The organism is Synechococcus sp. HJ21-Hayes, from assembly GCF_024345835.1.
Lineage (GTDB): Bacteria > Cyanobacteriota > Cyanobacteriia > PCC-6307 > Cyanobiaceae > Vulcanococcus.
Map to the genome: position 1 here is coordinate 54,782 of NZ_JAGQBW010000009.1, position 53,857 is coordinate 108,638.

The 53,857-nt window shown below is 67.6% G+C and carries 57 protein-coding genes, 1 tRNA gene and 1 pseudogene (2 of these 59 cut by a window edge); 24 read left to right on the plus strand and 35 right to left on the minus strand.

All coding sequences use genetic code 11. The annotated features are described in order from the left end of the window. Window positions 1–269 carry the 5' end (the start) of a murein biosynthesis integral membrane protein MurJ gene (gene murJ / locus KBZ14_RS08725; protein ID WP_255117937.1) on the minus strand. 1,480 nt of this gene lie to the left of the window's left edge, so the window shows 269 of its 1,749 coding nt (coding positions 1–269); its start codon is at window positions 267–269; its stop codon lies beyond the left edge, outside the window. Window positions 270–298: 29 nt separating this feature from the next. Here murJ and sfsA point away from each other — a divergent pair, with 29 nt between their 5' ends. The 3 genes from sfsA to KBZ14_RS08740 all read left to right on the plus strand — a co-directional run bounded on the left by sfsA (window position 299) and on the right by KBZ14_RS08740 (window position 3,089). Next, complete coding sequence (sfsA, locus tag KBZ14_RS08730; protein ID WP_255117938.1) at window positions 299–1,069, plus strand: DNA/RNA nuclease SfsA; 771 nt, start codon at window positions 299–301, stop codon at window positions 1,067–1,069. A gap of 58 nt (window positions 1,070–1,127) precedes the next feature. Continuing rightward, on the plus strand, window positions 1,128–2,339 hold the full coding sequence (locus KBZ14_RS08735; protein ID WP_255117939.1) for a 4-hydroxy-3-methylbut-2-enyl diphosphate reductase: 1,212 nt from the start codon (window positions 1,128–1,130) through the stop codon (window positions 2,337–2,339). Between the two features lie 156 nt (window positions 2,340–2,495). Continuing rightward, a complete protein-coding gene (locus KBZ14_RS08740; RefSeq protein WP_255117940.1) occupies window positions 2,496–3,089 on the plus strand; it encodes a DUF1997 domain-containing protein in 594 nt (197 codons plus the stop codon). On the opposite strand, the gene KBZ14_RS08745 is transcribed toward KBZ14_RS08740, so the two are convergent. Further along, window positions 3,086–3,550, minus strand: a complete 465-nt coding sequence (locus KBZ14_RS08745) for a DUF4079 domain-containing protein (protein WP_255117941.1) — start codon at window positions 3,548–3,550, stop codon at window positions 3,086–3,088. The two genes, KBZ14_RS08740 and KBZ14_RS08745, sit on opposite strands and share 4 nt — an antisense overlap. A gap of 64 nt (window positions 3,551–3,614) precedes the next feature. Then, entirely contained in the window at window positions 3,615–5,180 is a 1,566-nt protein-coding gene (purH, locus tag KBZ14_RS08750; protein ID WP_255117942.1) for a bifunctional phosphoribosylaminoimidazolecarboxamide formyltransferase/IMP cyclohydrolase, read from the minus strand. A 61-nt stretch (window positions 5,181–5,241) separates the two neighbouring features. Between purH and KBZ14_RS08755 the strand changes: the two genes are divergently transcribed. Then, window positions 5,242–5,865, plus strand: a complete 624-nt coding sequence (locus tag KBZ14_RS08755; protein ID WP_255117943.1) for an alpha/beta hydrolase — start codon at window positions 5,242–5,244, stop codon at window positions 5,863–5,865. 38 nt (window positions 5,866–5,903) lie between these two features. Here the strand turns inward: KBZ14_RS08755 and KBZ14_RS08760 are convergent, their stop codons facing one another. Then, on the minus strand, window positions 5,904–6,275 hold the full coding sequence (locus KBZ14_RS08760) for a DUF3155 domain-containing protein (protein ID WP_255117944.1): 372 nt from the start codon (window positions 6,273–6,275) through the stop codon (window positions 5,904–5,906). 471 nt (window positions 6,276–6,746) lie between these two features. Here KBZ14_RS08760 and KBZ14_RS08765 point away from each other — a divergent pair, with 471 nt between their 5' ends. Next, window positions 6,747–7,853 carry a sensor histidine kinase gene (locus tag KBZ14_RS08765; RefSeq protein WP_255117945.1) on the plus strand — a complete coding sequence of 369 codons (1,107 nt, stop codon included), beginning with the start codon at window positions 6,747–6,749 and terminating at the stop codon, window positions 7,851–7,853. 7 nt (window positions 7,854–7,860) lie between these two features. On the opposite strand, the gene KBZ14_RS08770 is transcribed toward KBZ14_RS08765, so the two are convergent. Further along, entirely contained in the window at window positions 7,861–8,652 is a 792-nt protein-coding gene (locus KBZ14_RS08770) for an adenosylcobinamide-GDP ribazoletransferase (RefSeq protein WP_255117946.1), read from the minus strand. An 89-nt stretch (window positions 8,653–8,741) separates the two neighbouring features. On the opposite strand from KBZ14_RS08770, the gene tgt reads away from it, so the two are divergent. Together tgt and KBZ14_RS08780 are read left to right on the plus strand one after the other, a co-directional pair. Then, entirely contained in the window at window positions 8,742–9,863 is a 1,122-nt protein-coding gene (tgt, locus tag KBZ14_RS08775; RefSeq protein WP_255117947.1) for a tRNA guanosine(34) transglycosylase Tgt, read from the plus strand. A 29-nt stretch (window positions 9,864–9,892) separates the two neighbouring features. Further along, window positions 9,893–10,036 (plus strand): photosystem II reaction center protein K, encoded by a 144-nt coding sequence (locus tag KBZ14_RS08780; protein WP_094589924.1) that lies wholly within the window; start codon window positions 9,893–9,895, stop codon window positions 10,034–10,036. A gap of 104 nt (window positions 10,037–10,140) precedes the next feature. On the opposite strand, the gene KBZ14_RS08785 is transcribed toward KBZ14_RS08780, so the two are convergent. Further along, window positions 10,141–10,899 (minus strand): WecB/TagA/CpsF family glycosyltransferase, encoded by a 759-nt coding sequence (locus KBZ14_RS08785; RefSeq protein WP_255117948.1) that lies wholly within the window; start codon window positions 10,897–10,899, stop codon window positions 10,141–10,143. Between the two features lie 64 nt (window positions 10,900–10,963). On the opposite strand from KBZ14_RS08785, the gene KBZ14_RS08790 reads away from it, so the two are divergent. Next, the gene (locus tag KBZ14_RS08790) at window positions 10,964–14,167 is read left to right on the plus strand and encodes a glycoside hydrolase family 15 protein (protein ID WP_255117949.1); all 3,204 of its coding nucleotides are present in this window, start codon (window positions 10,964–10,966) and stop codon (window positions 14,165–14,167) included. On the opposite strand, the gene KBZ14_RS08795 is transcribed toward KBZ14_RS08790, so the two are convergent. The 4 genes from KBZ14_RS08795 to KBZ14_RS08810 all read right to left on the minus strand — a co-directional run bounded on the left by KBZ14_RS08795 (window position 14,164) and on the right by KBZ14_RS08810 (window position 17,164). Then, complete coding sequence (locus tag KBZ14_RS08795) at window positions 14,164–15,168, minus strand: Gfo/Idh/MocA family protein (RefSeq protein ID WP_255117950.1); 1,005 nt, start codon at window positions 15,166–15,168, stop codon at window positions 14,164–14,166. The two genes, KBZ14_RS08790 and KBZ14_RS08795, sit on opposite strands and share 4 nt — an antisense overlap. 34 nt (window positions 15,169–15,202) lie before the next feature. Then, window positions 15,203–16,480 carry a hemolysin family protein gene (locus KBZ14_RS08800; RefSeq protein WP_255117951.1) on the minus strand — a complete coding sequence of 426 codons (1,278 nt, stop codon included), beginning with the start codon at window positions 16,478–16,480 and terminating at the stop codon, window positions 15,203–15,205. Window positions 16,481–16,520: 40 nt separating this feature from the next. Next, window positions 16,521–16,593, minus strand: a tRNA-Ile gene (locus tag KBZ14_RS08805). A 28-nt stretch (window positions 16,594–16,621) separates the two neighbouring features. Continuing rightward, on the minus strand, window positions 16,622–17,164 hold the full coding sequence (locus KBZ14_RS08810) for an Occludin/ELL family protein (protein WP_255117952.1): 543 nt from the start codon (window positions 17,162–17,164) through the stop codon (window positions 16,622–16,624). Window positions 17,165–17,221: 57 nt separating this feature from the next. Between KBZ14_RS08810 and pyrE the strand changes: the two genes are divergently transcribed. Both pyrE and ygfZ read left to right on the plus strand, forming a co-directional pair. Beyond that, on the plus strand, window positions 17,222–17,827 hold the full coding sequence (gene pyrE / locus KBZ14_RS08815; protein ID WP_255117953.1) for an orotate phosphoribosyltransferase: 606 nt from the start codon (window positions 17,222–17,224) through the stop codon (window positions 17,825–17,827). Continuing rightward, window positions 17,824–18,726, plus strand: coding sequence for a CAF17-like 4Fe-4S cluster assembly/insertion protein YgfZ (gene ygfZ / locus KBZ14_RS08820; RefSeq protein ID WP_255117954.1), 903 nt, complete (start codon window positions 17,824–17,826; stop codon window positions 18,724–18,726). The genes pyrE and ygfZ overlap by 4 nt, the downstream gene beginning before the upstream one ends. Before the next feature lie 15 nt (window positions 18,727–18,741). Here the strand turns inward: ygfZ and KBZ14_RS08825 are convergent. Then, window positions 18,742–20,222 (minus strand): annotated as a pseudogene (locus tag KBZ14_RS08825) (TM0106 family RecB-like putative nuclease). A 101-nt stretch (window positions 20,223–20,323) separates the two neighbouring features. Here KBZ14_RS08825 and KBZ14_RS08830 point away from each other — a divergent pair. Continuing rightward, window positions 20,324–21,790: a phosphohexomutase domain-containing protein gene (locus tag KBZ14_RS08830; RefSeq protein ID WP_255117955.1), complete on the plus strand. Its 1,467-nt coding sequence runs from the start codon at window positions 20,324–20,326 to the stop codon at window positions 21,788–21,790. A 1-nt stretch (window position 21,791) separates the two neighbouring features. Continuing rightward, window positions 21,792–22,406, plus strand: coding sequence for an RdgB/HAM1 family non-canonical purine NTP pyrophosphatase (rdgB, locus tag KBZ14_RS08835; RefSeq protein ID WP_255117956.1), 615 nt, complete (start codon window positions 21,792–21,794; stop codon window positions 22,404–22,406). Window positions 22,407–22,420: 14 nt separating this feature from the next. Here rdgB and KBZ14_RS08840 read toward each other — a convergent pair whose 3' ends face one another. From KBZ14_RS08840 to fabI, 6 genes are all read right to left on the minus strand, one after another. Then, window positions 22,421–23,110, minus strand: coding sequence for an SIMPL domain-containing protein (locus KBZ14_RS08840; protein WP_255117957.1), 690 nt, complete (start codon window positions 23,108–23,110; stop codon window positions 22,421–22,423). 113 nt (window positions 23,111–23,223) lie between these two features. Continuing rightward, entirely contained in the window at window positions 23,224–23,520 is a 297-nt protein-coding gene (locus KBZ14_RS08845; RefSeq protein WP_255117958.1) for a YciI family protein, read from the minus strand. 12 nt (window positions 23,521–23,532) lie between these two features. Beyond that, on the minus strand, window positions 23,533–25,029 hold the full coding sequence (locus KBZ14_RS08850; RefSeq protein ID WP_255117959.1) for a carotenoid oxygenase family protein: 1,497 nt from the start codon (window positions 25,027–25,029) through the stop codon (window positions 23,533–23,535). Between the two features lie 520 nt (window positions 25,030–25,549). Further along, on the minus strand, window positions 25,550–26,152 hold the full coding sequence (hisB, locus tag KBZ14_RS08855) for an imidazoleglycerol-phosphate dehydratase HisB (RefSeq protein WP_255117960.1): 603 nt from the start codon (window positions 26,150–26,152) through the stop codon (window positions 25,550–25,552). A gap of 70 nt (window positions 26,153–26,222) precedes the next feature. Beyond that, on the minus strand, window positions 26,223–27,113 hold the full coding sequence (locus KBZ14_RS08860; protein ID WP_255117961.1) for a bestrophin family protein: 891 nt from the start codon (window positions 27,111–27,113) through the stop codon (window positions 26,223–26,225). A 4-nt stretch (window positions 27,114–27,117) separates the two neighbouring features. Then, the gene (gene fabI / locus KBZ14_RS08865; RefSeq protein ID WP_255117962.1) at window positions 27,118–27,900 is read right to left on the minus strand and encodes an enoyl-ACP reductase FabI; all 783 of its coding nucleotides are present in this window, start codon (window positions 27,898–27,900) and stop codon (window positions 27,118–27,120) included. A gap of 104 nt (window positions 27,901–28,004) precedes the next feature. On the opposite strand from fabI, the gene KBZ14_RS15840 reads away from it, so the two are divergent. Continuing rightward, window positions 28,005–29,366, plus strand: a complete 1,362-nt coding sequence (locus KBZ14_RS15840; RefSeq protein ID WP_315856137.1) for an FAD-binding domain-containing protein — start codon at window positions 28,005–28,007, stop codon at window positions 29,364–29,366. A 13-nt stretch (window positions 29,367–29,379) separates the two neighbouring features. On the opposite strand, the gene KBZ14_RS08880 is transcribed toward KBZ14_RS15840, so the two are convergent. The 3 genes from KBZ14_RS08880 to KBZ14_RS08890 all read right to left on the minus strand — a co-directional run bounded on the left by KBZ14_RS08880 (window position 29,380) and on the right by KBZ14_RS08890 (window position 31,363). Further along, a complete protein-coding gene (locus KBZ14_RS08880) occupies window positions 29,380–29,679 on the minus strand; it encodes an alginate O-acetyltransferase AlgX-related protein (RefSeq protein ID WP_255117963.1) in 300 nt (99 codons plus the stop codon). Between the two features lie 68 nt (window positions 29,680–29,747). Then, window positions 29,748–30,749 (minus strand): hypothetical protein, encoded by a 1,002-nt coding sequence (locus tag KBZ14_RS08885; RefSeq protein ID WP_255117964.1) that lies wholly within the window; start codon window positions 30,747–30,749, stop codon window positions 29,748–29,750. After that, window positions 30,746–31,363 (minus strand): hypothetical protein, encoded by a 618-nt coding sequence (locus tag KBZ14_RS08890; protein WP_255117965.1) that lies wholly within the window; start codon window positions 31,361–31,363, stop codon window positions 30,746–30,748. Before KBZ14_RS08890 ends, KBZ14_RS08885 begins: the two co-directional genes overlap by 4 nt. On the opposite strand from KBZ14_RS08890, the gene KBZ14_RS08895 reads away from it, so the two are divergent. Both KBZ14_RS08895 and KBZ14_RS08900 read left to right on the plus strand, forming a co-directional pair. Next, a complete protein-coding gene (locus KBZ14_RS08895) occupies window positions 31,362–31,922 on the plus strand; it encodes a thioredoxin family protein (protein WP_255117966.1) in 561 nt (186 codons plus the stop codon). The genes KBZ14_RS08890 and KBZ14_RS08895 overlap by 2 nt on opposite strands. Window positions 31,923–31,932: 10 nt before the next feature. After that, the gene (locus KBZ14_RS08900) at window positions 31,933–33,162 is read left to right on the plus strand and encodes a DegT/DnrJ/EryC1/StrS family aminotransferase (protein WP_255117967.1); all 1,230 of its coding nucleotides are present in this window, start codon (window positions 31,933–31,935) and stop codon (window positions 33,160–33,162) included. A gap of 8 nt (window positions 33,163–33,170) precedes the next feature. On the opposite strand, the gene KBZ14_RS08905 is transcribed toward KBZ14_RS08900, so the two are convergent. The 3 genes from KBZ14_RS08905 to folK all read right to left on the minus strand — a co-directional run bounded on the left by KBZ14_RS08905 (window position 33,171) and on the right by folK (window position 35,994). Further along, entirely contained in the window at window positions 33,171–34,676 is a 1,506-nt protein-coding gene (locus tag KBZ14_RS08905; RefSeq protein ID WP_255117968.1) for an FAD-binding domain-containing protein, read from the minus strand. A gap of 11 nt (window positions 34,677–34,687) precedes the next feature. After that, a complete protein-coding gene (locus KBZ14_RS08910; protein WP_255117969.1) occupies window positions 34,688–35,248 on the minus strand; it encodes an NUDIX domain-containing protein in 561 nt (186 codons plus the stop codon). Window positions 35,249–35,424: 176 nt separating this feature from the next. Then, a complete protein-coding gene (gene folK / locus KBZ14_RS08915) occupies window positions 35,425–35,994 on the minus strand; it encodes a 2-amino-4-hydroxy-6-hydroxymethyldihydropteridine diphosphokinase (protein ID WP_255117970.1) in 570 nt (189 codons plus the stop codon). Between the two features lie 23 nt (window positions 35,995–36,017). On the opposite strand from folK, the gene bchD reads away from it, so the two are divergent. Next, a complete protein-coding gene (gene bchD / locus KBZ14_RS08920) occupies window positions 36,018–38,144 on the plus strand; it encodes a magnesium chelatase ATPase subunit D (protein ID WP_255117971.1) in 2,127 nt (708 codons plus the stop codon). A gap of 14 nt (window positions 38,145–38,158) precedes the next feature. Here the strand turns inward: bchD and KBZ14_RS08925 are convergent, their stop codons facing one another. Together KBZ14_RS08925 and KBZ14_RS08930 are read right to left on the minus strand one after the other, a co-directional pair. Further along, on the minus strand, window positions 38,159–39,037 hold the full coding sequence (locus KBZ14_RS08925) for an MlaD family protein (protein ID WP_255117972.1): 879 nt from the start codon (window positions 39,035–39,037) through the stop codon (window positions 38,159–38,161). Window positions 39,038–39,041: 4 nt separating this feature from the next. Beyond that, window positions 39,042–39,872 (minus strand): ABC transporter ATP-binding protein, encoded by an 831-nt coding sequence (locus KBZ14_RS08930; RefSeq protein ID WP_255117973.1) that lies wholly within the window; start codon window positions 39,870–39,872, stop codon window positions 39,042–39,044. A 42-nt stretch (window positions 39,873–39,914) separates the two neighbouring features. Between KBZ14_RS08930 and KBZ14_RS08935 the strand changes: the two genes are divergently transcribed. Then, window positions 39,915–41,315 carry a gluconeogenesis factor YvcK family protein gene (locus KBZ14_RS08935; protein WP_255117974.1) on the plus strand — a complete coding sequence of 467 codons (1,401 nt, stop codon included), beginning with the start codon at window positions 39,915–39,917 and terminating at the stop codon, window positions 41,313–41,315. Between the two features lie 21 nt (window positions 41,316–41,336). Here the strand turns inward: KBZ14_RS08935 and KBZ14_RS08940 are convergent, their stop codons facing one another. The 3 genes from KBZ14_RS08940 to KBZ14_RS08950 are packed head-to-tail and all read right to left on the minus strand — an operon-like array spanning window position 41,337 to window position 43,072. Further along, on the minus strand, window positions 41,337–41,891 hold the full coding sequence (locus KBZ14_RS08940; RefSeq protein WP_255117975.1) for an NAD(P)H-quinone oxidoreductase subunit J: 555 nt from the start codon (window positions 41,889–41,891) through the stop codon (window positions 41,337–41,339). 7 nt (window positions 41,892–41,898) lie between these two features. Then, on the minus strand, window positions 41,899–42,651 hold the full coding sequence (locus tag KBZ14_RS08945; RefSeq protein WP_255118018.1) for an NADH dehydrogenase subunit K: 753 nt from the start codon (window positions 42,649–42,651) through the stop codon (window positions 41,899–41,901). A 58-nt stretch (window positions 42,652–42,709) separates the two neighbouring features. Beyond that, window positions 42,710–43,072: an NAD(P)H-quinone oxidoreductase subunit 3 gene (locus tag KBZ14_RS08950; protein WP_255117976.1), complete on the minus strand. Its 363-nt coding sequence runs from the start codon at window positions 43,070–43,072 to the stop codon at window positions 42,710–42,712. A 204-nt stretch (window positions 43,073–43,276) separates the two neighbouring features. Here KBZ14_RS08950 and KBZ14_RS08955 point away from each other — a divergent pair, with 204 nt between their 5' ends. The 7 genes from KBZ14_RS08955 to KBZ14_RS08985 all read left to right on the plus strand — a co-directional run bounded on the left by KBZ14_RS08955 (window position 43,277) and on the right by KBZ14_RS08985 (window position 45,984). Further along, on the plus strand, window positions 43,277–43,600 hold the full coding sequence (locus tag KBZ14_RS08955) for a rubredoxin (protein WP_399210461.1): 324 nt from the start codon (window positions 43,277–43,279) through the stop codon (window positions 43,598–43,600). A gap of 2 nt (window positions 43,601–43,602) precedes the next feature. Next, window positions 43,603–44,598, plus strand: coding sequence for a photosynthesis system II assembly factor Ycf48 (locus KBZ14_RS08960; RefSeq protein ID WP_255117978.1), 996 nt, complete (start codon window positions 43,603–43,605; stop codon window positions 44,596–44,598). Between the two features lie 88 nt (window positions 44,599–44,686). Then, window positions 44,687–44,935 carry a cytochrome b559 subunit alpha gene (psbE, locus tag KBZ14_RS08965; protein WP_255117979.1) on the plus strand — a complete coding sequence of 83 codons (249 nt, stop codon included), beginning with the start codon at window positions 44,687–44,689 and terminating at the stop codon, window positions 44,933–44,935. A 3-nt stretch (window positions 44,936–44,938) separates the two neighbouring features. Continuing rightward, window positions 44,939–45,076 (plus strand): cytochrome b559 subunit beta, encoded by a 138-nt coding sequence (psbF, locus tag KBZ14_RS08970; RefSeq protein ID WP_255117980.1) that lies wholly within the window; start codon window positions 44,939–44,941, stop codon window positions 45,074–45,076. Between the two features lie 11 nt (window positions 45,077–45,087). Further along, window positions 45,088–45,207, plus strand: coding sequence for a photosystem II reaction center protein PsbL (gene psbL / locus KBZ14_RS08975; protein ID WP_035833199.1), 120 nt, complete (start codon window positions 45,088–45,090; stop codon window positions 45,205–45,207). 15 nt (window positions 45,208–45,222) lie between these two features. Next, window positions 45,223–45,423 carry a photosystem II reaction center protein J gene (locus KBZ14_RS08980; protein ID WP_255117981.1) on the plus strand — a complete coding sequence of 67 codons (201 nt, stop codon included), beginning with the start codon at window positions 45,223–45,225 and terminating at the stop codon, window positions 45,421–45,423. A 114-nt stretch (window positions 45,424–45,537) separates the two neighbouring features. Next, complete coding sequence (locus tag KBZ14_RS08985; RefSeq protein ID WP_255117982.1) at window positions 45,538–45,984, plus strand: hypothetical protein; 447 nt, start codon at window positions 45,538–45,540, stop codon at window positions 45,982–45,984. Between the two features lie 24 nt (window positions 45,985–46,008). Here the strand turns inward: KBZ14_RS08985 and KBZ14_RS08990 are convergent, their stop codons facing one another. The 7 genes in view from KBZ14_RS08990 to KBZ14_RS09020 are tightly spaced (at most 3 nt apart) and all read right to left on the minus strand, a layout consistent with a single transcriptional unit that may run on beyond the window. Next, window positions 46,009–47,064, minus strand: coding sequence for an NAD-dependent epimerase (locus KBZ14_RS08990; protein WP_255117983.1), 1,056 nt, complete (start codon window positions 47,062–47,064; stop codon window positions 46,009–46,011). Between the two features lie 3 nt (window positions 47,065–47,067). Next, window positions 47,068–48,441, minus strand: a complete 1,374-nt coding sequence (locus KBZ14_RS08995) for a nucleotide sugar dehydrogenase (protein WP_255117984.1) — start codon at window positions 48,439–48,441, stop codon at window positions 47,068–47,070. Further along, window positions 48,438–49,379 carry a UDP-glucuronic acid decarboxylase family protein gene (locus KBZ14_RS09000; RefSeq protein ID WP_255117985.1) on the minus strand — a complete coding sequence of 314 codons (942 nt, stop codon included), beginning with the start codon at window positions 49,377–49,379 and terminating at the stop codon, window positions 48,438–48,440. Before KBZ14_RS09000 ends, KBZ14_RS08995 begins: the two co-directional genes overlap by 4 nt. Then, the gene (locus KBZ14_RS09005; protein ID WP_255117986.1) at window positions 49,379–50,386 is read right to left on the minus strand and encodes a GDP-L-fucose synthase family protein; all 1,008 of its coding nucleotides are present in this window, start codon (window positions 50,384–50,386) and stop codon (window positions 49,379–49,381) included. The genes KBZ14_RS09000 and KBZ14_RS09005 overlap by 1 nt, the downstream gene beginning before the upstream one ends. Further along, entirely contained in the window at window positions 50,386–51,561 is a 1,176-nt protein-coding gene (gene gmd / locus KBZ14_RS09010) for a GDP-mannose 4,6-dehydratase (RefSeq protein WP_255117987.1), read from the minus strand. The genes KBZ14_RS09005 and gmd overlap by 1 nt, the downstream gene beginning before the upstream one ends. Next, window positions 51,561–52,772, minus strand: a complete 1,212-nt coding sequence (locus KBZ14_RS09015; protein ID WP_255117988.1) for a hypothetical protein — start codon at window positions 52,770–52,772, stop codon at window positions 51,561–51,563. Before KBZ14_RS09015 ends, gmd begins: the two co-directional genes overlap by 1 nt. Further along, a protein-coding gene (locus tag KBZ14_RS09020) for a glycosyltransferase family 61 protein (RefSeq protein WP_255117989.1) crosses the window boundary here: on the minus strand, window positions 52,772–53,857 show its 3' portion. Its footprint extends 66 nt past the window's final position; the window shows 1,086 of its 1,152 coding nt (coding positions 67–1,152); the start codon falls outside the window, past its right edge; its stop codon occupies window positions 52,772–52,774. The genes KBZ14_RS09015 and KBZ14_RS09020 overlap by 1 nt, the downstream gene beginning before the upstream one ends.

The window sequence follows — 53,857 nt, forward strand, 5'->3', positions numbered from 1 at the left end:
TAGTTGTAGGCGTCGTAAGCGATGCCCACGCCGAAGGCGGCGGCGATCACCTGCTGGCGCACCAGGCCCGCCACCTTGCTGAGGGCCGTGGCCACCGCCACGATCAGGGCGATGCGGCGCAGGGAGCGACCCGCGCCAACCCCAGGGGCCTCAGAGTGGCTGATATCGCTGGGCTGGCTGGCTTCGCTGGTTTGGCTCAGCCGGTAGGGCCGTAGCCAGGCACTGAGGCGATTCTTGCCTGTATTCGGGCGGTTGTTCTGGGCCACCATGGCCCGAGCACCCCGCCTCCAGCCCCGCCATGCCGGCCACAGCCACGCCCACGGGCCCCTTGGTACTGCCCCTGGAGGCCCTGCAGGAAGGGGTGCTGCTCAAGCGCTACAAGCGCTTTCTGGCCGACGTGGAGCTGGACACCGGCGAGGTGGTGACAGCCCACTGCGCCAACACCGGCCCGATGACCGGCGTACTGCAGCCAGGCGGCCGGGTGCGCCTGCGCCATGCCCCATCGCCCACCCGCAAGCTGGCCTGGACCTGGGAGCAGGCCCAGGTACCCGGGGCCGATGGGACGCCGATCTGGGTGGGGATCAACACCGCCCTGCCGAACCGGCTGGTGCGCGCCACGATCGAAGCCGGCTGCCTGGAGCCCTGGCTGGGGCCGATCGGGGCCATCAAGGCGGAGGTGACGTACGGGGCCAACCGCCGCAGCCGGATCGACCTGCTGCTCACCCCCGCCGAGGGCGCCGGCGATCCGCGGCCCATCTATGTGGAAGTGAAGAACACCACCTGGACCAACGGCGAGCTGGCCCTGTTCCCCGACACCGTGACGGAGCGGGGGCAAAAGCACCTGGAAGAGCTGATGGGGGTGCTGCCAGAGGCCCGCGCCGTGCTGTTGCCCTGCCTGAGCCGAGCCGACGTGACCCGCTTTGCCCCTGGCGACAGCGCCGACCCCCGCTACGGCGACCTGTTCCGGCAGGCACTCGCCGCCGGGGTGGAGGTGATCCCCTGCCGCTACGGCTTCAGCGACACCGGGGTGGAGTGGCTGGGGGTGGTGGAGGTGCAGCCCCACAGCTGATCGCCGCCAGGCCCTGGGCCACGGCCCATAGAGTTGTGCCCACCCGTGCCCGGCCGACGTGGATACCCGCGCGTTCAAGCGATCCCTGCACCACTCGGATCGCTACAACCGCCGCGGCTTCGGCCGGGCTGAAGAAGTGGCCGGCAGCCTGGAGCAGGCCTACCAGAGCGACCTGATCGCCAGCCTGCGCGAGAACGGCTACGGACTCGAGCACGGGCGTCTGAAGGTGAAACTGGCCGAGGCCTTTGGCTTTTGCTGGGGCGTGGAGCGGGCCGTGGCGATGGCCTACGAAACACGCCGCCACTACCCCACGGAGCGGATCTGGATCACCAACGAGATCATTCACAACCCCTCGGTGAACGATCACCTGCGTGAGATGAACGTGCTGTTCATCTCCGTGGAAGACGGCGTGAAGGACTTCTCCGAGGTGGCCAGCGGCGATGTGGTGATCCTGCCGGCCTTCGGCGCCACGGTGCAGGAGATGCAGCTGCTCAACGAGCGCGGCTGCCACATCGTGGACACCACCTGCCCCTGGGTCTCCAAGGTGTGGAACACCGTGGAGAAGCACAAGAAACACGCCTTCACCTCGATCATTCACGGCAAGGTGAAGCACGAGGAAACCCTGGCCACCAGCTCGTTTGCCGGCACCTATCTGGTGGTGCTGGATCTGGCCGAAGCCCAGCTGGTGTGCGACTACATCCTCAAGCGAGGTGAAGGCGGCGCGGAGCAGCGCGAGGCCTTCATGCAGCGCTTCGCCAAGGCCTCCTCCCCAGGCTTCGATCCCGACCGCGACCTCATGCGGGTGGGGGTGGCCAACCAAACCACCATGCTCAAGAGCGAAACCGAGGAAATCGGCCGCCTGTTCGAGCGCACCATGCTGCAGCGCTTCGGCCCTACCGAGCTGAACGACCACTTCCTTGCCTTCAACACCATCTGCGACGCCACCCAGGAGCGCCAGGACGCGATGTTTGCCCTGGTGGATGAACCCCTGGATCTGATGGTGGTGATCGGGGGATACAACTCCTCGAACACCACCCACCTGCAGGAGATCGCCGTGAGCCGCGGCATCCGCTCCTTCCACATCGACACCCCGGATCGCATCGGTCCGGGCAACCGCATCGAGCACAAACCCCTGGGCGGCGACCTGGAGGTCGTGGAACCATTTCTGCCTGAGGGGTCCTTGCGGGTCGGCATCACCTCCGGAGCCTCCACCCCCGACCGGGTGGTGGAAGACGTGATCAGCCGGCTGATTGACCTCAGCGATAGCTGAGGATCGCGGGCTGTCACATCGGCTGCGAAGGGCGCCACAGTGCCGCTTTACATTCATTGATCAGATCCGCCCACTGGGCGACGGGGAGTTGCGAGACCATTGATCTCATCGCTGACCAGTTCCGCTGCTTCCTCCCCCGAAGGGCCTGAGGTACTGGTGACTCCCTTGCGTCAGAGCGATAACAACCGGGTGCGCTGCTACAGCAGTCAGTTCGCCGACGTGATGGAGATGCGGGCACCGGCCGACACCGTGGCGGCCTATCTCGACCGACACGAGGGTTGGTTCCGGCGTTGCGCCTCGCCGATGCAGGTGCAGCCACTGGACCGCAACGGCTACGTGCTCACCCTGGGCACCTTCGGCAATTTCGGCTTTGAGGTGGAGCCCACCATCGGCCTTGAGCTGCTGCCCCAGAGCGAGGGGGTGTACCGCATCTGCACCGTATCCGCGGAGCGGTTTCAGCCGGGCCTGCAGGAGCTCTACGACGTGGAGTTCAATGCGGCGCTCCAGCTCCACGACCAACCCGAGAACCCTGCCATCACCGATGTGCGTTGGGAGCTGGATCTGAGCGTGTGGGTGAAGCTGCCGGCCGTGATCGGTCTGCTACCGGAAGGACTGGTGCAGAGCAGCGGTGATCACCTGCTGCGCCAGATCGTGCGCCAGATCTCCCGCAAACTCACCTGGAAAGTCCAGGAGGACTTCCATGCCACCCACGGCCTGGACTGCCCTCCCCGCAAGCGTTCTCAGTTCTAAGCCGGGCGGTTCTCCCAGATCTTGTTGAGGATCTGAAGGCCACTCACGGCCTGCCAGAAGAAGAGGGTAACCACCCCCATGTTCATGCCCACGTGAATCTTGCGGGCGATCAGATTCCCCTGCTGCATCAGCGGGGAGAGGGCCGCAGCAAGCACAAGCATCGAGCTCATGGCAATGCCCACCAGCAGGTGGGGACCCACAAACAACTTGCCGTTGTTGAGGTAGGTGACGGCCATGCCCCCAAAGGTGCCCAGCACCATCAACGCCAACACCGCGCTGCCATAGAGGTAATGGCGCTTGGCGAACTGCCCCTTGATCAGGGTCTTGCGGGTTTCGGCATCGGCGGTGCGGGTTTTCTTGGCCTTGATGCCCAGAAACATCGCGTAGCCGCTCAAGGCCAGCAGGGCCCACATCGTGAGCGGATGGAGGAAGTTGAGGTTGTAGGCGAGGGCTTCCGGCATGGGGAACAGGCCGCGTTGTTCGAGATGGGAGCGAAGCTACAGCGCGCCCTCCCCCGGCTGCTGCTCAGTGAAGGAAGTGACGCCGTCCGGTGGTCACCATGGCCAGGCCCAGGGCATCACAGGCAGCGATGGAGTCGGCATCGCGCACGCTGCCACCGGGCTGGATCACGGCGCTGATGCCGTGGTTAGCGGCGAGGCGCACGGTGTCGTCGAAGGGGAAAAAGCCATCGCTGGCGAGCACGGCACCGCGGGCCTTGGCACCGGCGGCCTCAATAGCGAGTTTGGCTGAACCCACCCGGTTCATCTGCCCCGCACCGATGCCGAGGCTCTGGCCGTCCTTGGCCACGGTGATGGCATTGGAGCGCACATGGCGCACCAGGCGCCAGGCAAAGCGCAGATCTTCGAGCTCCTGGACCGTGGGCTGGCGCTGGCTCACCACCTGCCAACTGCTCTCCTCCACGGGCTGATCGTCGAACTCCTGCACCAGAACTCCCCCGAGCACGGTGCGCAGCTGCTGGCGCGTGGCCCGGATAAGGGCGTCAGGCCCCAGCTCCAGCAGACGCAGATTCGCCTTGGCCGCCAGCAGGGATCGGGCCTCGGCCTCAAAGCTGGGGGCGACCACGCACTCCAGGAACAGGCTGGTGAGGTGGCCAGCGGTGGCGGCATCCACCGGGCCATTGATGGCCACGATGCCCCCGAAGGCCGAGAGCCGATCGGCATCCAGGGCCCGCACCAGAGCATCGGCACTGGTTGTGCCTGTGGCCACCCCACAGGGGTTGGTGTGCTTCACAACCACGGCTGCCGGCCTGAAGGCATTGCTGCCGGCACCCGCGCCGGCGTAGCCGAACTCCCGCACGGTGGCGAGGGCCGCCTCGAGATCGATCAGGTTGTTGTAGCTGAGTTCCTTGCCCTGCAACTGGCTGCCACCGCCCAGTCCGGCCCCAGGCTGGGAATACCAAGTGGAGCTCTGGTGGGGATTCTCGCCGTAGCGCAGGGTTTGCTTCGCCGGCAGATCCAGCAGCAGATTGGGGCCCGCCGCCGCCTCTGGAGCCAGCTGGCCCGCCAGCCAGGAGCTGATGGCCGTGTCGTAGTCGGCGGTGTGGCTGAAGGCCTCCAGGGCCAACTGGCGGCGCAGCTCCTGGGTGATGGCGCCGGCCTTGAGGGCCTCCAGGAAGGCGACGTACTGGCTGGGGCTGGTGAGCACCGCCACATCGGCATGGTTCTTGGCGGCGGCCCGCACCATGGCCGGGCCACCGATGTCGATGTTCTCGATCGCCTGGTCCCAGGTGACATCCTGAGCGGCGATGGTCTCGCGGAAGGGATAGAGATTCACCACCACAACATCGATGGGGGCAATGGCCTGGGCCTCCAGATCGGCCTGGTGGGAGACCTCGCAGCGCTTGGCGAGAATGCCGCCGTAGATGCGCGGATGCAGTGTTTTCACCCGCCCACCCAGAATCTCGGGCGCCCCGGTGTGCTCCGCAACCTTCTTCACGGGCAGGCCGGCCGCGGCCAGGGCCGAGGCGGTGCCGCCGCTGGAAATCAGCTGATAGCCGGCGGCCAGCAGTCCCTCGGCCAATGGCACCAGACCCTCTTTGTTGGACACACTCAGGAGGGCCGTAGGCGCCATGGCGATCGCAAAAGGCTGAAGATCCAACCTACGCAGCAGCACTCCCGTTCCTGATCCGCCCATGAGCAGCCCCGCCAGCCCCAGCCCCGACCAGCTGCAACTGGGTCCAGAGCAGGCGGACCAGCGCCTGGTGCTGCTGCACGGCTGGGGTGCCGATGCCGACGACCTGCTCGACCTGGGCGAACTCTTAGTGGGCCCAGGCGTGAGCGTGGTGGCCCTACGGGCTCCGGAGCCCCACCCCTATGGCGTGGGCCGCCAGTGGTATGGCCTGCAGCCGATCGACTGGAGCCAGCTGCCAACAGCCCGGGAGCTGCTGCGGCAGCGCTTGACGGAGCTGGACCAGAGCGTGCCTTTGTCCCGCACGGTGCTGTTGGGCTTCTCCCAGGGGGGGGCCATGGCGCTGGATGTGGGCAGCAGCCTGCCCCTGGCGGGGATCGTGGCCTGCAGTGGCTACCCCCACGAGGGCTGGCAACCCGCAGGGAACCTGCCACCGGTGCTGCTCAGCCACGGGCAGCAGGATCCCGTGGTGCCCTTCGCCGCCAGCGAGGAGGTGCTGCGCCGCCTGCAGGCCTCAGGCGCTGCAGCCCAGCTGCTGGAATTCGATGGAGGGCACACCATTGATGCAAGCGTGCTGCCTGGGATTACTGGCTTCGTGCGGCAGCAGCTGAAACACCCGGCCTGCTGAGCAGGCCGGGTGTGCCCAACCCCCTGGGGGTTGGAGCTTCAGACGAAGGCGTATTCGTACTCTTCCATCTCTTCCCAGTCGTCGGCGGCCATCGACTCCAGGCCGGCGAACAGGGTGTCCTCACCGATGCGATCCACGATCGCGCGAAGGGAGGGGAACAGGAAGTGGTTCTCCTCGGCGTACTGGGCACTGAACAGCCCCTTTTCACCCCAGAAGAAGCGATCGGTGGTGTGCTCGTTGCGGCGCACATTCAGCAGTGCCGGCGGCACGATCGCGCCCTCGGCAATGAAACGACGGGCCGCCGTGACGGGCTTGTGCTCGCCGGTTTCCAGGTTGTGGGTCACCACGTGGGCGAGAACCCGCTGGCCCGCCAGACGGCGGCGGCTGATGCGCTTGCGCTTCTTGGACATGGAGCTGTGACCCAGATGGGGGATTGGGGGACGGTGGTGGAAACCGACGGACACGCTGGCTAGCTGGCGAAAGCCAGGCGGGCAGCAGATTGGTCTGAGGGTTGATTGGTCTGGCAGCCCCCAGGCCTGGGGGAACCAGGACCTGGGCTTGGCAACGCCCAAACGTCTGTCAACCGGGAGAAAGCCACCAGCAAGCCGCCTGCGAGCAGGCGAACCCGTGGCAGCACAACCGTCCGCGACGTGAAGGACACCGAGAAGGCAAAGGACGCAACTTCCTCTGCTGTAGCCTCGACCGCAGAAGAACTGCAAGCAAGACGTTCGAGTCGACGCCGCGCGGCCCGCTCCCGGACTGCGAGGTATTGGTCGATACCAGCATCTTAAGACTTTTTCCCAGATTTTGAACAAGGGCGGCGACATTTTTTGTTGGACAGCCCCCATGCGGCCCTGAGCCACCTCTGAGCCACCGCCCAGATGCAAGTCTCCAAGCGGTTTCTGGCCCTGCTCGAACAGCAGCTTGCCCAATTCGCAGATCGTCCCGACCTCCGGGCCCTGGTGGTGTATTTGGCCCTGCCAGGGGCCAACGGCAAGCCCTCTCTGGTACCGATCGGGCAATGGCCCACCAACCTCGCCCTGCCCAGTGGGGACGAAGACCCGGCCCTGACTCCCCTGGGGGAAGCCAGGCGCTGGCTCGCCCTGCGGGATGGCCAGTTGCTGCTGGGGGCGCTGCGGGTGGATGCCGATCGCTGGCCCTGGCCTGAACCACTCACGCTGCGGCTGGAGGCCACCGCCCTCTGCCTCACCGAGGCCCTGCGGCTGGACCACGAGCAGCAGCGGCTGGGCCAGGAGCTGGCTCGCCGCGACGACCAGCTCAAGCTGCTGGTGCACCAACTGCGCAATCCCCTCGCGGCCCTGCGCACCTTTGGGCAGTTGCTGCGGCGGCGCCTGGATGGCGATCCTGGCAATCGCGACCTAGTGGATCATCTGCTCGCCGAACAGGGACAGATCAACCGCTATGTGGAAGCCATTGACCAACTCGCAGACACCCCCCTGCTGCTGGCAACGGACGCCAGCAATCCACCGCTGCTGCTGCCTCCATCCCTGGGGGAGGCCAGTGGCCAATCCCTCACCAGCAGCTTGATGCCGCTGTTGCAGCGGGCCGTCGCCACCGCGGCCCTGCAGGGTCGCCCCTGGCAAGCACCGGACAACATCCCGGCCTGGCAGGGGGATGGCGGCGCCGTGACCGAAATCGTGGCCAACCTGCTCGAGAACGCCTTCCGCTACAGCGCCGCTGGCGGTGCCGTGGGCCTGCACTGCCAGAGCGGTTCACCGATCAGCATCTGCGTGTGGGATGAGGGCCCGGAGATCCCGGCCGCAGAACGGGATCACATCTTTGAAAAAGGTGTGCGCGGCAGCACGGGACAACACCGGGACGGCAGTGGCCTTGGCCTGGCCCTGGCGCTGGACCTAGCCCAGCGCCTCGGCGGTGACCTGCGCCTGATCTGCCCGCCACGGGCCGTGGATGCAGCTCTGCCGAGCCAGGGCAATGCCTTTCGGCTCACCCTGCCCAGCCAGCCCTAACGCGGCGCTAGCCAACCCAAAGGCGCACCAACGCCAGCAGCAGCAGGGTCCAGCTGGTGGTCCATTCCACGCAGGCGCCATAGGTGTCGCCGCTGTGGCCGCCAAGACGCTGGCCCAGCCGGTAGGGCACCAGCAGTGCTGGGATACCTCCCAACCAGCCAAGCCAGCACCACGGGCCCCTGCCCAGCCCCAGGGCCAGCCCGGCCAGCAGCCCCAGTAGCAGCAGGGCCGGCGCCAACTCCGCCGCGAGGCCCTGCCAGTGGCGGCGATGGAACCCGGCGGTGCCAGGGGTCTTGCCCTGATCGCGCAGGTAGGGGAAGGACTGAATGGCAATCAGAGGCGCAATGCGCCCCCACACCGCCGCCCACACCAGCGCCCAGGGGGCCGCTACCGCCAGGGCCGCCAGGGCCGCACAGCGCAGCAGCAGCACCTGCACCAGGGCCTGCACCCCACTGGCGCCAACCCGGCTGTCGTCCATGGCTTCAAGGCAGCGCTCCTGGCCCGCCGCCAGGCCATCGGCCGTGTCCATCACCCCATCGAGGTGCAGACCGCCGCTGATCCAGATCCCGAAGGCCAACACCAACGCCACCTGGGCCAACAGCCCCAGGCGCCCCTCCCCCAGGCGCCACAGCAGCGCCTCCAGCCCACCGATCACGGCCCCAACCCAAGGGGCAAAACGGGCGATGCGTTCAAAACGGGGCTGCAGCCCCGGCGGCAGCGGCAACACGCTGTAAAACACCCAGGCGCCGGCCAGATCGGCAAGCCAGGCCGGCTGGGCGTGCACACGCGAGGGGGCCATGGGCACGGACAACGGGAACCAAAACGCCTGGTGGAATCCTGCCGCGGCCGGCACCTAGGTTCCAACCATCACCCGGCGCGGCCGCCTCGATGCCGTTTCAGTTCGAGATCACGGCCCAGTGCAGCCGCACCCGGGCCCGCTGCGGCTGCTTCCACACCCCCCATGGCGTGGTCACAACGCCCAGGTTCATGCCGGTGGGCACCCTGGCCACGGTGAAGGGCGTCACGGCGGATCAACTGCGCGCCACCGGCGCCCAGATGGTGCTCTCCAACACCTATCACCTGCATCTGCAGCCGGGCGAGCAGATCGTGGCGGATGCCGGTGGATTGCACCGCTTCATGGGCTGGAGCGGCCCGATGCTCACCGATTCCGGCGGCTTCCAGGTGTTCAGCCTGGGCGATATCAACACGATCAACGACCACGGCGTGGTGTTCCGCTCGCCGCGGGACGGCGCCCGGATCGAGCTCACCCCCGAGCGCTCGATGGCGATCCAGATGGCCCTGGGAGCCGATGTGGCCATGGCCTTCGACCAGTGCCCCCCCTACCCCGCCAGCGAGGCGGACGTAGCCGCCGCCTGCCGCCGCACCCACAGCTGGCTGGAGGGCTGCATGGCCAGCCACACCAAGGCCGACCAGGCCCTATTCGGCATCGTGCAGGGCGGCTGCTTCCCCCACCTGCGCCAGGAATCGGCCCGGGTGGTGGCCTCCATGGGCCTGCCGGGCATTGCCGTGGGGGGCGTGAGCGTGGGCGAGCCCGCCGAGGAGATGCACCGCATCGTGCGGGAGGTGGGGCCGCTGCTGCCGGAGGCCGTGCCTCATTACCTGATGGGGGTGGGCACCCTGCGAGAAATGGCCATCGCCGTGGCCAACGGCTTCGACTTATTTGACTGCGTGATCCCCACCCGCCTGGGGCGCCACGGCGCGGCCCTGGTGGGCGGCGAGCGCTGGAACCTCAAGAACGCCCGCTTCCGCCACGACCACACCCCCATGGATGCGAGCTGCCCCTGCCCGGCCTGCAGCCAGCACACCCGCGCCTACCTGCACCACCTGATCAAAACCGAGGAGATGCTCGGGAAGATCCTGCTGAGCCTGCACAACATCACCCAGCTGGTGCGCTTCACCACAGCCATGGGGCAGGCCATTGCGGAGGGCTGTTTTGCAGAGGATTTCGCTCCCTGGGAACCGGAGTCTCCAGCCGCTCACACGTGGTAGCGTCCGCCTCTAGATCAGTGAATTCCGGGATGGCCGCCTACGCCCTGCAGACTCTGGCCCAGCTCCCCGAGGCCTACCAGGCCTTCGGCCCCCTGGTGGACATCCTGCCGATTATCCCCCTGTTCTTCCTGCTGCTGGCCTTCGTGTGGCAGGCCTCGGTGGGCTTCCGCTGAGCTCCCAGCTCCCGCTGATTCCAGCGAAACGGTTCCGAGAGCGGCGTGGCCTTGGCAGCGCCGCTTTTTGATGGGCACCTGATGGCCGCTACCAGGCCCAGCCTTCAGCCGCGCCGGAGCACCTCCCAGGCAAACGCCGGCAGTGCCAGCATCCGCCGCCAGCGGCTCGGCTCCTGCAGCAAGCGGTAGAGCCACTCGATCTGCAGGCGCCCCATCCACTGCGGTGCCCTCTGCTTCAGGCCCGACCACACATCAAAACTGCCGCCCACACCCATCCACAGGCCCGGCTGGCCCTGATGCAGGCGCTGGATCCAGGTTTCCTGTCGAGGCACACCGAGGGCCACCAGCACCAGATCCGGACGCGCTCCCCGCAGTTCAGCCTCCAGGCCAGGCCACAACTCCGGCGCCTGGTAGCCATGGATGGTGAGCACCAGGTTCAGGCCGGGGATTTCGGAACTGAGCCGCTGCCGCAGGGTCTGCATCACCTCGGGACTGGAGCCCACCAAGGCCACCTTCCAGCCATGACAGGCGGCGTACTCCAGCAAGGCGCGGGCCAATTCGATGCCGGGGCTGCGGCGCACCTTGTAGCCCTGGCGCCCCAGCGCCCACACCACGCCGGCACCATCGGGGATCACCAGATCGGCCTGGGCAATGGCGGCGCCCAGCTCCGGGTTGGCCCGGGCCGCCATGGTCATCTCGGCGTTGAGGGTCACGATCTGGCCGCCACCCCGCTGTTTGAGCTCCAGGGCAGCCGCGAACACGTTGGCGCTCACGGCCACTTGCACCCCCAGCACCTGGGTGAGGCGCCAGGAGGGGGGCTGCTCTGCACCCGTAAAGCCAGTGCTGGTGGCGTCAGTCGCCATTAATGCCATTCGCCGGATGGGCCGCGCGAGAGAATCTATGGCCGGCGCCCGGCATCTCAGCGCAATGACCCTCACCAGCGCATCCATGCCCTCCCTCGTGGCGCCCCTGGAGCTGAGTCCGGCTGAAGCCTGGGACCGGCTGCAGGCTCTCGACACCCAGATTGAGCGGGTGGTGCTGCAGCGCCAGCATCCGACTACCGGTCTGCTCCCCGCCAGCACCGCCCACACGGTGCATGGCAACTACGGGGATGCCTGGGTGCGCGACTGCGTCTACTCCGTGCAGTGCGTGTGGGGCCTGGCCCTGGCCCACCGGCGCCTGAGCGGTGCCACCACCCGCGTGTTCGAACTGGAGCAGCGGGTACTGCAGCTGATGCGCGGGCTGCTCAACGCCATGCTGCGCCAGGCGCCGAAGCTGGAGCGCTTCAAGCACAGCCTGCAGCCGCTGGATGCGCTGCACGCCAAGTACGACACCAACAGCGGCAACCCCGTGGTGCCCGACGACGGCTGGGGCCACCTGCAGCTCGACGCCACGGCCCTGTTCCTGCTGCAACTGGCGCAACTCACCCGCTCAGGGCTGGTGGTGATCCAGACGAGCCACGAGCGGGATTTCATCCAGAACCTGGTGTATTACGTGGCCCGGGCCTACCGGGTGGCCGATTACGGCATCTGGGAGCGGGGCGACAAGGGCAACCACGGCATGCCGGAGCGCAACGCCAGCTCCATCGGCCTGGTGAAGGCCGCCCTGGAAGCCCTGGAGGGCCTGGATCTCTACGGCCCCCACGGCAACGGGGGCTGCAGCCTGCACATCCCCCACGATGCGATAGTGCGCCTGCGCCGCGCCCTCACCGGCCTGCTGCCGCGGGAATCCGCCAGCAAGGAAGTGGATGCGGCCTGCCTGTCGGTAATCGGCTACCCGGCCTGGGCCGTGGAGGACCCCCAGCTGGTGGAGCGCACCCGCCACAAGATCCGCACGGAGCTGGGCGGGGCCTACGGCTACAAGCGCTTCCGCCGCGATGGCCACCAGACCGTGGTGGAAGACCACACCCGTCTGCATTACGAGCGGGAGGAACTGGCCCAGTTCGAGCACCTCGAATGCGAGTGGCCCCTATTTCTGGCCTATGAGCTGGTGACGGCCTGCTGCGAAGAGCGCTGGGGCGAGGCCTGGAGCTGGCGCGAGCGACTCAGCAAGCTGGCCGTGGATGTGGATGGCGAAGCGCTGCTGCCGGAGCTGTATCTGGTGCCCAAGCAGTCGATCGCGGCGGAACGGCAACGGCCCGGTAGCCAACAGCGGGTCGCCAACGACAACGTTCCCCTGCTCTGGACCCAGAGCCTCACCTGGCTGGGGGATCTGCTGCTGCAGGGGCTGCTGCAACCGGACGACCTCGATCCCAGCGGTCGTCGCCTGGAGGCGAGTCTGGGCGCCGATCAGGTATTGGTGGCCCTGGTGCCGGCCAGCGATGCCATTGCCGCGGCCCTGGAAGCCGCGGGCTTGCCCGCCAGCCGTGCCAGCGAGGGCAGCCTGCGGATCGCCAGCTCCCGGGAGCTGGGGGAACGCATGGGCGCCGTGGGGGCCACCCCGCGCCTGGGGCCCGGCGGCATCCCGCCGATGCGAATGGAAACCATGGTGACAGCCCGGCTCTACCGCCAGGGCGGCCAGACCCTGGCCTTTCTGCCGGCGGTGCTGGAGGAGGGCACCTTCTACCTCTCCGACGACCCGGAACAGCTGGTGGACGCGGTGGCCAGCGAGATCAGCCAGCTGATGCGCCACTGGCGCGGGGCCGGTGCCCCCCTGCTGTTGATCCCCGTGGAGGAGGCACCCTTCCAGCGCAGCCCAGACACCTTCCTACGGCTCGGCGACCAGTTGCGCAGCGGCCTGCTGGGGGGCGTGCCCGTGCAACTGGGCACCCTCTCTGAGCTGCAGGACCAGGCCAACTGGGCTGACCTGCCGGACCACGCCCAGCCGAGCGGTGCCAGCGCCACCACCGCCAAACCCCTGCTGCGGGCGAGCATCCGCCACGAGCCACTCACCGCCGAGGAGGAACAGGAGCTCGAAGACACCCCCAACACCACCCTGGCCGAGCGGCTCTGGCAGAGCACGTCGCTGCCGGAGCAGGCGGAAGTGCTGGAGCAGCTGGTGCGGCGCCTGGGCCTGGGGGCTCGGCTTCAGGGGCCCAAGGGCAGGGGCGAAGCCAGCCTGGAGGCCCTGCTGGAGGAGATCTACCGCCGCGCCCTGGCCGATGGCGATTGGAACGTGGTGCGGCGCTGCGCCGGCTCCATGGGGCTGGTGCACCCGCAGCTGGAGGATGCCCTCACCGACCTGCTGGTGCGCCAGAAGCAGGTGGTGGTGGGCCGCAACTACACCAACGACTCCCTGATCACCCAGCCCCAGGGCAGCCTCACGATCGCGGCGATGATCCAGCGCTTCAGCGGTGAAGACGGCCGGGAGTGGGTGCTACAGCAGGAGCTGCTCCTAGCCCTGGATGGACTGGCGCGCCAGTCGCCGGCGCTGCTGAGCGGCACCCTCACCCTGCAACTGGGCCAGCTGCTGCTGCTGCTCACCAGCGAACTGGCCAGCGAGAGGGATCTGCCGCCCGACGACGCCTTCGAGGCCCTCTGCGACGAGCCCCCCCACACCATCCGCCGCCGCCTGCGCCAGGTGATGGCCGATGTGGAGCACGCCAAGGCAGCGCTGCAGCGCAAGGAACAACTGCACGTGAGCGGCCGGGTGCGCTGGGAGGCCCCCGATCCCCTCGAGGAGCTACCCCGGGGCGGCGGCTGGCTGCAGCACCGCCAGCGGCTTGGCGCCCTGCAGCAGGTACCCCGCAACTTCTATCCCGGCATCTGGGACCTGCTGCACCACTGCCAGGGCCTGGTGATCGGCGACAAGCTGGAACGCCGCAACCGCCTGGAGAGCGGCCCGCTGGTAAGCGAAAAGACTCCCGGCGAGCGCAACTTCGCCAACCTGGTAGAGCACCTGCTCAGCAAGATCGAGGCGCCGGAATACCGCCAGCTCTGCACCGAAACCCTGATCACGCTGATGGCGTTCGTGGGCACCAATCCCCAGGTGCAGTTCAACGACTACCTCGCCCTCGACGTAGTGATCGGCCACGCCGTGCGGGTGGGCTGGCAACAGGAGCACCCGGAGCAGCCCAAGGAGCTCTATGGGGTCCACAAGGCCGATGCCTGGGAGCGCTTCTATGGCTGCTCACCAGCCCAGTGCCGCCGCTGGCAGCTGCAGGCCTTGCGGGAACTGGCGGAGGCGGGCTAGATCGGCTCCGCCAGGGTCATGCAGAGGCTGGGCTGTTCCACCGTGTGCTCCACGCACTGCTCGATCAGATCCGCCAGCAACAGAGCCCGGGAGGCCTGCGGGCCATCGACCGCGGGCTTCTCCTCACCGCGCACGCACTGGAGGAAGTGCTCCAGCTCGGCCACCAAGGGATCCACCGGGGAGGTGCTCACTTCCTCGATGAAGCCATCGTTGCGGTAGAGCAGATCGCCGTGGTCGGCGCTGACGGACTGGTTGGTCCGCCGGTGAATCTGCAGGCTGCGGTTGAGGAAATCGGTTTCCACCAAAGCACTGCGGCAATGGGCACTGAGGCTGCGGATCTTGCGGTGGGCCATCTTGCTGGCCGTGAGGCTGGCCACCACACCGTTGGCAAAGCCCAGGGTGGCGTTCACGTAGTCGATCGGGCCCTCGGCGCTGCGCCCGCCAGCGGCGGCCAACCGCACCACGGGGGCACCAGCCAGTTCCAGCACCAGGTCGATGTCGTGGATCATCAGATCCAGCACCACCGACACGTCGTTGGCCCGGTCGGGATTGGGGCTGTGGCGCCGGGCCTCCAGCACCACCACCTCCTCATTGGCTACCACCTTGACCAGCTCGCGGAAGGCGGGGTTGAAGCGCTCGATGTGGCCCACCTGCAACAGGCGACCTGCTGCCTCCGCCGCCTGGATCAGATCAGCGGCCTCCTCCTGGCTGGCGGCGATCGGCTTTTCGATCAGCACATGCACCCCGGCGCTGAAACAGGCCATCCCCACCCGGTGGTGCAGCAGGGTGGGCACGGCGATGCACACCGCCTCCACCTCCGGGAGCATCTCCTCATAGGAGGGGAACCAGCGGCAGCCGAACTGCTCCACCGCCAGCTGGCCGCGCTTGGAATCCGGATCCGCCACTCCCACCAGTTCGGCGTCGCGCAGCAAGCTCAGCACCCGGGCGTGGTGCCAACCCATGTTGCCGATTCCGATCACACCAACGCGGACAGGCTTCATGGCGTTGGGATCACGGCGCTGCGATTATCGACGATCAGGCGGCCTCCTCGGAGCCCCGGCGCGTGATCTGAACCCGGTCGATGCGGGGGCCGTCCATTGCCGTGATCACAAACTGATGGCCCTTCCAGCGCAGCATCTCGCCAGGGGCAGGGATGTGCTGCAGCCGCTCCAACAGGAAACCGGCCAGGGTGTGGTGCCCATCGGCCTCGGGGAGCTGCAGCCCCAGCTGGCGATTGAGCTCGAAGATCTCCAGATCCCCGGCTACCAGCCAACGATCGTCCTGGAGTTGCTGGAGGTCGTCTTCAGGGTTCTGGGGATCCTCCTCCTCCCCCACGATCTCGCTGTTGAGGTCGGCCACGGTGACCAGGCCCTCGGTGCCGCCGTGTTCATCCACCACCACCAGCAGGGGCTGGCCGCTGCGGATCACCGGCAGCAGCTCGGCCAGGGGGGTGATTTCCTGCACCTTGGTAACGGGAGTCACGTAGGGAGCCAGGGGCGAATCGCTTTGCAGCAACCCGCGGGCGATGGGCTCGGCCAGGCGGCGCAGGTCGAGCAGGCCGCGAATGTCGTCGAGGGAGCTGCCGATCACCGGGAAGCGGGCGTGATGGGTGGTGTGCACCGCCTCCATCAGCTCAGCGAACCGCACATCCAGCGGCAGGGTCACCATGCCGGAGCGGGGCACCATCACCTCGCGCACCTGGGTATCCCGCAGCGAGAACAGCCCCTCAAGGATGTTGCGCTCATCGGGCATCAACCCGGTAACGCTGTCGGACTCGATCAGGCTTTCGAGCTCACCGGCGGAGATGGCCGGCACCAGCTCATCCCAGTTGCGCGGCAAGCCCAGCAGCCGCAACAGGGCATCCCCCAACCGCTCGAGCACCACCAGCAGCGGTGCCAAGGTGCGGCTGAGGGCTTCCAACAGGGGGGCCAGCTTCAGGGCCGAGGCCTCAGGCCGGTGCAGCACCCAAGCCTTGGGCACCAAACCGCCCACCAGGGTGGCCACCAGCACCAGCACCAGGAACACAGCCAGATCCAGCCAGGCCTGGGTGGTGGCGGGGCTGGAGCGGGCCCAGCGCTCCGCCAGGCCACGGCTCGTCCAGCCCAGGGCCACGAGGGCAAGGGTCATACCCAGTTGCGTGGCCACCAGGGCCCGGCGCAGACGCTGCTGCAGCCGGGCCACAGACCGGGCTCCGGGGTGGCCATCGGCCTCCAACAGCTGCACCAGGCTGGGGCGCAAACGAATCAGGGCGAATTCCCCGGCGGAGAAGAACGCCAGCAGGGCCAACAACGCTGCCGGAGCCAGAAAGCGCATCGATCAGCAGCCCGGGGCTGAGGGGTGTGGGGAAGCCAGATGGGGGTCGCGGGGATCGAACCCGCCTTAGGCGAATTATGAGTTCGCTGCATTCACCAGATTGCTAGACCCCCGCAGGCCGCAACCGCGGTGCTGCGTGGTCTACCACAGGCCGCGGATGGTGCTGGTGCTGGTGACGGGCGCCGGACTCATGGCCGCACCGCCACAGCCACCCGCGGCCAGGCCGGCGCAGAAGCCATTGGACACATCCGCCGTGCGCCAGGGCAAGGGATTGCTCTGCTGCTCCAGCAGCACCGCATAGGTGTTCTGCAGGGCCGAGCCATCCCACACGATCGTCTGATCGGGGAAGCCCAGGCCCATCACCTTGGTGCCATCGCCACCACCCATGGCGATGCCCAGCAGATCGGTGATCTGGTGGGTGATGTCCACCCCGCGGGCGTAGGGAGAGGTGTAGGTGAAGAAACGGCGCTCCACCAGCTGGGGTGTGGTGGTGACCGGCCCGCAACGGGTGACCTCCACCAGCCCTTGGCGGCTTGAGGTTGCACCTCCGGCCATGGGGGCCTCGAGTGTGGTGGTGCAGACCACCGGATTGGCGGCCACCGCCAGGGGCTGCAGGGCCGCCAACGCCACGGCTCCGGCAGGCAGGGCCAGGGCGGCGAAGAGCTGCCCAACCGAAGGGGCCATGGGAGCGGCTGCGATCTGGGCGCAAACTAGACAGCCTCCCCCCGCAATGCCAGAGGCATGACCGAGCCGCTGACCCTGCCCCAGGCGAGCGCCGAGCAACGCCAGGTGTTGCTGCACTTGCTGGCGGAGCGCGCCTACCGCCACGGCAGCTTCACCCTGGCCTCGGGCCGCACCAGCAACCACTACGTGAACTGCAAGCCCGTGAGCCTGAGCGGGCAGGGCCTGGCCCTGCTCTCGGCCCAGATGCTGGGGCTGGTGGAAGCGGAAGCGGCCGCCGTGGCGGGCCTCACCCTGGGGGCCGATCCCCTGGTGAGTGGCGTGGCCCAGGCCGCGGCCCTAGCGGGCCGCGGCCTGGATGCCCTGATCGTGCGCAAGGAAGCCAAGGGCCACGGCACCGGCGCCTGGCTGGAGGGGCCACTGCCAGTTGCCGGCAGCCGCATCACCGTGCTGGAAGACGTGGTGACCACCGGCGGCTCCTCGCTCAAGGCCGTGCACCAGTTACGCGAAGCCGGCTATGTGGTGGAGCGGGTGGTGACCATCGTGGACCGCCAAGAAGGGGGGCAGGCCGCCATGGAAGCCGCCGAGCTCGACCTGCGCAGCCTGTTCCTGCTGGAGGAGGTGGCGGCCACGTCGGCGGCCATGAGCACCCCGACCCAGCCATGAGCGCCCCTGCCCGCTGGAGCAGCCCCGTGAGCCGGATCCGCCTGGACGGCCGCGACAGCCTGCGCTTCCTGCACGGCCAAAGCAGCCAGGCCCTCGAGCTGGCTAAGCCGGGCGACTGCCTGGCCACCTGCCTGATCAGCCCCACTGCCCGCATGCGGGCCCTGGCCCTGGTGCTGGTGGAGGCCGACGGTGCAGATCTGGTGGTGATCGCCGGCGATGGAGCCGCGGTGCATCAGGCCCTCGACCGGGTGCTGTTCCCGGCCGACCAGGTGCGCCTGGGTGTGCTGCAGGCGGCCACCTTGGTGCGCCTGATCGGCGCCCCTGCAGCCACCCCGGGACTGCGGCCGCGGGTGAACCTGGGGGGCGGGAGCGATCAACCCGTGCTGCTGCTGCAGCCGCACGACACCCTGCCGGCCTGGGCCGAGGCCCTTCCCGAACTCAGCCCCACCCAGGCCGAGCAGCAGCGGTTGCGCCAGGGCTTCCCAGCCGCCCCCGGCGAACTCAACGACGACACCAACCCCTTCGAGCTGGGGCTGGCCCCCTGGGTGAGCCTCACCAAGGGCTGCTACGTGGGCCAGGAAACCCTGGCCAAGCTCGCCACCTACGACGGCGTGAAGCAGCAGCTGCGCCATTGGCGCTGTGCGGGCACCGGCCCTGCGGCGGCCGAGGAACTCAGCCCCGGCACCACCCTCACCACAGCGGCCGGCGAGCGGGCCGGCGTGATCACCTCCAGGCTGGCGCGTGCCGATGGGCTGGAAGGCCTGGCCCTGGTGCGGCGCCAGGCGCTGGCGGAGCCCCAGCTGCTGGCGGCCACGGCCGGGGGCGAGCCGGTGGCCCTGGAGATCCGCGTGCCCGAGGGCTTTGTGGCACCGCCGGTGGGGGCTGGCGGGGGCAGCTGAGCGGAGGCGCGGCGTTCAGGCCTGGTCGTGGTGGAGCAGCCAGAGCGCCACGGCCCAGGTGGCCAGGCCGTCATCGTGGTTGTAGCGGAAGATGCGGCGCAGGTTGTGGCGGGAGCCCCGGCCGCTGGGGCCGACACCCCCCAAAACCGCCACTGGCGCCACCACAGCAAGGCGCGGGCGCCATCCACCCCCTTCTGGCTCCACTGGAAGCCCAGCCAGCTGGCCACGGCCTTGAGCCCGTAGCTGTTCACCGGAAGCCACCAGTGACGCCGCACGCGCTGGTGCACATCCACCAGGCGCGCCCGCAACGCGGCGATCTGGCGATCGCTGGCGCCCTGGCGCTGGGCCATGCGCACCAGAGCCAGCAGCTCGGTTTCGCCGTAGTGGAGCACCGGCCACCCGGGGTAGGCCTGCAGCAGCCGTTGCAGCCGCTGCCACACGCGAGGCTCGCCGTGCTCATGCAGCGCCAGCAGCGGCTGATAGGGGGCCTGCGCCGCGGCGGGCAGCTCGGGCCAGGTGCCATCGGCTAGCCGGGGCAGGCGCACAAAGCCGTGCAGGAAGTCGTCGCGGGCATCGGGGTCGGATTCGATGTCGTAGATCAACACCCCCGGGGCCTCCAGCAGTTCCGGCAGAGCCAGGGAGCCATCGCGGCGCAGCGCCTCACCCCGCTGCTGCACGCGAGCCTGGGTCACCAACTGGGCGGCCGCCTCACCGTGCTGCTCGCCGTGCACCGCCAGCGCCGCAGCCAGGCGATCGGGATCGGCCACGGCGAGATCCTCCAGCCGCACAATCCCCAGCTCCACCAACATGTCGCGGCGCTTGGCGCCGATGCCACTCACCTCACTGAGGTGGCCCTCCGCCCTGGCATCGCGATCACACAGGCCGCGCCAGCTGCAGAGGATGCACTTCTTGCGGTCCGCCACCAGCGGCGGCGGTGAGGGGCGCTGCAGGTCGTCGGCCAGGCGCACCAGGGCGTCGTCGAGCTGGCGCGGCAAGCCACCGGCCAAGGGCAGCTGCTCCTTCTGCAGCGCCCGGCCGGCACCTGCCAGCACGAGGCCCGTGGACACCGGCGCCTGCTGCTCCTCGGCCAGCAGCCGGCCCCACAGGGCCAGCACCAGCCGATGCTCCCGGGTAAGGCGGCGCCCCTGGCGGAACAGCACCGGCCGGTAGGCATGGCTGCCCCAGCGGCTGGAGCCTTCCACCCGCTGCAGCAGCGGGGGATGGGCCTGTAGCACGTATTGGCCGGGGCCCAGGGCCTGCAGGCGCAGGCCCACCACCGCAGGGGCCGCCGCCTGGGCTGCGGCTTCACCCCGCTGGGGGCGCTCGGGAAACAGGCTGGAAAAACTGCGCCGCTGCTCATCGAGCTGGAGGGCGCGATGGGCCGTCCAGAGGCGCTGATCGGGGTCGCCGAACTGATCGAGCCAGGCCCGGCGCTTGCAGCGCAGCCAGCTGCGCAACAGCCGGTCGGTAAGCAGAGGCTCTGGGGGCACGGCCATCAGGCTAGGCGGGCATGAGTGGCCGTCCGCACCGCCGGCACCCGCTTCACCGCAGCAGCCCCGGCCCGCTGCTAGCACCAGGAAGACCTGCCAGCGTTTCGATGGCCTCAGCGCCCCTACCTCTGGAGGCCAGCCCGATCGCCTTCGGCACCGACGGCTGGCGCGGCATCCTCGGGGTGGACATCACCGTGGAACGCCTGCTGCGGGTGGCCGCTGCCGCCGCGCGCGAACTGGAGTTCTCAGCACCGGAAGGGCTGAGCAGCCGGGAGATTGTGATCGGCTACGACCGCCGCTTCCTGGCGCCCGAACTGGCCGAGGCCATTTGCAGTGCCGTGCGCGGGGCCGATCTGGTGCCCGTGCTGGCGGACGCGCCAATTCCCACCCCCGCCGCCAGCTGGGCGGTGGTGGAGCGCCAGGCCCTCGGCGCCCTCGTGATCACCGCCAGCCACAACCCACCCGAGTGGCTGGGCCTGAAGATCAAGGGCCCCTTCGGCGGCTCGGTGGAGGGCGATTTCACCCAGCGGGTGGAGCGGCGCCTGGAGGCCGGCGGCATCACGGTGCCGGTGCCGGGGGAAACCCTGCGCTTCGATGCCATGGGCACCTATCTGGCGGGCCTCAAGGCCAAGGTGGACACGGCGGCCCTCAGCGCCGGCCTGGAGCGCCTCGGCCTGCAGGTGGTCGTGGATCCGATGCACGGCTCCGCCGCCACGGGCCTGCCGCGCCTGCTGAAGGGAGCTGCCGCCAGCGACCATCTGCGCGAAATCCGGGCGACCCGCGATCCCCTGTTCGGCGGCAACCCGCCGGAACCCCTGGCCCCCTATCTGCAGGAGCTGATCGCCGAGGTGCGGGCCTCCACGCTGGCCGGCCGGCCGGCGGTGGGCATCGTGTTCGACGGCGACGGTGACCGCATCGCGGCCGTGGATGAGCACGGTCGCTTCTGCAGCACCCAGCTACTGATGCCCCTGTTCATCGATCACCTGGCCCGGGCCAAGGGCATGGGCGGCGCGGTGATCAAAACCGTGAGCGGCTCCGACCTGATGCAACTGGTGGCCGAGGGCCTGGGCCGCCAGGTGATTGAGATGCCCGTGGGCTTCAAATACATCGCCGCCGAGATGCTCTCCAGCGAGGTGCTGGTGGGCGGCGAGGAATCCGGCGGCGTGGGCTTCGGCAGCCACCTGCCCGAGCGCGATGCCCTCTATGCCGCGCTGCTGCTGATCGAGGCCCTGGTAGAGGGCGGCCAACCCCTCGGCCAGCGCATCGATGAACTGCAGGCGCGCTGCGGTGGAGCCGCCGCCTACGACCGGCTGGATCTGCGCCTGAAGGACATGGCCACCCGTCGGCGCCTGGAGGCCTTCCTGGCAGCCACGCCACCGGCAGAGGTGGCCGGCGCACCGGTGCAGCAGGTAATCACCACCGACGGCGTAAAGCTGCGGCTCGGCCCCAACCACTGGCTGATGCTGCGCTTCTCCGGCACCGAGCCGCTGCTGCGGCTGTATTGCGAAGCCCCCAGCCAGGCCCGGGTGGACGCGGTGCTGGCCTGGGCCCGGGCGCTGGCGGAGAGCCTCTGAGATGACGATTCTGGTGATCGCCAGCGGCAACGCCGGCAAGGTGCGTGAATTCGGCGCCCTCCTCGCGGATCTGGGCCTGGACACCCAGCCCCAACCCGAAGGGCTGGAGGTGGAGGAAACGGGCAACAGCTTTGCGGACAATGCCCGGCTCAAGGCCGAGGCTGTGGCCCGCGCCACCGGCTGCTGGGCCCTGGCCGACGACTCGGGCCTGAGCGTTGAGGCCCTCGGTGGCGCCCCCGGCGTGCACTCGGCCCGCTACGCCGACAGCGACAGCGCGCGCATCGAGCGCCTGCTGCGGGAACTGAGCGACGTCGGCGCCAGCAGCCCCACCGTCCGCAGCGCCCACTTCACCGCCGCCCTCGCCCTTGCCAATCCCCAGGGCGAGATCGTGCTGGAGGTGGAGGGGATCTGCCCCGGCACGATCCTCGAAGCACCCCGCGGCAGCGGCGGCTTCGGCTACGACCCGGTGTTCTTCGTGCCGGAGGCAGAGCTCACCTTTGCGGAGATGCCCCACAGCCAAAAGGCTGCTCTGGGCCACCGGGGCCGGGCCTTTGCGGCGTTGAAGCCGCGGCTCGAAGCCCTGCTAGCTGAGGCCCATGGCAGCGATGGGCTGTAGCAACCGTCAGGGATTCAGGCCAAGCAGTAATCCAAGGCCAGGCTCACCGTGCTTTCCGGTGGCCGCGCCTCATCGGGGTTGAAGCTGCTGCGCGCCGCCATCGCGTAAGGCATGGGCCGGATCAGGCCGCCGCCGCGCTGATCGATGCGCAGCAGCTGCACGCGCCGCAGGCCGAGGGCATCAGCGATGGTCTGGGCCTGGCGCCGGCCATCCGCCAGGGCCGCCCGCAGCAGCTTGGTCTGCAGCTGGGCTTCGCTGCCACCGGCCGCTTCCGCGGTGAAACCACGCAGGCTCACGCCCGGCAACCGGCCCGCCGCCTGGATCAGGGCGTCGTAGTTGGCCTTGCTCACCACCCCCGACACCGACGTGCTGGCCTGCTCCCGCACCGGTCCGCTGCTGCCACCACCGCTGCGATAGGTGGAGGGGGCCGGAATCGTGAGCTTGCCGCTGGCTAGGGGCGCCACGACCCGGCGCACGGCCGCCAGACGCGCATTGAGCTGATCCAAAGCCGCGGTTTTGCTGGGGGCCTCAGCCTCCAGGCCGAGGTTGAAGTCAAAGCGATCCGATGCAGCGCTGCCCTGCTGCTGAACCTGCAGTTGCAGCACGGTGCCATTGCACTGCATGGGCTGCGCCTGGAGCGGCGCGACAACCCCGAAGCCCAGACCAAGCCCCAGGGTGATCGCAACAGAACGAAGCAGGGGCATGGCTGGGAGACGGGCTGCCCCTGGGTCTAATGGCGGCGCGCCGAGCGGCTGCAACTGCCGGCTTGCCCTTCTGCAACCAGATGCAACTGAGGGCGCAGGCCACTGCCCCTGCCTCAACGCAGCTCGAGATCCCCCACCGCGGGCCGCCACTGCTGCAGCCGCCACTCCACCCCGCCGCTGCGCACCATCGGATCGCAGCGCACCAGCTCTTCAGCCTCGGTGTAGCTGGAAGCCTCAAGCAGCAGCAGGCCACCACCACCGGGGCGACCCTCCCCATCAACCAGGTAGCCGCTGCTGATCACCACTCCCGTACGGCGCAAGTCCTCCACCCAGCGGTGATGGGCCTCCAGGTGGGGCTTCATGGCGGCGTAGGGGCGCAGGAAGGTCTCCTGCTTCACAAACCAGGGCATCGAGCGCAGGCGTCAGCCCTGGGCCCAGCTGCCATGCAGGCCATGGGGCACCGCCAGGGGCAGCTCCAGCACGGCCACCTCCAGCATCGAAGCGGCATCGAGGATCACCAGATCGCTGGCACAGCGGGCGCCGTTCCACACCAGGCAGAGCACCCAGCCGTCATCTTCCGCGCTGGCGCCGGGGCGGGGCACCATCACGGGTTCACTCACGAAGCCGCGAGGCGCCGCACTCCACAGCTTGCGCTCCCCGCTCTGCAGATCCAGCTTCTTGAGGGCCTGGAGCGGGTCGTTCCCGGTTTCACGCTCCGCCACTGCCATCCAGGCAAACCGGCAGGGCAGGCCTTCGCGCTCCGGGCTCACCATCGCGAACTCACAGCAGCGTTCACTCAGGCGCGTGGTGCTCACCGAACCATCGCCCAGGTGAATGCGGCACTGCTCCAGTAGACCCTCGGGCAACAACTCGAAATCGATCGATCGGAAGTCGTCGTCGGGCCCGATCGAGGGGAAATCGCTGTAGTAGATGCTCTCCACCGCCACCGTGTCGCCCTCCTCCCAGGCGTTGAGGTGGTGGAACACGAAGCCATCGGGGGCGTCAATGATGCGCGGCGCCTGACCGGCGAAGACCCCGCTGTCGCGCGGGATCAGCCAGAACTTGGCCTGCCCCCCCGGTTTGGACTGCAGGCACTGGGCCGCCCCCTTGCGACCGAGTACGTAGGGGAGCGGGTTGAAGGCGATGGCGTTCTGAAGGAACACCGCCCAGTTGGGAGTGATCGCAAAGTCGTGCAGGAAGGCAAAACCGTTGAAGCCGTCGCGGCGCTCGCTGAGCAGCTGGCCGGCCTTCACGCCGGTGCTCGGGTCGTCCTCCACGGCGAACTCCATCAGCCGGATCGTGCTGCGCGGGCCCGTCTTGACGCCGAAGGTCACCATGCGCGGAGCGCCGTGGTGGCCGGGATCGAACCGGGGGTGGGCGCTGAAGGCCTCGCCGGGCTTAAGCACCCCATCCAGCAACGAGAGGCCGCGGGTCTCGAGCGTGTCGGGATCGAGGGCGTAGGGCTCGGCCGCCTCCCACAGGGCAAGCAGTTGATCGCCGAGGCGCACCACATGGGTGTTGGCGATGTTCTTGAGGCGCAGGTCAAACGCGTTGGCCACGGCGCCGCCGGGCTTCTGGCTGCCGAACACACCGCGGTAGAGCACCTTGTCGGCCTGCTCCTCGGCAAGCCACCCCTCTGTACGCACAAAGCGGTTGCGCAGCTCGGCCTTACCACCCGCAAAGCGCAGGGCGGTGATCATGCCGTCGCCATCAAAGGGGTGATGCACCCACTGGCCGCCACGCTCCAGCCGCCCAGGGCCATTGCGATACAGGGTGCCCACCAGCTCCTGGGGAATCTCCCCACGGGCCGCCGTGAGCTCCACCCCATCGAGCTCCACCCCCACATTGCGGAAGGCGGTGGCCCAGTCGGCGCGGTCGTAGGCCGGTGCGGCGGACGCCTGGCTGGGGGCAGCGGTCATGGCAAGAACAACAACGAGCAGAGTTCCATCATCTAGTAACGGAGTATTAAGCGCGGAGAGGGATCACCGGCAGTCCGTGCACGCGCTGGAACAAAGCGCGATAGCCATCACCCGCTAACCAAGCCACTGCATTAATCCACGGCGGCAAGCCAGCAGATCCGCAAGGCGCCAGGAACCACGTAAAGCCGCATACCGCGAGAGTCCAACACGAAAAGCCTCGAACAAAGACGCTTCCCACATCAGACTGATCTCAGCGCTCTTCCGTCGCCTTGGCAAAAGGCGACTACATGACCACGGCCGTACAGCACAAGGCTGCAAGTCAATTCCGCTACTTACGGCCTGCTTGACGGCCTACTAGCTTCACATTGAAAACCTACGCAGGGCCATCCGTACCGAAGGATTGAAAGCTCCGTGAAAGCACGTCAGATTCGTAGAGCTGTTACAGCCAAGCTGCTGCACTCCTGCAGCTTCACGCTCAGTGAACCATCTGAACGACTGTCCCCCAACGGCCGAAAAGTCCTCAGCTCCCCGCCCGCTCCAGCACCCCTTTGCTGCTGGGCACGGCACCCGCCCGGCGGGGATCGATCTCGGTGGCCTGGCGTAGCGCCCGCGCAAATGCCTTGAAGCAGGCCTCCACAATGTGATGCGAATTCACCCCATCCAGCTGGCGGATGTGCAGGGTGAGGCCGGCATTGTTCGCCACCGCCACGAAGAACTCCTTCACCAGCTCCGTGTCGTAGCTGCCGATCTTCTGGGCTGGGATCTGCAGGCCATAGCTCAGATGGGGCCGGCCACTGCAATCGAGCGCCACCTGCACCAGGGCCTCATCCAGGGGTGCCAGGAAGTGGCCAAAGCGATGGATGCCGCGCCGATCGCCCAGGGCCTGGGCCAAGGCCTGCCCCACGGCAATGCCCACGTCTTCATTGGTGTGGTGATCGTCGATGTGGGTATCCCCCGTGGCCTGGATCTCCAGATCAATCAAGCCGTGGCTGCTGATCTGGTGGAGCATGTGATCCAGGAACGGCACGCCAGTGCTCACCACGCAGCTACCGCTGCCATCGAGCCCGAGGGTCACGTGAACATCGGTTTCGCCGGTAACGCGGTGGATCGTGCCGGTGCGCATGGGATCTGAGGGGCCGGACGCCGCCGGATCGGGATTTCCCCGATCATGCCGAAGCCCGCAGCCCACTGCCTCAGGTCCACACCGTGGCGGAGGCGGGCTGGGGCGGCTGGGCCAGGGGATGGGAGGGTCCGAGGAGGTCACGGCTGATGGCCGCAGCGATGTGGTGTTGCGGCAGGCCCAGCAGGGGATCGCCGAGCGGTTGATCCAGATAGGCCGCCAGCCGGTCCGCGGTGATGTAGCCAGCCATCAGTGCAAAGGCCACGGCGTTGCCCGCGGTGGGCGTGATCGGAGCCGCCTCCAGCCGCAGAAACATCAGCCAGGCGAACAGCCACACCACCAGGCGGCTGAACAGGGCCATCGCCGCCGGGAAGGGCTGGGCCCGGATGCGCTCCAACCCACCGATGGCATTGCCGGTATCGCGCAGCCGCTCGCTGAGCACCCCGCGCCCCGTGGGCTCCAGCTGGCCATCGCCATAGGCCACGGCAACCGCACGGGCCTGGGCATCGAGCAGCACCTGGCTGCCGACCTCCCCCGGGAAACGCTGGCGCAACTGCTCCAGCTGCCACGCCAGCCCCGGCGGGTCGGGCGCTGAGGGCCGCAGCTCGGCCACCAGGCTCCACACCAGCAGCACCTGCCGCTCCAGCAGCGGCTGCAGGGGCTCAACGGCCAAGGCCAGCAGCGCCGTTTTCCAGGCCCGGCCGGCATTGCGCAGCTGGCCCCAGAGGGTGCGGGCCTCCCACCAGCGGGCATAGGCCTGGCTGAAGCGAAAGCCAATCAGCACCGACGCCGCGATGCCCAACAGCGGCAGCACCAGATCGGGGGTGAGCCTGCGGCTGAGGGCTGGGCCCAGGGGCACCGAGAGTGCGGCGATCAGCAGGGCCAGCGCCAGATCAAGCCAAAGCCGGCGCAACAGGGCCGCCAGCAGCCGCAGCACCCCCCGTCGACCCTCCGCGCGCAGCATCCGATCACATACCGGTGATGCAGTAGCCCGCGTCCACATAGATCACCTGGCCAGTGATGCCGGAGGCCAGCGGGCTGGCCAGGAAGGCGGCGGTGCTGCCCACCTCTTCTTGGGTCACCGTGCGCTGCAGGGGGGCCTTGGCCTCCACGTTGTGGATCATGTCGAGAATGCCGCCGATGGCCGAGCTGGCCAGGGTGCGGATCGGGCCGGCACTGATGGCGTTCACCCGCACCTGCTTCTCAGGGCCCAGCTCGGCGGCCAGATAGCGCACCGAGGCCTCCAGGGCCGCCTTGGCCACGCCCATCACGTTGTAGTTGGGGATGGCCCGCTCGGCCCCCAGGTAGCTGAGGGTGATCACGCTGGCGCCCTCGTTGAACAGGGGCTTGGCGTAGCGGCACAGGGGTGCCAGCGAATAGGCGCTCACCTCCAGGGCCCGGCCGAAACCCTCGGGACTGATGGCGGAGTAGTCGCCGATCAGTTCGTCCTTGCCGGCAAAGGCCAGGCAGTGCACCAGCACATCGATGGAGCCCCACTGCTCCTTCACCCGGTTGAACACGGCCTCGATCTGGGCCGGATCCTGCACATTCAGGGGCTCGAACAGGGTGGGGGCCAAGGGAGCGGTGAGCTCGCGCACCTTGCCCTCGAAGCGACCCTTCTCATCCGGCAGGTAGGTGACGCCCAGCTCGGCGCCGGCGGCATGCAGCTGCTGGGCAATGCCCCAGGCGATCGACTTGTTATTGGCGATCCCCGTGACGAGGGCCTTCTTGCCGCGCAGATCGAGAAGCATGGGTTCGAGGAGCCGGAGGCGAGCGGTTGCAGTCCGGCGATTCTCCCCCAACCCAGGCCAGCCGCCAGGATGCGCTCCGCCATCGCCAGGAGCGCCTGCAGCCCATGGGCCCCATCCCGAGCGTTCCGGCCCATCCCGATGGCCAAGACCTGCCGCGCCAGTTCGCCAGCCGCGAGGCCCTGCAAGCCGCCCTCCAGAGCCTGTTCCCGCAGGCCCCAGGCCCGCTCAGCCCCATCGCCGGCGGCCGCCGTGCGGCGCTGGAGCGGCTGGCCGCCATCGAGCCCCACCGCTACGGCCAAACCCGCAACGCCCTGGCAGGGGCCGTGACCCGGCTCTCCCCCTACATCCGCCACGGGGTACTCCCCCTGGCCGAGGTGCGCGATGCCGTGTTCGCCTGGCTCGAAGCCAGCGGCGCCCCCCGCCAGCAGGGCGAGAAACTGATCCAGGAGCTGGCCTGGCGCGACTACTGGCAGCGGCTCTGGCAGCAGCTGGGCGACGGCATCTGGCACAACCGTGAGCCGCTCAAAACCGGCCACGCCCCTGAGAGCTACGCCAGCGCCCTCCCCGAGGACATCCGCCACGGCCAGACAGGCCTGGCCTGCATGGACGCCTTCAGCAACGAGCTCAGCAACACCGGTTGGCTGCACAACCACGCGCGCATGTGGCTGGCCAGCTACGTGGTGCACTGGCGCCGGGTGCAGTGGCAGGCCGGCGCCCGCTGGTTCCTGCAGCACCTGCTCGATGGCGACCCCGCCAGCAACAACCTCAGCTGGCAATGGGTGGCCAGCTGCTTCAGCAGCAAGCCCTACATCTTCAACCGCGCCAACCTGGAGCGCTTCAGCGGCGGGGTGCACTGCCAGGCCTGTGGGGCCGCCACCGCCGGCCGCTGCCCCTTCGATGCCAGCTACGAGGCCCTGGCCAGCCAGTTGTTCGGCGAGGAGCTCGAACCAGCGCCCCACATCCCCGCCAGGCCGGATACGCCGCTGCCCGGGGAGCTGCCCGCCCCCAGCCCAGCCCTGCAGGCACCGGTGGTGTGGGTGCATGGCGAAGCCCTGGGCCCCGCCAACCCTGCGCTGCTAGCCCATCCGGATCGGCCGGCGCTGTTCGTGTTCGACGACGCTCTGATCAACGGCTCCGAGGAATCCCAGGGTCTCAGCCTCAAACGGCTGGGGTTTCTCTACGAGTGCCTGCTGGAGCTGCCGCTCACCCTGCGCCGCGGCGATGTGGCCGCCCAGGTGCTGACCTTTGCCAAGCAGCACGGGGCCGATGGCGTGGTGACCAGCGCTGCAGTGGATCCCCGCTTCGCCGCCATCTGCGCCCAGATCGCCACCGAGCTACCGGTGCAGGTGGTGGTCACCACCCCGTTCGTGCCGCTGGAGGCCCCGGTAGATCTGAGGCGCTTCAGCCGCTACTGGCGCCGCGCCGAACGGGCGGTTTGGGGCCTGCTCCGGCCCCAGAACCCCTAAGCCACCAGCCCCCTCAGCGGCCCAGCCTGCGGGCGAGGGCCTGGGCCAGCACCTGGTTGGCCGCCGCGGAGGGGTGTCCATCACCCGGAGTGGCCCATGCGCCCCTGCGGCAGCGGGCAAGGTCGAGCACGGCTCCGGTGTCCAGCACGGCAACCCCCAGGCGACGCAACCGATCACCAACGGCCTGGGCAGATCCTGGCCCGGTGGGGCGCTCACAGCTGTAGCGGCCGGAGCCATCGGGCACCTTGGCGGGGCTGAGGGTCTCGTTCAGCACCAGGAACCGGGCACCGCGGGCCTCGGCCTGCCGCTTCATGCCCAGCACTAGGGCCAGCTGGCGGGCATGATCTCGCGGTTCATTGATTGCCCGGTCCAGGCTGGCCGCTAGGTCGCGGTGAACGGCTCCCGCGACTGGCTGAGGGTCTCAAGCACGTTGTTGGTGGCGCTCAGCCAACCCCAGCGGCGCCGGCAACGACTGAAGGGCCCCTGGGCCTCCAGCGAGCCGTCGGCACGCCGCTGGTAGCAAGGGCCATCGCGATCCCAGGCATAGCGACCACTGGCCCGGGCCGCATGGTCGCCGATCATGCGGTAGATCACCAGATCCAGCCGATTGCCCACGCGCTGGGTCAGCAAAGCCGGCGAAGCGAGCAACGTGTAGGCCTGGTGCGAGCCGTAGCCATGCATGCCCGCATTCACAGTGCGCCATCCGGTCTGGCGGGCAAAGGCTGAGGCCAGGGTGTCGGCATTGTTCAAGCCCTCGCCGAAGGTGAAGGAACAGCCCACGAACAGAGCCAGCGGCGCAGGGCCGGTGGGCTGATGGGTGCTCACCCGATTGCCTCGGCTGTCGATCGTGTACTCCACGTCGTAGATGGGCCGGCCGGTCTGCTCTCCCACCAGCCGCGAGCGGAGAGGCCCCAAGTTGGGCTGGTAGGCATAGCCCAAGGGTTGATCGGCTCCGCTCACCCAGGCCCCTGCGGCGCGGTCAGTGCCGTAATCCGCAACGTGACGGCCCGGCTCATCAACCACCAGCGGGGCTGGCGCCACCGGTGCGGAAAGGGTCGGCGCTCGCGACGCGGGAGCAGGTGCTGGTGCTTGAGCACGGGGCCTGGCGAACCCCTGGAACCATCCGTCGCGCTGCAGGTTAACCGCAATAAAGCCGGTGCCCAAAAGCCCCAGGGTGACCCCACCCATGGCGAGCGCATCGGCCAGAAGCCGCAGCCTGCGGCGCAGCCCACCCGCGCCCCAGCAGAGCAAGGCTCCACCCAGGAGCAGCAACGGCAGCGTGAGGGCCAGATTGAGAAGCGCCGAGCACAGCACGGCAGCCAGCAACAGCAGCCAGCCCAAGGGATCCAGCCAACGGTGGGGCAGGCGGGGATTCGATGTCATGGCGACACGATCCGGGGCTTGCCGCCACCCTGGAGCAGGGCCTCCTCCTGCTGGCGCACGTCCGCGGCGGGGGGCAGCAGATCTTGCTCCTCCGTGAGCGGGAACACCTCCACCTTCACCTGCTCGGGCCGGGTGGGCGGCTCCAGCCACTGCCACTGGGCCCGCGGCGCCCTGGCCTTGCAGAGGGCCTCCAGCTCGCGCCGCAGCGCACGGCGCACATCCTGGCGGGCCACGGCCGCAAAGAATTCCTGGCGGGACGCCAAGCCGGAGCTGAAGGGAGCACTCCCATTGCCGTTGAACAACCGGGCCGGACTCGGCACCCAGCGGGGGCGGCAAACGCCAGGCTGGGTGGTGTCGGTGTCCAGCCAGAGGTGCAGGCCGTAGCCATCGGGCTCACTCACCACCGCCAGGCCATCGTGGGGTTGATGCCGCTGCAAGGGATAAATCGCCCAGCTGGCCCGACGATGGGCGGGCACGCAGGCCGCCACGAGCGCCAGCGGCAACACCAGCGCCACCAAGGCCGCAGGCTGCCACACCTGTACACAACGGGCCAAAAAGCTCAAATCAAAAACCTGCGCCGCATCCTGCCCCAGATCCCCTGCCGGACCAGCCATGGTGCTCACCCCATCCACGATGCTGCCCCTGGGCACGCCCCTACCCGCCTTTGAGCTGGAGGCGGTGCAGGGTGGGCGCTTCAACACGCGCCAGCTGGCAGCCCGCCCGGTGCTGGTGCTCGTGCTCTGCGCCCACTGCCCGTTTGTGATCCACATCGAGCCCGAGCTCAGCCGGGTCCAGCACGACTTCGGCCAGCAGGTGCAGATCCTGGCCCTCTCCAGCAACAGCACCCTCACCCATCCCCAGGACGGGCCGGAGGGCCTGCGCGACCAGGCCCGGCGCAACGGCTGGCCGTTCCCCTATCTCTGGGATGCCGATCAACGCGTGGCGCACGCCCTGCAGGCCGCCTGCACGCCAGACCTCTACCTGTTCGATGCCAGCCATCACTTGGTGTATCGGGGCCAGCTGGATGGCAGCCGCCCCGGGAACAACGTGCCCCTCGATGGCCGCGACCTGCGGGCTGCGATCCAGGCCCTGCTGGCGGGAGAGGCCATCAACCCGGTGCAACGGCCCTCGATCGGTTGCAACATCAAGTGGCACCCCAACCAGCAGGCTTAAGGTTGCCTTCATGCAGGTGCCCCCCTTCAGCCTCACCGACCAGCTTCATCACCTCGGTGAGCAGCTGGATGCAGCCGTTCTGCAAGTCCTGCGTAGCGGCCAATACATCGGCGGCAGCGTGATTGCGGACTTCGAACAGGCGTTCGCCGCGTCGGTGCAGAGTCCCCACGCCATCGGCTGTAACAGCGGCACCGATGCCCTGATCCTGGCGCTGCGGGGCCTAGGCATTGGCCCCGGCGATGAAGTGATCACCTGCTCGTTCAGTTTTTTTGCCACCGCTGAGGCCATCAGCGCCGTGGGCGCCACCCCGGTGTTTGTGGATGTGGAGGAGTGCTCCTATCTGATCAATCTCGATCAGGTGGAAGCCGCCATCACTCCAGCCACCAAGGCCCTGCTGCCGGTGCACCTCTTCGGCCGCCCGGTGGACATGGAGCGGGTGTGCGCCATCGCCCAACGCCACAACCTCAAGGTGGTGGAGGATTGCGCCCAGGCCAGCGGCGCCAGCTGGGCGGGCCGCCCCGTGGGCAGCTGGGGCGATGTGGGCTGCTTCAGTTTCTTCCCCACCAAGAACCTGGGCGGTGCCGGCGATGGCGGCGCGGTGACCTGCCACGACGCCACCCTCGCCAAGACCATGCGGGAGCTGGCCGTGCATGGCATGCCCCGCCGCTACCTGCACACCTCCCTCGGCTACAACAGCCGCCTCGATGCCATCCAGGCGGCAGTGCTGAACGTGAAGCTGCCCCACCTGGAGAGCTGGATCAGCAAGCGCCGCAACGTGGCCTCCACCTACCGCCAGGGCCTGGTGGAAGCGGCCTGCATTCATCTGCCGGAAGCTGGCCCCGATGGCCACAGCTGGAATCAATTTGTGGTGCGCGTGCCCCAGTGCGGCAGTGCGGCCGCCTGCGGCGGCAGCTGCAGCCCCTCCAGCGACAGCGCCAATTACGCCCTACCCGAGGCCTGCTGCCGCGATTGGCTCAAGCAGCAACTTCAGGACTGTGGCGTGACCACGATCATCTACTACCCGATTCCCATTCACCGCCAGCCCGCCTACGCCCAGCTCGGCTACGGCCCCGGCTCTCTGCCCATCACCGAGCGCCTGTGTGCCGAGGTGCTGAGCCTACCGATCTTCCCGGAGATCAGCAGCGAGCAGCAACAGCGGGTGATGGATGTGCTGCTGGAACTGGCCAGGTGCCAGGTGCCGGCCAACTCCAGCACCAACGCAGCCCCGGTGGCCGCCTGAGTCAGCGCTCAGGGCTTGGGTAGCGCGGCGTAGAGCGCCTTGAACCTGGCCTGCTGCAGCTTGTGGCTCACCAGCGGCGCCGGGTAGCCGCGCCGTTCCATCGGTGCAATCTCACCACTGAGCAGATCGCGCGTGTTCACGTGGCGCAGTTCCGGCAGCCAGTGGCGGATGTAGCGGCCCTGGGGATCGAACTTGCTGGCCTGGGTGGCCGGGTTGAAGATGCGCAGCGGCTTGGGATCCATGCCACTGCTGGCGCTCCACTGCCAGCCGCCATTGTTGGCGGCCAGATCACCATCCACCAGGCGCTGCATGAAGGCGGTTTCACCCCAGCGCCAATCGCAGATCAGATCTTTCACCAGGTAGGAGGCCACGATCATGCGGCAGCGGTTATGCATCCAGCCGCTCTCATTGAGCTGGCGCATGGCGGCATCGATGATCGGCATGCCCGTGAGCCCCTCACACCAGGCCTCAAACCGCGCGGAATCGTTCTCCCAGGGGAACAGCTTCCACTGGGGCCGGTAGGGGCCATCTGCCAGCTCAGGGAAATGAAACAAGGCCTGTTGGTAAAACTCGCGCCAGGCCAGTTCCTGCTCCCACACGCCAATCGAGGCCAGGGCCTCCTCGGCACCGCCGAGGGCCGTCGCCACCTCCCACGCCTGTTGGGCGGCGGCCCAGGCCTGCCGCGGGCTGAGGGTGCCGAACTTGAGCGCCGCGCTGAGCCCTGAGGTGCCGGCTTCGGCCGGGATGTTGCGCCCGGGCTCATAGCCATACAGGGGGATGGCGCCGGCGGCACCGCCATCGCAGAAGGCCTGCAGCTGCGCCAGGGCAGCCGCCTCTCCTGGCCTGCAGGGGCACCGCGCCGCACCGCTGAAGGCCTGGCCCAGCGCCGCGGCTTCCGGCAGGGCCGCCAGCAGCGGCAGCTGGGCCCAGAGGTTGCGGCCGCGCTCCGGCAACGCCTCAGGGTTGACATCCACCAGGGCCTCCGGCGCCGGCATGGGGCTCAAGCCCCCAGCCGCGGCCTTGCGGTCCACCTGGCCGCGCCAGTTGCGCAGGAAGGGCCCATACACCCGATAGGGATCGCCAGCGCCCGTTTTCAGGGCCTCCGGGGCGATTAGCAGCTGATCCCAATCCACCAGCACCTTGCGGCCTACCGCCTGCAGCGCCGCGGCCACCTGCCGATCGCGCTCGCGGCCGTAGGGCTCCACATCCCGGTTCCAGGCCACCACCTCGGCGCCGATGGCCTCGGCCAGCCGCGGCAGCAGCTGGAGCGGGTCGCCCTGGAGCACCAGCAAGCGGCTACCCGCCTGGATCCAGCGCTGCTGCAACTCCCGCAAGCTCTCCAGCAGGAACCACAGCCGCGCCGGCGCCATGGAGCTGGCCTCCAGAATCTGCGGGTCGAGCACAAACACCCCGGTCACCGCGGGGGTGGCCGCCGCGGCCGCCGCCAGGCCAAGGTTGTCGGCCAGGCGCAGGTCGCGGCGGTGCCAGAACAGCCAGCGCTGGGGAGAGCCCATGGTGATGATCCTCAGAGACCGAGCAGCTGTTTGGCACGGAACCAGGCCGTGACGCTCTTGCCATCGAGGTGCTCGTCACCGCTGGCCAGAACCGCATCCAGTTCAGCCGGTTGCATCAGCAGCACCTCCAGATCCTCGTCGTCGTCGCCAGGAGGTTGCTCACTCAGCGCCACCAGATTGCGGGCTAGGAACAGGTGGATCACCTCATCGGAGTAGCCGGGGCAGGGCAACATCGCCCCCAGCGGATCCCAACGGCTGGCGCTGTAACCGGCCTCTTCCTGCAGCTCGCGCTGCATGGTGCTGAGAGGATCTTCCCCCTCATCCAAGGTGCCGGCAGGGAACTCAAGCAACCGGGCGGCCACGGCAAAGCGGTATTGGCGGAGCACCACCACACGGCCGTCGTCGAGCAGCGGCACCGCCAGCGAGGCACCGGGGTGCTTGATCATCCCGAAGGTGCCCTCCACCCCCATGGGCAGTTCCACCCGGTTCACCTCGAAGCGCAGCTTGCGCACATCGAATGCGGCGGTGGTTGCAATGTGGCGCGCGGGCTCTGGGGCAGGCAGGGGCGCCATGGTCAGCGAATCCGATCGATGGCCCTCAGCATCGCGCGGGGATGGCGGCCAGCGCCCGTCTTGGTTGAACCTCGGTGGTGCCAGACGTCCTGGCCGGGCCAGCCTGAGAGCGTCTCTGGTTCTGGCGTGTCCGCAATGAGGATCTCCAACTGATCAGCGTGGATTCAGGCCTGGCCCTACTGCGTCTCAGGCCAGCCGGGTCGGCCGGCGAGCGCCACCACCCCTGGCGGCCCCGGGGCCTCACCGAGCGCCGCCAGGGGGGCCAGCACGAAGTTCCGCTGCTGCCAGAGGGGATGCGGCAGTTGCAACCGCGGCGTGTGGCAGCGCAGAGCACCCCACCAGAGCAGATCGAGATCGAGGCTGCGGGGTGCCCAGCGTTCGTGGCGCTCCCGTCCAAATTGCTGCTCCAGCGCCTGCAAGTGCTGCAGCAGGGCCTCTGCGGCGGCTTCTGCCCCCTTTGGGGGAATGAGGCCATCCACCAGCACAACGGCGTTCACATAGTTGGGTTGGCCAGGGGGGCCACCCACGGGTTCGGTTTCAAACAGCGGCGACCAGCGGAAACCAACCGACTCCGCCGGGAGCAGCAGGCTCTGGCTCCAACGCTGCACGCAGACCTCGACCAGCGGCCGCACGGCGATCAGGCTGGCCACCGGGCTGCCACCTGGGCCGGGCAGGTTGGCGCCGAGGGCGATGGCCAGGCTCGGCGGGGCGCTGCCGCCGGTCTGATCAGCGAGACTGGCAACCACGTGAATCGGACCCGGGCCTCTCCATGGTTGCAAGCGGATCGACGCCCAGCGCCACCGCCACCAGCAGCGATATCGCGTCCAGAGCTTTCCCCCTGGCGGCGATCACCGGCCATGGGACCCTCAAGCTTGCGCTGCTGCTCGCCGCCGTCGACCCAGGCCTGGGTGGCGTGGTGATCGCCGGCGGCCGTGGCACCGGCAAATCGGTGCTGGCGCGGGGGCTGCATGCCCTGTTGCCGCCCATCGATGTGCTCGATCTGGGCAACAGCCCCAGCACCAGCCTCAACCAGGATCCGCGCAGCCCGGAAGACTGGGACGACAGCACCCGTAGCCGCCTCACCGAGCTGGGGGCCGACCCCACCGGCAGCGATGCCAGCGCCCTGCTGCCCACCCGGGTGATCCCAGCCCCCTTCGTGCAGGTGCCCCTGGGCATCACCGAGGACCGGCTGGTGGGCTCGGTGGACGTAACTGCCTCCCTGGCCAGTGGCCAGGCCGTGTTCCAACCGGGACTGCTGGCGGAAGCCCACCGAGGTGTGCTCTATGTGGACGAGCTCAACCTGCTGGACGACAACGTCACCAACCTGCTGCTGGCGGCGGTGGGCTCCGGCGAGAACCGCGTGGAGCGGGAGGGCCTGAGCCTCAGCCACCCCTGCCGCTGCCTGCTGATCGCCACCTACAACCCCGAGGAGGGGGCCGTGCGCGATCACCTGCTGGATCGCTTCGCCATTGCCCTGAGCGCCAATCAAGTGCTCGAGCTGGATCAGCGGGTGGAGATCGCCCGCTCGGCCATGACCCAGGCGGAATCGAGCGAGCAGTTCCGCCAAACCTGGCAGGAGGACACGGATGCCCTGGCCACCCAGCTGCTGCTGGCGCGCCAGTGGCTGCCGGATGTGCAGATCGCGCGGGAGCAGATCGCCTATCTGGTGAACGAGGCCCTGCGCGGCGGCGTGGAAGGGCACCGCTCCGAGCTCTATGCCGTGCGGGTGGCCCGCGCCCATGCAGCCCTGAGCGGCCGCGACAAGGTGGACGCCGACGACCTCCAGGTAGCCGTGCGCCTGGTGATCGCCCCGCGGGCCCTGCAGTTGCCGCCGCCGGATCCCGACCAGCCCATGGAACCACCGCCGCCGCCACCGCCCCAGGGCGAGCAGCCGCCGGAGGAACCCGAGGCGCCAGACAACGAGCAGGAGCCCGACGAACCGGACGAGCAGGACGACAAGGACAAGGAGGACGACACCCCCGAAGACCAGGCGCCCCCCTCCATCCCGGAAGAGTTCCTGCTCGATCCGGAGGCCATCGCCATCGACCCCGACCTGCTGCTGTTCTCCTCCGCCAAGGCCAAGACAGGCGGCAGCGGCAGCCGCGCCGTGGTGTTCAGCGATTCCCGCGGCCGCTACGTAAAGCCGATGCTGCCCCGCGGCCCCGTGAAGCGCATCGCCGTGGATGCCACCCTGCGGGCCGCGGCGCCGTATCAGAAGTCGCGCCGAGAGCGCGAACCGCACCGCAAGGTGATCGTGGAGGACGGCGACCTGCGGGCCAAGCAACTGCAGCGCAAGGCCGGCGCCCTGGTGATCTTCCTAGTGGATGCCAGCGGCTCCATGGCCCTCAACCGCATGCAGAGCGCCAAGGGCGCCGTGATCCGGCTGCTCACGGAGGCCTACGAAAACCGCGATGAAGTCGCCCTGATTCCCTTCCGCGGCGAGCAGGCTGAGGTGCTGCTGCCCCCCACCCGCTCGATCACCGCCGCCCGCCGGCGACTGGAATCGATGCCCTGTGGTGGCGGCTCTCCCCTGGCCCACGGGCTCAGCCAGGCCGCCCGCGTGGGCGCCAATGCCCTCGCCACCGGCGACCTGGGCCAGGTGGTGGTGGTGGCCATCACCGATGGCCGCGGCAACGTGCCGCTCTCGCGCTCCCTGGGGCAACCGGAACTGGAGGGCGAGGAGCCCGTGGACCTCAAAGAAGAGGTGAAGCAGGTGGCCAGCCGCTACCGGGCCCTAGGCATCAAGCTGCTGGTGATCGATACCGAGCGCAAATTCATCGGCAGTGGCATGGGCAAGGACCTGGCCGATGCGGCCGGCGGCAAGTATGTGCAGCTGCCCAAGGCCAGTGATCAGGCCATCGCCGCGATCGCCATGGAGGCGATCAACGCGGTGTGACGCCACGGGGCCAACTAGCGCTTCTGGGCGGGGTAGAGCTCATCGAAGAACTTGCCCAGCCCGATGGTCACGCTGCGCATGCCATCCATGAACTGCGGATCTCCGGTGAGCTTGTTCACATCTCCACCAACCGCATCCCAGCGGGCGGTGAGCCGCTCCGCATTGGTCACGGTGGTTTTGAGTTCAGACACCGTTTTGGGGTTATCCAGCGCGGCCGTGAGGTTGCGCACGTGGGCCGTGGAGGCGTTGAGGTTGTCCAGGGTGGGCTGGGCCTGACGCAGGGTCTGCTTGAGATCGGCCAGCAACTGTTGGCCATCCACCAGGAATTTGCCGGCCTCCTTCGAGGTGGTGTCGAAACTGCGGGTGGTTTCGGCCAGCAGCGGTAGCAATTTTTCGCGATCGGCCTGATCCAGCAGCTTCTGCATGGTGGCGGTGACGCTGGTGATCGTGGCGGCGCTCTGACCCTCCAGTGCACTGCCGGGACAGAGGGTGAGGCGGTTGTTGCAGTTGGGATCCAGGGGGCCAGGGGTGCCCTGGGGCAGGGGGCGCAGGGGGCTCAGCAAGGCCACCACCGCATCACCGCCCAGCAGGGAGGCTTCCTCCACCTGGGCCAGCACCGGTCGAGGGATCTGCAGGGTTGCATCGCTGATCTCCAATTCCGCCACCACCGCCGAGGAGGTGGCCTTGACGGAGCGCACCGTGCCCACCACCACGCCGCGGTAGGTCACGGCAGAACGCTCGGCCAACCCAGCGGCATCGGGGAAGCGCACCTGGACGCGCCACTGGGCCTTGCCGATCGAAATCCCCTTTAACCAGAACCACAAGCCGCCGGCGCCAGCCAGGGCCGCCAACAGGGTGAATCCCACGATGGCCTCTCGCACACTGCGGCGCATGGATTTAGAGCTCCGCGGGCTGCATCGGGCCGTTCAGGCTAGCGGTACGGAACTGGAGCACATAGGGATTGTCGGTGATCTGAAAGTCTTGGATGGTGCCATGCCAGCGAAACAGCCCGTCGTAGAGCAACACCACGCGATCTGCCGCCCGCAGGATCGTGCTCATCACATGGCTCACCACCACCGATGAGCCTCCCGCCAGCTCGGAGGTGCGCACGATCAGATCTTCGATGCGGGTGCAGGCCACAGGGTCCAGGCCGGCGGTGGGCTCATCAAACAACAGCAACGGCACCTGGCCCGGCGGCTGGCTGGGATCTTCGATCACCGCCCGGGCGAAACTCACCCGCTTCTGCATACCCCCGCTGAGTTCACCGGGCAGGAGATCCTCAATGTCGTAGAGACCCACGGCCTCCAGCGCCCGGCTCACCCGCTCATGTATCTCCCGCTCCGGCAGGCGGCTGTAGCGATAGAGCAGAAAGCCCACGTTCTCGCGCACGGTGAGCGACGCCAACAGGGCTGGGTTCTGAAACACCAGCCGCACATCGGGTGGGTGGCGCTGGTCGAGGCGCAAGTACTGCTGAGGCACGCCGTGGATCTTCAGCTCGCCGCTGCTGGGCAGCAGCAGCCCCGCCAACAGGCGCAAGATCGTGGACTTGCCAGCTCCGGAGGGTCCGACCACCGCCAGCCGTTCGCCGGGTTCAAGCTCCAGGTGAACGTTTTCAAGCACGGTCTTGCTGCCCCAGCGAACGCTGACATCGTCCAGCTGGGCCACAGGCGGCTGAAACCCAGAAGGCGTGGAGGAAAGCACCGAGCTGATGGCTGCGAGCCCGGCCATCTTGACGGTTTCTCCGTACAGTTTCAGCACTCCAACTGCTCAATGCGCCGACCCCGCCTGATCCGCAAGCGACGACCCGGCTGGGTTGGGCGGGGTGATCTGCGCCAACAGGATCTGATGAGCCGCTCCCGGCGGGCTGCCCGCTGGCTCCAGCCCGGCCTGGTGGTGAAGCGCTGGATGCTCACCTCCGGCCTGGGGCTACTGCTGGCCCTGCTGGGAGCTGCGGTGTGGGCCGACCTGCAACCCATCTACTGGATGCTGGAGTCGGTGAAGTGGCTGCTGCAGAACCTCACCAAGGTGCTGCCCCGCGAGATCACCGGGCCGCTGGTGCTGCTGATCGGTGGCGGCATGGTGTGGCTGGGCCAGAGCCGCAGCTTTGGCTCCATCCAAAAAGCGCTGGCCCCGGAAAAGGACACGGTGCTGGTGGATGCACTGGTGGCCAAACGCCGCCTGAACCGCGGGCCGGCGATCGTGGCCATCGGGGGCGGCACGGGCCTCTCCACCCTGCTCAGTGGCCTGAAGCGCTACAGCAGCAACCTCACCGCCATCGTGACCGTGGCGGACGACGGCGGCAGCTCCGGGGTGCTGCGCCGCGAGCTGGGGGTGCTGCCCCCAGGCGACATCCGCAACTGCCTGGCCGCCCTAGCCACCGAGGAACCGCTGCTCACCCGCCTGTTCCAATACCGCTTCCGCGCGGGCACAGGCCTGGAAGGCCACAGCTTCGGCAATCTGTTTCTCTCGGCGCTCACCGCCATCACCGGCAGCCTGGAATCGGCCATCACCGCCAGCAGCCGCGTACTGGCAGTGCAGGGCCAGGTGGTGCCCGCCACCAACGCCGATGTGAAGCTCTGGGCCGAACTGGAGGATGGCTCCCGCATTGAAGGCGAATCCCAGATCGGCAATGCCCCCAGCCCGATCGTGCGGCTGGGCTGCACGCCCGAACGGCCCCCAGCCCTGCCCCGGGCCCTCGAGGCAATCGCCAACGCCGAGCTGATCGTGCTGGGCCCCGGCAGCCTTTACACCTCCCTGCTGCCCAACCTGCTGGTGCCCGAGCTGGTGAGTGCCATCAGCCGCAGCAAAGCTCCACGGCTCTACATCTGCAACCTGATGACCCAGCCGGGCGAAACCGATGGACTGGATGTGGAGGGCCATCTGCGGGCCATTGAATCGCAACTAGCCAGCCTGGGCATCCAGCAGCGCCTGTTTACGGCCGTGCTAGCCCAGGAAAACCTGTGTTCTTCACCCCTGCTGGAGCTCTACCGCCAACGGGGGGCCGAACCGGTGAGCTGCGACGGCCGCAAGCTCCGCGCCCAGGGCTATGAAGTGATGCAGGCCCCGCTGCAGGGAGCCCGGCCCAGCGCCACCCTGCGCCACGATCCCCGCAGTGTGGCCCTAGCAGTGATGCGCTATTACAAGCGGCATCGGCGCAGCCAGGGCCAGTAGGGCTGGCTCAGTAGGACGGCTTCAGTAAGCGTCCTGCATTTCGTAGAAGTCCGGCTGCACATAATCCTTGCGCAGGGGAAAGCCCGTCCAGTCCTCAGGCATCAACAGCCGCTTGGGATGGGGATGGCCCTCGTAGGTGATGCCGAACATGTCGTAGGTTTCCCGCTCCGACCAATCCGCACCCCGGAACAGCCCATAAAGGCTGGGGATGGTGAGGTTGCCATCGCGAGCCAGGAACACCTTGAGGCGCACTTCCTCAGGCTTCAGTTCGGCGGGGAGGCGCTGGTTGCCGGTGGATTGATCCGCCAGCGATCCCAGCTTCACCAGGTGGTAGAAGCTCACGAGCCGGCCGCCAGGGCCTTCGTCGTAGCCGCCCTGGCATTGCAGATAGTCGAACCCGGTGGCCTTGAGAGCTGCGGCGATCACGGGCAGGAAGGCCGGCTCAACGCCCACCACTTCAACGCCCAGGTGATCAGCCTCCAGCACTTCATGCTCAAAACCCTGGCTACTGAGCCACTGGCTCACGGCTCCGGCAGGGGCCAGGTTGGTGGTGGAAGCGGGGGTTTCCTCAGGCATCACGTCCTCAGGCACTGGCGTTGGTGTTGGTGTTGGCAGGAATCGCGGCGGGCTCGGCCACAGCCGGCTCAGCAGCGGCCACGGGGAGCCCGGCGGCGGCGGCGAAGGCGGCTTGCTGGGTGGCCGCCCGCAGATATTGGCCGTTCACGATCGGCTCCACGGCCTTCATCTGGTGGGAAACCGTGCAGTAGCGGTGGATTTGCTGCACGTTGCCGCGCTCGGCCAGGGCCTCGTTGCCCACCTTCTTGCGCAGCTTGATCACCGCATCGAAGATCGCTTCAGGCCGTGGCGGGCAGCCGGGCAGGTAAAGGTCCACAGGGATCAGCTTGTCCACACCGCGCACCGCTGTGGTGGAGTCGGCGGAGAACATGCCGCCGGTGATGGTGCAGGCCCCCATGGCAATCACGTACTTGGGCTCCGGCATCTGCTCGTAGAGCCGCACCAGGGCGGGGGCCATCTTCATGGTCACGGTGCCGGCCACGATCAGCAGGTCCGCCTGGCGGGGGCTGGAGCGGGGCACCAGGCCGAAGCGGTCAAAGTCGAAGCGGGAGCCGATCAGGGCCGCGAACTCAATGAAGCAGCAGGCGGTGCCATAGAGCAGCGGCCAGAGGCTGCTGAGCCGCGCCCAGTTGTGCAGGTCGTCGAGGGTGGTGAGGATCACGTTCTCGGACAGGTCCGAGGTAACGGCCGGGGCACCAATGGGGTTGCAGCTGGCGGCGCGGAGATCCTTAAGGGCTCCGATCGAGAGGGCCTCGGCCATGCCGGAGCTGGAGGAAGGGGTGATTGTCATGGGTTGGATGCGGCGTTACAGCTCCGGATCAGCTCCACTCGAGGGCGCCCTTGCGCCAGGCGTAGGCCAAGGCCACCACGAGGATGGAAATGAACACCAGCGCCTCGATGAAGGCCAGCAGGCCCAGCCGATGGAAGGCCACGGCCCAGGGATAGAGGAACACGGTCTCCACGTCGAAGATCACGAAGACCAGCGCAAACATGTAGTAGCGGATGTTGAACTGGATCCAGGCACCGCCGATGGGCTCCATGCCCGATTCGTAGGTGAGATCCCGCTCGCCCGTGCGCGATTGAGGCGCCAGCAGCTTGTTGGTGACCAGTGCGAGCACGGGCACTGCCGCCGAAATCAGCAGGAAGCCGAGGAAGGCGTCGTAGCCAGAGAGAACGAACACGGGCAAAGGCAGCCCAACCTTGGCGCAGTCTGGCATCCACGGCCGGAGCCTGGGTTGGCGTCCGCCGGCCACTCGCCCGCCTCTGGCTCCCGCCCCCGCAAGGGCTCTCCTTAGAGTCCACCCAGCCGACAGCCCGCCGTGAGCGAGGAGCACCAGCAGCACCAGGCGCCCCCAGCCGAGCCGGAGGCCGCCAGCGAGGCGCCCGTGGATGATCCCGATACCCACCGCTTCGAATGCCGCAGCTGCGGCTTTGTGTACGACCCCGATGAAGGGGTGAAGAAACTGGCGATTGCCCCTGGCACGCCCTTCAGTGGCCTGGATCCCGCCAGCTTCCGCTGCCCCGTGTGCCGCAGCAAGGTGGGCGCCTTCAAGGACATCGGCCCCCGCAACAAGCCCAGCGGCTTCGAGGAGAATCTGGGCTACGGGCTCGGGGTGAACACCCTCACCCCCGGCCAGAAAAACGTGCTGATCTTCGGCGGCTTCGCCCTGGCCTTCGCCTTCTTCCTCTCTCTTTATTCCCTGCGCTGAGCATGAACCGCCTCGCCTCCTCCCTGAGCGCGCTCGTGCTCACCGTGGTCCTGGCCTTCGGCCTGGGCGGCTGTGTGACCACGGGCCTGCCCACAGCCGCCACCAGCCCCTGGCAGCCGGTGGACATCCACACCAAATCCAACCCCCTGGATCTGGCCTTCACCGACGACCAGCACGGCTTCTTGGTGGGCAGCAACCGCCTGATCCTGGAAACCAACGATGGCGGAGCCTCCTGGCAGGAGCGGGCGCTGGAGCTGCCGCTGGAGGAAAACTTCCGCCTGATCAGCGTGGACTTCAACGGCGATGAAGGCTGGATCGCCGGCCAGCCGGGCCTGCTGCTGCACAGCACCGATGGCGGCCAGAACTGGAGCCGCCTGTTCCTCGACACCAAGCTGCCCGGTGAGCCCTATCTGATCACCGCCCTCGAGCGCAACAGCGCCGAGCTGGCCACCAACGTGGGCGCCATCTACCGCACCGCCGATGGCGGCAACTCCTGGCAGGCGGATGTGAGCGATGCGGCCGGCGCCGTGCGCGATCTGCGCCGCGGCCCCGATGGCCAGTACGTGAGCGTGAGCAGCCTGGGCAACTTCTTTGCCACCTGGGCCCCCGGCGACCCCGTGTGGACGCCGCACCAGCGGGTGAGCAGCCAGCGGGTGCAATCCATGGGCTTCCAGCCCGATAACAGCCTGTGGATGCTCACCCGTGGCGCCCAGCTGCGCTTCAACCCGGATGCCAGCAACCCCGAGGACTGGGGCAAGCCGGTGATCCCCATCACCAACGGCTATGGCTACCTCGATATGGCCTGGGATCCCAGCGGCAAAATCTGGACCGGCGGGGGCAGCGGCACCCTGCTCACCAGCGGTGATGGCGGCAAGAGCTGGCAGAAGGACCCCGTGGGCGCCCAGCAGCCCACCAACTTCACCCGCATCGCCTTCCTGGCCGATGGCAAGGGCTTTGCCCTCGGCGAGCGGGGCTCGCTACTGCGCTGGGTGGGCTGAACACCTTTCCCTCTGTAACCAAGCTGGCTGGCCGCTCCCGGCGGCCACCAGCGCGCCCTTAGGATCGACCAGCTGAACGCTCGCTGCTATGGCTGCCGGCTCTACTGGGGAACGCCCGTTCTTCGAAATCATCACGAGCATCCGTTACTGGGTGATCCATGCCGTGACCCTGCCGGCGATCTTCCTGGCGGGCTTTCTGTTCGTGTCCACAGGCCTGGCGTACGACGCCTTCGGCACGCCGCGTCCTGACGCCTACTTCCAGGCCCAGGATTCCAAGGCCCCTGTCGTGAGCCAGCGCTACGACGCCAAGAGCTCGCTTGACCAGCGCCTGAAATAAGCCATGACCCAGTCTCCAGCCTCCACCACGCCCCGCAACTACCCGATCTTCACGGTCCGGTGGCTGTCCTTGCATGCCCTCGGCATTCCCACGGTGTTTTTCCTGGGTGCCCTGGCCGCGATGCAGTTCATTCGTCGCTGAGATCTGCAGCCATGCAACGCAACCCCAACCCCAACAACCTGCCAGTTGAACTGAACCGCACCAGCCTCTATCTGGGCCTGCTGTTTGTGTTCGTCACCGGCATCCTGTTCTCCAGCTACTTCTTCAACTGACCGGGAGCACCTGCGATGAGCGGCAAAAAATCAAATCTGCCTGACGGCCGGATCCCCGATCGCCTTCCCGACGGTCGCCCTGCCGTGGCTTGGCGGTCCCGGTGGACCGAAGGCGTGCTGCCCTTGTGGCTGGTGGCCACGGCCGGTGGCATGGCTGTGATCTTTGTGGTCGGCCTGTTCTTCTACGGCGCCTACACCGGCGTGGGTTCCGCCTGATTCTTCGCCTCTGCTGCAGATCAGCTGGCCGTGCAGCCTCGCCCCAAGGGCGGGGCTGTTCTGTTAGCGACCTAAGCGGATCACGCACACGCAAGCCCTGAACAGCTGCGCTCTGTGAGTAGCCCACCAGCCACACCCAATCGTCGCAACCGGCGTCCGCGCGGACGGGAGCTGCTCTGCCCCGCCCATCCGGAGCAACGGATCATGGGCTGCGGCAAGAAGTATTTTCTGCACCTGCTCTCACCCGAAGAGCTGAAGGCCCGTGGCATGAGCCACCGCAAGGCCCAGCTGGTGATCGAGGCCTACCCGGTGCTGGTGCTGAGCAATGAGTGGCTGGAGGAGCTGTTCTGCCCGGAATGCGGCAGCAGCCACTGGTGCCACATCACCCAGAACGACAAACACAGCCACACGGTGCGCTGGGCTCCCCGCGAGTTGTGGGAACAGGTGGCTCACGTGGATCCGCTGGTGCCCAATCCAAGCGTGAGCCAGTTCACGCGGCGCTCTGCCCGCCGCGCCAGTGTGAGCCGCAGCGATGGCCAGCGTTGGTTCGATCCAGGCTGACGCGCCCGGCCGTCAGAGGCCCGTTCAGCTGGCCGCCAGAAACTGGGGATAAGCCCGCACCCAAGCGGCAAAGCGCTCCAAGCCCGCTGCCAGCGAGGTATTCGGCCGAAAGCCCACCCAAGCCTGCAGAGCTGAGGTGTCCGCCGCCGTGGCCTGCACATCGCCAGGCTGCATGGGCTGGAACTGCTTGATGGCGGTGCGGCCCAGGGCCTGCTCCAGCAGCTCGATGAAGCGCAGCAGCTCGGTGGGCTGGGCATTGCCGATGTTGAACAACCGGTGCGGCACGGCCGCCGTGGCGGGGTTGGGCTGGAGGGGATCGAAGCCCGGATCGGGGGTGGCCGGCTTGTCGAGGCAGCGGATCACGCCCTCCACGATGTCGTGGATGTCAGTGAAATCCCGCTGCATACGGCCGTGGTTGAACACCTGAATCGGCTCCCCGGCCAGGATCGCCCGGGCGAACAGCATCGGCGCCATATCGGGCCGGCTCCAGGGGCCATACACGGTGAAAAAACGCAGGCCCGTGGCGGGCAGGCCATAGAGATGGCTGTAGGTGTGGGCCATCAGCTCACCCGCTTTCTTGGTGGCTGCATAGAGGCTCACCGGGTGGTTCACGGCCTGGAGCTCCGAGAAGGGCAGCTGCCGGTTGCCGCCATACACCGAGCTGCTGGATGCATACACCAGATGCTCCACGCCGTGGTGGCGGCACCCCTCGAGGATGTGGCCGAAGCCCACCACATTGCTCTGGATGTAGGCAGCGGGATTCTGCAGCGAATAGCGCACCCCTGCCTGGGCGGCGAGGTGCACCACGGCCCGCGGCCGGGCCTGCTGGAACAGCGCGGCGATGGCCTCGCCATCGGCCACATCCAGGGGCTGAAACTGCCAGGCGGCGGGAGCGGTGGGCCCTGAGGCTACCTGGGCGGCGATGCGCTCCAGGCGGGCCCATTTGAGCGCAGGGTCGTAATAGGTATTCAGGTTGTCGATCCCGATCACCCGCTCGCCGCGCTGCAGCAGCCGCAGGGCCACCTCAGCGCCAATGAAGCCGGCGGCGCCGGTGATCAACACAGGAGCAGCGGGGCTCACGAGCTAGCCCTCGCCCACGGTCCACACATGGAGGCCGGCGGCGCGGGCGGCCGGGGAATCGCAGATGGCGCGGGCATCAAACAGCCAGGCCGGCTTGCGCATCACCGCGGCCAGCTCGGCCCAGGCCAACTGGCGGAACTCGGCCCACTCCGTGAGCACCAGCAGGGCATCGGCGCCGCGGGCGGCTTCGAGCATCGATCCGCTGCGCTGCCAGCTGCCCTCGCCCAGATCAGCCTGGATCTGAGATTCGCTCACCTTGGGGTCGTAAAGGGCGAGCTGGGCGCCTTCCTCCAGCAGGTCGTGGCAGATGCGGATCGCCGGGGCCTCGCGGGTGTCGTTGGTGTCAGCCTTGAAGGCGAAGCCCAGCACGGCGATGCGCTTGCCCGTGAGGGTGCCGAACAGGCGCTGCACCACCAGGCGGGCGATGCGGTGCTGCTGCCAGCTGTTGAGCTCCACCACGCTCTGCCAGTAGGCCGCCACCTCCTGCAGGCCGTAGTGGCCGCAGAGGTACACGAGGTTGAGGATGTCCTTCTGGAAGCAGCTGCCGCCGAAGCCCGGGCCCGCCTTGAGGAACTTGGAGCCGATGCGACTATCGGCACCGATGGCGCGCGCCACCTCCTGCACATCGGCGCCAGTGGCCTCGCACAGGGCGGCGATGGAATTGATCGAGCTGATGCGCTGGGCCAGGAAGGCGTTGGCGGTGAGCTTGGAGAGCTCCGAGCTCCAGAGGTTGGTGCGCAGGATCTGCTCAGGCGCCACCCAGTGGGCGTAGATACCGGCCAGGGCCTCAATGGCGGCCGGATCCTCGCCCCCGATCAGCACCCGATCGGGCTGTTCCAGATCGCTGATGGCGGTGCCTTCCGCCAGAAACTCGGGGTTGGAGAGCACCGCGAAGGTTTTGGGCTGGGCCTCACCGGCCCCCTCGCCTTGGGCCGCCGCGAGGATGGCCTTCACGGTTTCGGCGGTGCGCACCGGCAGGGTGCTCTTCTCCACCACGATCGTGTGGCCCTGGGCGCAGGCAGCCACCTGGCGGGCGGAGGCCTCGATCCAACGCAGATCGCTGGCCTGGCCGGCGCCCACCCCCTTGGTTTTGGTGGGGGTGTTCACCGAGAGGAACACCATGTCTGCCGCGGCGATGGCGGGCTCGACAGCCGTGGAGAAATGCAGGTTGCGGCCCCGGCAGCGGCCCACCACCGCATCGAGCCCCGGCTCATACACCGGCAAACGGCTGAGATCGAGATCATTCCAGGCGGCGATGCGAGCCTCGTTGAGATCCACCACCGTGACCTGGATCTGCGGGCAGCGATCAGCGATCACCGCCATGGTGGGCCCGCCCACATAGCCCGCACCGATGCAGCAGATGGTGCGAATGCTCATGCGATCGCCTCGCGGAAGTAGGCGATGGTGGCATCAAGGCCCTGATCCAGCGCCACGGTGGGCTGCCAACCCAATTCCTGGCTTGCGAGATCGATCACGGGCTGACGCTGCAGGGGGTCATCCTGAGGCAGGGGTTGGGTGATGAATTCCAGATTGGGATTGATCTTGGCGCGCACCAGTTCAGCCAGCTGGCGAATCGTGAACTCGCCAGGGTTGCCGATGTTGATCGGGCCGGTATGGGAACCGTTCATCAGCCGGATCAGGCCCTCCACCAAATCGTCCACGTAGCAGAAGGAGCGGGTTTGGGAGCCATCGCCATAGAGGGTGAGCGGTTCACCGCGCAGGGCCTGCACGATGAAATTGCTCACCACGCGGCCATCATCCGGCAGCATGCGCGGGCCGTAGGTGTTGAAGATGCGTACCACGCGGATCTCCACGCTGTGCATGCGCTGGTAGTCGAAACACAGGGTTTCGGCGATGCGCTTGCCCTCGTCGTAACAGCTGCGGATACCGATGGTGTTCACGCAGCCGCGGTAACTCTCGGGCTGGGGATGCACCTCTGGATCGCCATACACCTCGCTGGTGCTGGCCAGCAGCAGCCGCGCGCCCACCCGGCGAGCCAGGCCGAGCATGTTGTAGGTGCCGAGGAAGCTGGTTTTGGCCGTCTTAATCGGGTTGTGCTGGTAGTGCACCGGCGAGGCCGGGCAGGCCAGGTGCCAGATGCGATCCACCTCCAGACGAATCGGATCGGTCACGTCGTGACGGATTAACTCAAAACGCGGATGGCCGATCCAACGCTCGATGTTGGCCTTGCGGCCGGTGAAGTAGTTATCGAGGCAGATCACCTCCTCGCCGGCTTCCATCAACCGATCCACCAGGTGGGAGCCCACAAAACCGGCGCCGCCGGTGATCAGATTGCGCATGGGGGAAGCGGGCATCAGAGGCGCACCAGGTGTTGCTGAAGCTGTTCACGGAACAGGGCCACGGTGCTGCGCAGCCCCTCGGCCAGGGGAATACGGGCCTGCCAGCCGAGGGAGGCCAAGCGACTCACATCCAGCTGCTTCTTCGGGGTGCCATCGGGCTTGCTGGCATCCCAATGGATCTCGCCCTGGAAGCCGGTGGCCTCGGCCACGGCCTCGGCGAGCTGGCGGATGCTCAGATCCACGCCCGTGCCCACATTGAGATGGGTGAGCGGCTCGCCCTGATCGTTGCGCGGAGCATCGGTTGCGGCGGGATCCCAGTGCTCGAGGGCGAACACACAGGCCTCACCCAGATCGTCCACATGCAGGAATTCCCGCAGGGGGCTGCCGGTGCCCCAACAGCTCACGCTGGCATCGCCGCGTTCGGCGGCTTCATGGAAGCGGCGGATCAAGGCCGGCAGCACATGGCTGTTGGTGGGGTGATAGTTATCGCCCGGGCCATACAAGTTGGTAGGCATCAGGCTGATGGCATCGAAGCCATGCTGCTGGCGCAGGGCCTGAGCCAGCTTGATGCCGGTGATCTTGGCGATGGCGTACCACTCATTGGTGGGCTCCAGGGCACCGGTGAGCAGGGCCTCCTCGCGGATCGGCTGCTGGGCGAACTTGGGATAGATGCAACTGCTGCCCAGGAATAAGAGGCGCCTAACGCCGGAGCGCCAGGCGTTTTCGATCACATGCTGCTGAATCTTGAGATTGTCCAGCAGGAAGTCGGCGGGATAGGTGGCATTGGCGTGGATGCCGCCCACCTTGGCGGCCGCCAACACCACCACCTCGGGCCGGTGCTCCGCAAACCAGCGCTGCACGGCCTCGGGATCAAGCAGATCCAGCTCCGAGCGGCTGGCGGTGAGCAGCTGCTGGTAGCCCCTGGCCTCCAGGGCACGGCAAATGGCGCTGCCAGCCATGCCGCGATGGCCTGCCACGAAGATGCGGTGGGCGGGCTGAATCAAGGCCTGTGACCAGACCATCACCCCTGGCCCCCGTTGCGGGCGGCGGCCACGGCGCCGGGGTTGGTGGGCGGATTCTCCATCGAGCCCACAACCGCGAAGCCCTTGCGGCGCAGCAGGGCTTCCTTGGCGGCTTCTTCCTTATCGGCGGCCACCATCTCGCCCACCAATTGTTCCAGGGTGGTGGTGGGCGTCCAGCCCAATTTTTCGCGTGCCTTGGTGGGATCGCCGAGCAGGGTTTCCACCTCTGCCGGACGGAAGTAACGGGGATCGATCCGCACCACCACGGCACCGGTATCGCCGCGAAGGCCCGTTTCCTCCAGTCCGCTTCCCTGCCACTGCATGGGGCCCCAACCCAGCTCAGCGGCCGTGAGTTCGATGAAGCGGCGCACGCTCTCTTGGCGCCCCGTGGCGATCACAAAATCCTCAGGGCTGTCCTGCTGGAGCATGCGCCACTGCATCTCAACGTAGTCGCGCGCGTGGCCCCAATCCCGCAGCGAATCGAGGTTACCCATGTAGAGGCACTGATCCAGACCGGCATCAATGCGGGCCAGGCCGCGGGTGATCTTACGGGTCACGAAAGTTTCACCCCGGCGCGGTGATTCGTGATTAAACAGGATGCCATTGCAGGCATACATACCATAGGCCTCGCGGTAGTTCACCGTGATCCAATAGCCATACATCTTGGCCACCGCGTAAGGGCTGCGGGGATAGAAGGGCGTGGTTTCCTTTTGCGGGATTTCCTGCACTAGGCCGTAGAGCTCGCTGGTGCTGGCCTGGTAGATGCGGGTTTTATGGGTGAGGCCCAGCATCCGCACGGCCTCGAGGATGCGCAGCGTGCCAAGGGCATCGCTGTTGGCGGTGTATTCCGGTGCCTCGAAGCTCACCGCCACATGGCTCTGGGCGCCCAGGTTGTAGATCTCATCGGGTTGCACCTGCTGGATGATCCGGATCAGGTTGGTGGAGTCGGTGAGATCGCCGTAGTGCAGCACCAGGCGCGGATCGTCTTCGTGGGGATCCTGGTAGAGGTGATCGATGCGAACCGTGTTGAAGCTGCTGGACCGGCGCTTGATGCCGTGAACCACATAGCCCTTCTGCAGCAGCAGCTCCGCCAGGTAGGAGCCATCTTGGCCGGTGATGCCGGTGATGAGGGCCACGCGGCCGGCACAGCTCACGGAAGCAGGGCTGAAGGACATCAGGCGGCAGCAGACGTGGCGGGCAGTTTCGCCGCCAGATAACCCAGCAGCAGAAAGCCAAGGTAGAAGAGCAGCCCATCCCCGTAGATCAGGGGCTGGAACAGCCACTGCACTGTGAGGGTGATCAGCAAGCCGGCCCCGATCAAGGCGCCGGCCTGTTCGCCGCCCTGGGGGCCCGACTGCCGCAGGGCCGCGGCCAAGTTAGGCAGGGCCCGCAGCAGCAGCGGCAGCAGCGCCAACAGCAGCAGCAAGAGCGGCAGCCAGCCCACCCGCACGTAGATGTCGAACAGCACGTTATGCATCAGCTCGCCCTGACGGGCGTCGAACTGCATCAGCACCTGGCGTTGCTGATCGAAGGCCTGGAAGTGCAACTGATTGCCGCCCCAGGGGAAGGAAGGCGCCGCGGGGAAGAAGCCGGCAAAGCGATCGAAGCGCTCGTCGTACAGACGGCTGCGCAATCGGGGCCAGAGCGCCACCAGCAGGCCAGTGCCCACCGCCAGAGCGCTCAGCCACCATTGCCGCGGCACGGCCAGGGCCACCAGCACCGGCACGGCACCCAACGCGGCCACCAGCCAGCCCAGCCGCCCGCTGAAGCACAGCACCGCTGCCAGGCCCGCCAAGCCCGAGACCAGCAGCACCAGGCCCAGCCGGCGCTGCAAGCCACGCAGCAGCAGCCAGGCCCCCGGCACCAGCCAGGCCGCCGCCAGGGCGGCGTTCTGCTCGATCGAGCGCACGTTCATGCTCGGATCAGTGCCCCAGGGAACGGCGATCACGGAATCGCGCCGGTGGCGCAGCAGATCCAGCCACTCGCCACCGGGCACCAGCACCCGGCCGTGCAGCAGCACCGCCCAGGTGTAGAGCAACGCCCCTAACCCGTAGGCCAACCACAGCCAGCCCATCTGCCGCCAGCTGAGCTGGGTGGCTGCGCGGGCGCCGATCCAGAGGCCGGCGGCCGGCAGCACCAGCATGGAGATCAGATCAAGCAGGTCGCGGCCGCCGAAACGCCAGAGGCCGTAGTGCACGGAGATGGCGGCATAGCTCAGGCCGAACAACAGCAGCAACAGGCAGCCGCGGCGCAGCCACGGCTCTGGCGCCGCGGCGGAGCGGCTGCGCCAGGCCAACAGCGCCAACAGGGCGTAGAACGCCGTGAAGGCCTTGGGGAGGTGCAGGCCCATCACGGCCAGAGCGGCGACAACAAACAACCAATTCATCAGCAGGCGCCCTCTTCAGCCTCAGCCTTGAGTGCGGCCTCCAACAGGAACAGATCAGGCTGAAGCTGCCACTGGTAGGGGTGCAGATGTTGCGCCATAGCACGCTCCGGATCCACGGCGCTACACCAAAAAGGTCGCTGGAGCATTCTCTGGAAAGCATTATACAGCCCACCACCAAGAAAAGCTTGACTGGCGGGACACTTTCTAGCCTGAGCCAACTCTAACGCGAACAAACGATAGGGACGATCTCGAGAAATCAAAGGGTTGAGAACCATGGACCCCTGCTCACACCAAAGACGGCTCGCACAAGACACTCGCGCCAACAACTCTGGCACCGGGATCGAGATTGGATTCACGACATTATAGCCATAAGACACAAACAACTCACAGACCATGTCCAGATTTATAATTCTCTGGACACGACCAGAGCAAAGAAAGATTTTTTCACCTGGGTAGCGCTTTCGAACGAATGCCATATCATCCGCAAAAACACCATCGCCAAGGGCCGAGATCACGGCATCTCGAGCCAAGGTGAGACTTTGCCATGTGCTGAGTCTGGGCAATACCAGCGCATCAGACAAATCAAGATTGCTGGCCAGCAGCTTCTCTGGAGTAGACAATTGCAATGAGCCCTCAGGGCAGAGCTTCGCAAGTGCAGCAGCCCAAGCAGGAGAGGGAACTGTTGCAAGAATTTGCCGTTCAGAAAAACAGATTTCAGGCCGCCGGGAAAACCACACAATCGATCCCAGCATATCCCCAACAAAATGACCAAAATGACTTGTGGAATGGGGAAAAACAGCAACAGGAGCTCGCCATTGAACAAACGGTTTACGACGCGCCAAACGTATTGCATCAAACTGGGTGCGCGCATAAGCCGGAGCCTGGCCGAAAGATGCAGACGAAACTAATGCCCAAGACTCGATGCCCGGATAATCGGGAACAGGCGAATATCCATAGCAATGGCTTACAAGCTCAACCCGACCAGACTTGGCAGGGAGGGAAAGCATATCTAGATCAACAATCGCCTGATCGGCACTTGCCAATGGCACCGGCAAGTGACCAATTGGCCGCTGACGATGAACGTA

Bases quoted from the DNA above. Each gene is read 5' to 3' on its own strand.
- KBZ14_RS08890 (WP_255117965.1), bottom strand. From the start codon at position 31,363: ATGGCTGGTCCGGCAGGGGATCTGGGGCAGGATGCGGCGCAGGTTTTT.
- KBZ14_RS08830 (WP_255117955.1), top strand. From the start codon at position 20,324: ATGGCCTCAGCGCCCCTACCTCTGGAGGCCAGCCCGATCGCCTTCGGC.
- KBZ14_RS09015 (WP_255117988.1), bottom strand. From the start codon at position 52,772: ATGAATTGGTTGTTTGTTGTCGCCGCTCTGGCCGTGATGGGCCTGCAC.
- bchD (WP_255117971.1), top strand. From the start codon at position 36,018: ATGGTTGCAAGCGGATCGACGCCCAGCGCCACCGCCACCAGCAGCGAT.
- KBZ14_RS08845 (WP_255117958.1), bottom strand. From the start codon at position 23,520: ATGCCCTGGTTTGTGAAGCAGGAGACCTTCCTGCGCCCCTACGCCGCC.
- KBZ14_RS08895 (WP_255117966.1), top strand. From the start codon at position 31,362: ATGGTGCTCACCCCATCCACGATGCTGCCCCTGGGCACGCCCCTACCC.
- hisB (WP_255117960.1), bottom strand. From the start codon at position 26,152: ATGCGCACCGGCACGATCCACCGCGTTACCGGCGAAACCGATGTTCAC.
- psbF (WP_255117980.1), top strand. From the start codon at position 44,939: ATGACCCAGTCTCCAGCCTCCACCACGCCCCGCAACTACCCGATCTTC.
- rdgB (WP_255117956.1), top strand. From the start codon at position 21,792: ATGACGATTCTGGTGATCGCCAGCGGCAACGCCGGCAAGGTGCGTGAA.
- KBZ14_RS08760 (WP_255117944.1), bottom strand. From the start codon at position 6,275: ATGTCCAAGAAGCGCAAGCGCATCAGCCGCCGCCGTCTGGCGGGCCAG.
- KBZ14_RS08765 (WP_255117945.1), top strand. From the start codon at position 6,747: ATGCAAGTCTCCAAGCGGTTTCTGGCCCTGCTCGAACAGCAGCTTGCC.
- KBZ14_RS08780 (WP_094589924.1), top strand. From the start codon at position 9,893: ATGGCCGCCTACGCCCTGCAGACTCTGGCCCAGCTCCCCGAGGCCTAC.
- KBZ14_RS08905 (WP_255117968.1), bottom strand. From the start codon at position 34,676: ATGGGCTCTCCCCAGCGCTGGCTGTTCTGGCACCGCCGCGACCTGCGC.
- fabI (WP_255117962.1), bottom strand. From the start codon at position 27,900: ATGCTTCTCGATCTGCGCGGCAAGAAGGCCCTCGTCACGGGGATCGCC.
- KBZ14_RS08940 (WP_255117975.1), bottom strand. From the start codon at position 41,891: ATGCCTGAGGAAACCCCCGCTTCCACCACCAACCTGGCCCCTGCCGGA.
- KBZ14_RS08745 (WP_255117941.1), bottom strand. From the start codon at position 3,550: ATGCCGGAAGCCCTCGCCTACAACCTCAACTTCCTCCATCCGCTCACG.
- KBZ14_RS08800 (WP_255117951.1), bottom strand. From the start codon at position 16,480: ATGCGCTTTCTGGCTCCGGCAGCGTTGTTGGCCCTGCTGGCGTTCTTC.
- KBZ14_RS09005 (WP_255117986.1), bottom strand. From the start codon at position 50,386: ATGGTCTGGTCACAGGCCTTGATTCAGCCCGCCCACCGCATCTTCGTG.
- KBZ14_RS08930 (WP_255117973.1), bottom strand. From the start codon at position 39,872: ATGGCCGGGCTCGCAGCCATCAGCTCGGTGCTTTCCTCCACGCCTTCT.
- KBZ14_RS08840 (WP_255117957.1), bottom strand. From the start codon at position 23,110: ATGCCCCTGCTTCGTTCTGTTGCGATCACCCTGGGGCTTGGTCTGGGC.
- KBZ14_RS08785 (WP_255117948.1), bottom strand. From the start codon at position 10,899: ATGGCGACTGACGCCACCAGCACTGGCTTTACGGGTGCAGAGCAGCCC.
- KBZ14_RS08850 (WP_255117959.1), bottom strand. From the start codon at position 25,029: ATGACCGCTGCCCCCAGCCAGGCGTCCGCCGCACCGGCCTACGACCGC.
- ygfZ (WP_255117954.1), top strand. From the start codon at position 17,824: ATGAGCGCCCCTGCCCGCTGGAGCAGCCCCGTGAGCCGGATCCGCCTG.
- KBZ14_RS08770 (WP_255117946.1), bottom strand. From the start codon at position 8,652: ATGGCCCCCTCGCGTGTGCACGCCCAGCCGGCCTGGCTTGCCGATCTG.
- KBZ14_RS08900 (WP_255117967.1), top strand. From the start codon at position 31,933: ATGCAGGTGCCCCCCTTCAGCCTCACCGACCAGCTTCATCACCTCGGT.
- KBZ14_RS08795 (WP_255117950.1), bottom strand. From the start codon at position 15,168: ATGAAGCCTGTCCGCGTTGGTGTGATCGGAATCGGCAACATGGGTTGG.
- pyrE (WP_255117953.1), top strand. From the start codon at position 17,222: ATGACCGAGCCGCTGACCCTGCCCCAGGCGAGCGCCGAGCAACGCCAG.
- KBZ14_RS08885 (WP_255117964.1), bottom strand. From the start codon at position 30,749: ATGACATCGAATCCCCGCCTGCCCCACCGTTGGCTGGATCCCTTGGGC.
- gmd (WP_255117987.1), bottom strand. From the start codon at position 51,561: ATGTCCTTCAGCCCTGCTTCCGTGAGCTGTGCCGGCCGCGTGGCCCTC.
- KBZ14_RS09000 (WP_255117985.1), bottom strand. From the start codon at position 49,379: ATGCCCGCTTCCCCCATGCGCAATCTGATCACCGGCGGCGCCGGTTTT.
- KBZ14_RS08755 (WP_255117943.1), top strand. From the start codon at position 5,242: ATGAGCAGCCCCGCCAGCCCCAGCCCCGACCAGCTGCAACTGGGTCCA.
- KBZ14_RS08910 (WP_255117969.1), bottom strand. From the start codon at position 35,248: ATGGCGCCCCTGCCTGCCCCAGAGCCCGCGCGCCACATTGCAACCACC.
- KBZ14_RS08960 (WP_255117978.1), top strand. From the start codon at position 43,603: ATGAACCGCCTCGCCTCCTCCCTGAGCGCGCTCGTGCTCACCGTGGTC.
- KBZ14_RS08810 (WP_255117952.1), bottom strand. From the start codon at position 17,164: ATGGCCCCTTCGGTTGGGCAGCTCTTCGCCGCCCTGGCCCTGCCTGCC.
- KBZ14_RS08945 (WP_255118018.1), bottom strand. From the start codon at position 42,651: ATGGCCGAGGCCCTCTCGATCGGAGCCCTTAAGGATCTCCGCGCCGCC.
- KBZ14_RS15840 (WP_315856137.1), top strand. From the start codon at position 28,005: ATGGGCCCCATCCCGAGCGTTCCGGCCCATCCCGATGGCCAAGACCTG.
- KBZ14_RS08925 (WP_255117972.1), bottom strand. From the start codon at position 39,037: ATGCGCCGCAGTGTGCGAGAGGCCATCGTGGGATTCACCCTGTTGGCG.
- KBZ14_RS08790 (WP_255117949.1), top strand. From the start codon at position 10,964: ATGACCCTCACCAGCGCATCCATGCCCTCCCTCGTGGCGCCCCTGGAG.
- KBZ14_RS08935 (WP_255117974.1), top strand. From the start codon at position 39,915: ATGCGCCGACCCCGCCTGATCCGCAAGCGACGACCCGGCTGGGTTGGG.
- sfsA (WP_255117938.1), top strand. From the start codon at position 299: ATGCCGGCCACAGCCACGCCCACGGGCCCCTTGGTACTGCCCCTGGAG.
- KBZ14_RS08995 (WP_255117984.1), bottom strand. From the start codon at position 48,441: ATGAGCATTCGCACCATCTGCTGCATCGGTGCGGGCTATGTGGGCGGG.
- KBZ14_RS08880 (WP_255117963.1), bottom strand. From the start codon at position 29,679: ATGAAGCGGCAGGCCGAGGCCCGCGGTGCCCGGTTCCTGGTGCTGAAC.
- psbL (WP_035833199.1), top strand. From the start codon at position 45,088: ATGCAACGCAACCCCAACCCCAACAACCTGCCAGTTGAACTGAACCGC.
- KBZ14_RS08860 (WP_255117961.1), bottom strand. From the start codon at position 27,113: ATGCTGCGCGCGGAGGGTCGACGGGGGGTGCTGCGGCTGCTGGCGGCC.
- KBZ14_RS08980 (WP_255117981.1), top strand. From the start codon at position 45,223: ATGAGCGGCAAAAAATCAAATCTGCCTGACGGCCGGATCCCCGATCGC.
- tgt (WP_255117947.1), top strand. From the start codon at position 8,742: ATGCCGTTTCAGTTCGAGATCACGGCCCAGTGCAGCCGCACCCGGGCC.
- purH (WP_255117942.1), bottom strand. From the start codon at position 5,180: ATGGCGCCTACGGCCCTCCTGAGTGTGTCCAACAAAGAGGGTCTGGTG.
- psbE (WP_255117979.1), top strand. From the start codon at position 44,687: ATGGCTGCCGGCTCTACTGGGGAACGCCCGTTCTTCGAAATCATCACG.